This is a genomic window from Sodaliphilus sp., assembly GCF_045598405.1.
In the GTDB taxonomy this organism is placed as follows: domain Bacteria; phylum Bacteroidota; class Bacteroidia; order Bacteroidales; family Muribaculaceae; genus Sodaliphilus; species Sodaliphilus limicaballi.
The window spans coordinates 1-52,224 of the sequence record NZ_JAZLLZ010000158.1; the positions used below are offsets into that span (position 1 = coordinate 1).

Consider the following 52,224-nt stretch of genomic DNA (forward strand, 5'->3'; position numbering starts at 1 on the left):
CGGGCCAGATGTTTGCCTACGGCTTCCTTCAGATTCCACCTCGCGACGGACACCCTTGCTTTCGGCTGTAGCCTTCCCACTGTTAGGGCGGCTTGGGGACTTGCACCCGTTAGAACACGTTCGTGCTGGGCGAACAAAAAAGTGGCTCCACAAGTTGTGCAGAGCCACCTTTAGAGGTATCTAAACCAGTATTTTACTTATCTTTCTTGGCTTTGAGGCAAGATACTGTGAGGTAGATGATGAGAGCCACATACATTGCCACAGCAATCCAGTTGGTAGTAACCTCGCTCAAACCATGCTTGTAGTCGAAGCCGAAGAATACCATGCCAGCACTCACTACACCCATGAGGGCACCGCCGGCGATGAAACCGCTGGCGAGCAGAGTGCCGCGCTCGTTGCGTGCCTTGTTGACCTCTGCATTCTTGCTGCGTGAGCTGACAAACCAGCTAATGATACCGCCCACGAGCAACGGAGTGTTGAGCTGCAAGGGGATGAACATACCCAGAGAGAAAGGTAACGCAGGAACGCCGAGCCAGTTGAGAAGCAGAGCAAGGATTGCGCCCACGATGTAGAGCAACCAGGGTGTGTCGCCACCCATCATGAGAGGATCGATAACGGCTGCCATCGCATTGGCCTGGGGAGCAACGAGAGCGTTGTCGCCCACAAAACCGTAGGTCTTGTTCAGGACTATCATCACTCCACCCACGGTCGCTGCCGAGAGCAGTGTGCCCACAGCCTTCCATGTCTGCTGTTTAGCTGGGGTTGTGCCCAGCCAATAACCAATCTTCATGTCGGTAACCATACCGCCAGCCATTGACAGCGCCGTACAAACCACGCCACCAATAACCATAGATGCCACGATGCCGCGTGCGCCATCGAGTCCCACAGCAACGAAGATACCCGATGCCACGATAAGGGTCATCAGCGTCATGCCGCTCACGGGGTTACTGCCCACGATGGCAATCGCATTGGCAGCCACGGTGGTAAAGAGGAACGCAATCACTACAACCACGAAGAATGCAACGATGGTCTGCATCAAGTTGTGGATAACACCCACATAGAAGAACACGAATGTTACTGCAAGCGCAGCCAGCAGCGAGAACGCAAGAATCTTCATTGAGATATCCTTCTGGTGACGCTCCACCTTCTCATCCTTGTTGCCGCCCTTGAACGCCTTGCCAGCGAGACCAGCGGCATTGCGGATAACGCCCCAAGACTTGATGATGCCTATGATTCCGCTCATCGCAATACCACCGATACCAATGAAGCGTGCGCCGCCCTTGAAAATTTCCTCGGCCGACGAACCTGCGAGTTCGGGATTGGTACCCATGAGAGGAACAATAATCCACCAAATGAAAGCACTACCAGCGAAGATGATGAAGCTGTAACGCAGACCCACGATGTAGCCAAGGCCCAGCACTGCAGCGCCAGTGTTGATCTTGAACACCATCTTGAGCTTGTCGGTCATGTGCGACATTGCGGGGATAATGGATGTGGAGATATCCTCGGCCCACCACTTGAAGGTAGAGGCAAAGAAGTCATACAATCCGCCCACCAGTCCGGCGATGAGCAGCGGTTTAGCATCGCTACCGCCCTTCTGTCCGCTAATGAGCACCTGGGTAGTAGCAGTAGCCTCGGGGAAGGGGAACTTGCCGTGCATGTCGCTCACGAAGTACTTGCGGAAGGGGATGAAGAACAGGATGCCCAGCAAGCCACCAAGCAGTGAACTCAGGAACACCTCGAGGAAATTAACAGTAATCTCAGGGTACTTGGCCTGCAGGATGTAGAGCGCAGGCAGGGTGAAGATAGCACCAGCCACAACGATACCGCTGGCGGCACCGATACTCTGGATCATCACATTCTCGCCCAGCGAGTCCTTGCGTTTAGTCACGCCAGCAATACCCGCTGCTATAATTGCAATGGGAATAGCCGCTTCAAACACCTGACCCACCTTGAGTCCCAAGTAGGCCGCCGCCGCACTAAAGATGACTGCCATGATGAGACCCAGCGACACCGAGTAAGGTGTAACCTCGGGGTATTGGCGGTCGGGGCGCATCACAGGAACGTACTTCTCACCCAGCTTCAACTCGCTAAACGCGTTGTCGGGCAAAGACATTTCGTCTTGTTGTTTTTTGATTTCTTCTGACATAATATTATTAGTTTATTATTCCCTATTAGTATATAATTGTGCAAAGTTACGCAATTTTGCTCACAGATTACACATCAAGACACACATTTCTAATAAAATTTTATTAATTTTGCAACATGAAAAAGACTGTAAAGATATCGCTCATAGTGTTAGGAGTGCTGGTGCTCATGGTGACTGGCGCTAGTGTGTATATGCTTAATTTCTCGCTTAGCCCCCTCCAGCGTAGTCGTGCTGAGGCTCTGGAACGCCTAGGCGAGCGCACGCCTCTGGTCAAGCCGTGGGCCGACAGCATCATTGCTGCCGGTGCGTTGCGCGACACCACTATCACCTACGACGGCAAGAAACTGCATGCCTTCTACATGCCCGCCGACTCGGCTACCACACGCACTGCGATTCTGGTGCATGGCTATAAGGACACTGGACTGACGATGCTCAGCATGGGCTATCTGTTCCAGCACGACATGGGCTACAATATCCTCCTGCCCGAACTCAGCGCTCACGGCGAGAGCGAGGGCGATTACATAGGGATGGGTTGGAACGAGCGCCTTGAACTGCTGCGATGGATTGCCGTTGCCGACAGCATGTACCGTGGCGACGCCCCTGCCACCCAGATGGTGCTCCACGGCCTGTCGATGGGTGCTGCCACTGTGATGAACGTGAGTGGCGAACAGCTGCCGCCGTGCGTCAAAGCCATTGTCGAAGACTGCGGTTACACAAGCGCATGGGACGAGTTCTCGGCTCAGCTTAAAGATCAGTTTGGGCTGCCTCAGTTCCCGCTCATGTACACCACAAGTGCCTTGTGCAAGATGTGCTACGGATGGTCGTTTGCCGAGGATGCTCCTGTCGAGCAGGTAAAGAAAAGCAAGGTGCCCATGCTCTTCATCCATGGCGACAACGATGACTTTGTGCCCACATATATGGTGCAAGAGGTGTATGACGCTCACCCCGGTCCCAAGCAGCTGTGGCTTGCAAAGGGGTCAATCCATGCTTACGCTTATAGCGACCACCCTGCCGAGTACACAGCCCAAGTGAAGCAGTTCCTAGCAAAATATGTGAAGTGATCGCTCTGATTTAGAAATTATTCTAATTATTTTAATTTCTTTCAGCTATAACAAATTAAATCTGTGTTATCAGTGAAATCTGCGCGGGGTGTCCGCTAGATTGGCATTGCTGTGCAGTTACCCTTATAATTTCAAAACTGGTATTTCACACCTAGCGTGGGGATGATTTGTGTTTCTCTTGACACGGCGTTCACTCGCAGTTCTCCCATGAATCCCCAGCGTCGTCCCAGGTCGTAGTCGATGCCACCGCCCAGGTTCACCCCCCATCGGTTGGCGTTGGGCCCCACATAGCCCCAGTGGCTATATCCCACGCCGGCAAAGGGATAGATGTTTAGCCTTGACGACATGGGCAGCAAGTAGTGCACATTGACGTTGAGATGCAGTGTGGTCACGTCGTGGTTTTCATTGAAGTAGATGATTTCGGGCTCGATGCGCAAGTGCCGTCCCAGTGGTGCCTGCAACTTCACGCCCAACCCGTGCTGCTTATACTCGGTGGCATAGTTGTAGGTAAATCCCACAGCCAGTGGCGGACGCTGTATTGCCTGCACGCTCACCGCGCAAGCAAAAATTGCCAATAACAAGAAAAATCTTTTCATTCTCAATTCGGTTATCGTTGGGTATTGTCTTTATCGTTTCTCTGTGCGTATGCTTGCTTGAGCATATCCTCGGGTGTCATGCACTCGTCGCTGATTTGCGGCTTGTACTTCTTGAGGCGCACTTTCACCTCGTCAAATCCCACGCCATAAGCGCCGTTGACATTAGTCTGCGTGATGAATGCGTTGGGGTCAATGGCCTTGGTGATGCGGAAGATGTTAACGCTTTCATACCTGCGTGCCACCACAAAGAGCATTTTCACGTCTTGCTTGGTGTACCAACCAGTTCCGTGCACCAGCGTGCAGCCGCGGTTGGCATCGTTGTTGATAGCGTTGGCGATGTCCTCCCATCGCTCTGAAATAATCATGAACTGCACAGCCTGTCGGTTGTTATTGATAATCCAGTCGGCAGTAAATGAGAATATCACCATGAACACAAGACCATAAACGATGATGTCGATTTGGTGGAAAATAAAGTAGGAAGATGAGGTGATGATAACATCGCAGTAGAGCATCATGCGCCCGAATGAGATATTGGTATATTTCGCGACCATTGCCGCCAGGATGTCGGTTCCTGCCGAACTGCCGTTGTGTGAGAACACGATTCCCACTCCCATGCCGCACAGCACAGCACCGATGATGACGCACATGAACGGCTGCTCGTTGACAACAGGCGCGTCAAATAGCGGCACGAAGAAATAGAGCAGAGCACTCGACATTGTAGCACCAAAAATCGTGCGCAGCACAAACTGCTTGCCCACAGTGTGGAAAGCTGCGACGAGCAGAGCCACGTTGATGCTATAGTTGACGATAGCCACGTTCCAGTTAAAGGCAAAGTGAGTGAGTGTAGCAATACCTACTACACCGCCGGTGACGACGTGGTTAGGGATGATGAATGCCGACAAGCCAAAGGTGTATAATGTAAGGCCTAGAATAATAAAAAAATAGTCGCGGGCGTTGTTCGCTATTTTACTTATGGAGTTGCTCATACAAGTTTATTTCAGTTTGCATGTGCGAAATTAGTTATTTGTTGGCAAATAACCGAGTTTTTTGCGATTTTTTTTGCTATGTGTCGAATGTTTTTTTATCTTTGCATGTGTAATAAAATATTTAGTGCTATGATAATCAAACTTATTATTTCGGCCCTCTCGGTTGGAATTACTGCATGGTTCATGGATAGCGTGACTATTTCCCCCTGGTGGGCGACAATCCTGGTGGCAGTAGTGCTGGGCATTATCAATGCGACAATACGCCCTGTGGTCAAGTTTTTCTCCTTGCCTGTCAACATTCTCACGCTGGGACTGTTCACGTTTGCAATCAATGCCCTGATGGTGCTGTTGTGCTCATGGTGCGTGGGCGACCATTTCGTTATCGCGGGCAGCGGTATGGGCAAGTTTTTCAATGCGATGATCTTCAGCGTGGTGCTGAGCATCGTGGGCTGGGTGCTCAACATGTTTGCTCCCAAGAAAAAGAAAAATAAAGAAGCATAATTATTTACAATCTCATTTACTAATATGGCAGAATATTACTATCTAGACAGTGCTAATGAGCGGCGCGGTCCCGTGAGCAAGGAATCTCTCAAAGATTCTGTTACTCCTGCTACCCTCGTGTGGCGTGAAGGCCTGAACGACTGGGTTGCGGCGAGTACCGTTGATGAACTAACGGATTTGTTCCGTAGCGCAACTCCACCCCCTACACCTAATGTAAACCAGGTACCTCCAACCCCACCCGTGCCACAAGCGCCCCATGTCCAGGCGGTACCGATTCCGGCTGTACCTGTTCCTCCTGCCGCATCCAAACAAGCTGTTCCTGTACAGGCTGCGCCCGCTCCTGTGGCACCTGCTACTGCTGCTCCCAAACAAACGACACCAGTGCCGGCCGCGCCCAGGGAAAAGAAAGGCAAGGACATGGCTGGCATGGCAGTATTTGCATGGGTTATCACTTTGATTGTGCTTTCTTTGGGTCGATCTTTGATTGCTTCGGGTGGAGGATTCTATAGTCCGAGTCTTGCAATCGTGTATCTCATTTTGGGAATCCTGCTCATTCTCATCAACTTTATCCCAGTGTTTGCGATAAGGAACACAACATTGAAGGTAATCGCGTTTGTGCTGATGACCTTGTTCACAATATTCAGTTTGTACCAACAAATTTCTTGGTGGTATTACTCTGTGTGGGAGTTCCTATAAAGATAAAGAACCCCAAAAAACATCAGGGGGTTGCCCCTTTGCCAGGCAACCCGCTGATGTTTTAGTATAGCGGAGTGTTATCACTCAAACTTGATTGTGTTGCGGTTAGCGCTCTCGATGCGGCGGTTGCGCCAGCAGCGGCGGCACAGCGCTACATACTTGTCGTCGCCGCCTATCTCGACCTGGGCGCCGTCGGTGACGATGTTTCCCTGGCCGTCGATGCGGGCATTGATAATGGTCTTGCGGCCACACGAGCATGTCGATTTGATCTCATCGATAGAGTCGGCAAGTTCGAAGAGACGGCGTGACCCCTCAAACACATGCGACTGGAAGTCGGTGCGCAAGCCATAGCACACCACATTGGTGCCGTAGTCGTCCACGATGCGTGAGAGCTGGTCAACCTGCGCCTCGGTCAAGAACTGTGCCTCGTCGATGAGAATCCAGTCTTTGAGCACGAGGGTTTCCTCATAGAGCCCCTTCACGAGCTCATAAATATCGGTGTCGGGGTAAATCCATTCACACTTGCGCTCTATGCCTATTCTTGACCTTATCACGTTGTCCTTCTCGCGGTCGTCGATGATGGGTTTGAAGCACATGTATTGCATGCCTCTTTCCTCGAAATTATAGGCCTGTGTGAGCAGCAGCGCAGTCTTGGCCGAGCCCATGGTGCCGTAGCGGAAATATAATTTGCCTGGTCCGTTCATTGGATTGATATTCAATTAGATATTGAACAGATTGTTATTATTTAGATATAAAGCATGATACCCGAGCGTCGCGATGCTTGTTGTCGCGATACCCGTTAACAGCCTCACAAAGTAATGCCACTTTCTCGCCCCCACTGGCGGGAGGATGGTGTGTCAAAGCGTGCATTGCGCATTCAGCGCGTTGCCATTTCGATTGTTTTGACACATCTTCCCTACCCCGAGTGTGGTGGTGTCGAGTTTAGGCGTTCTTTGCGTCGGCTTCGCTCACGCCTGCCAGAGCGGGGTCAACCAAGATGCGTCCGCAATACTCACACACGATGATTTTCTTGTGCATCTTGATTTCCATCTGGCGCTGTGCAGGGATGCGGTTGAAGCAACCACCGCAGGCGTTGCGCTGTACATAGACGATACCCAGACCGTTGCGAGCGTTCTTGCGAATGCGCTTGAAGGCGGTGAGGAGGCGAGCTTCGATCTTGTTCTCGAGCTTCTTGGCCTGCTCGCGCAGTTTCTCCTCGTCTTGCTTGGTCTCTGAAACGATTTCGCTCAATTCGGCAGTCTTCTCGGTCAGTACGTGCTCGTCGTCGTCGAGTTGCTCGTTGACCTTGATGATTTCAGCCTTCACGCGCTCAATCTTCTCGTTGGCTTCGCGTATTTTCTTATCGGCGAGTTCGACATTGAGTCTAGCATACTCAATTTCCTTGGTGAGGTTGTCATACTCGCGGTTGTTGCGCACGCGGTCGAGGTCGGCTGTGTACTTGTCGATGAGGGCGAGGTTGTTATCGCGTTCACCCTGCTGGTAGTTGATTTCCTCGTTGAAGCCCACGATGTCTTCTTCAAACTTCGCGATGCGAGTGTGGAGACCGGCGATACCGTCCTCGAGGTCTTGAACTTCAAGGGGAAGCTCGCCACGCAGGGTCTTGATGCGGTCAACTTCTGAAAGGATTTTCTGCAGGTGATAGAGCGCTTTCAGGCGGTCCTCTACCGACATTTCTTTTTCTTGTCTAGCCATAAATGTTGTTTATATGTAGAATTGAATCTGATTTTTTTCGTTTTTTGCAAAAGCGACTGCAAAGTTAGGATTTTTTTCTTGAATAATCTCTAAAAAAATCTCTTTTGTGTAGTGCTCGCTCTCGTAGTGCCCTATGTCGGCCATGAGAATCTCGCGGTTGTGGTCGAGAAAATCGTGATACCTCAGGTCGGCAGTGACAAAGACGTCGGCATTGCAGCTCACGGCCTTGTCAACGAGGAACCCTCCGGCTCCGCCACACAGTGCCACGCGGGTGATGGTCTTGTCAGTGCATCCGCTGTAGCGCACCGCTCCCACCTCGAAGGTGTCTTTGAGCAGCTTGAGGAAGAGGGGCGCCGGCATGGGCGTGACATTGCCCACCACGCCGCATCCTGCCAGGACGGGCATGCCGTCGGCAAGCGTGTCGCCAGTGGGATGTGGATCCAGGATGGTCACGTCGGTCATTCCCAGCTTGCTTGCCATGCGCCACGACACGCCGCCGGGCGTGTTGTCCATGTTGGTGTGGGCGCAGTAGATGTTGATGTCGTGCTTGATGGCGCGTGCCACAATGCTCTCGACGATGGTGCGTCCGGTGATTTTCTTGAGTCCGCGGAAGATGAGCGGGTGATGAGAGATAATGAGGTTATAACCGCCCTCGATGGCTTCATCGACGATGTCGAGCGACACATCGGTGCACAGCAGGATGCCCTTGACGGTATCGTCAAGGCATCCCACCTGCATGCCGGCGTTGTCATAATCTTCTTGCATGTGCAGCGGCGCGCGCTGCTCTATCATGCTTGCGATATCTCTTATCTTCATTGCGTTGTGTTGCAGTCTGTTGTCGAGGCTGCTGATTAAGCCTCGGGGGTTCTCAAGTCGAGCAGCAGCTCGTCGAGCTGTGCCTGGTCGATGGCGCTGGGAGCGTCGAGCATCACGTCGCGACCGCTGTTGTTCTTGGGGAATGCGATGCAGTCACGTATGCTGTCGAGGCCGGCCATGATCGAAACAAAGCGGTCGAGACCGAATGCGAGACCTGCGTGAGGGGGTGCACCATACTTGAAGGCATTGATCAGGAAGCCGAACTGTGCCATAGCCTTCTCGGGGGTGAATCCGAGCACCTCAAACATCTTAGCCTGCAACTTGCCGTCGTGGATACGGAGGCTGCCGCCGCCCACCTCGATGCCGTTGCACACGAAGTCGTAGGCCATAGCGCGCACCTTGGCAGGATCAGTGTCGAGCAAGGGTATATCCTCGGGATTGGGCTTTGTGAACGGGTGGTGTGTTGACATGAGGCGCTGTTCCTCTTCGCTCCACTCAAACAAGGGGAAGTCAACAATCCACAGGCACTCAAACTTGTCCTTGTCGCGCAGACCCAGGCGCTCGCCCATTTCGAGACGCAGCGAGCACAGCTGCACGCGAGTCTTGTTGGCGTTGTCGCCGCTCAAGATGAGCACGAGGTCGCCGTCCTTTGCACCCATAGCCTCCTTAACCTCGAGCAACTGCTCGGGAGTGTAGAACTTGTCGATGCTTGACTTGATAGTGCCGTCGGCATTATACTTGATGTAAACAAGACCCTTGGCACCCACCTGCGGACGCTTCACGAAGTTAGTGAGTTCATCGAGCTGCTTGCGTGAATAGTCGGCACAGCCGGGAACGCAGATACCGCCTATGTAGGCAGCCTCGTTGAACACGGCGAAGTCGGCCTTGCCGGCAAATGTGTCCTTGAGTTCAACGAATGTCATGCCAAATCGCAAGTCGGGCTTGTCGCTACCATAGAGACGCATAGCGTCGTGCCATGTCATCTGCTGGAGCTTCTCGGGCAGGTCAACGCCACGCACCTCCTTGAACAGGTGGCGAGCCATTCCCTCAAATACCTCGATTACATCCTCCTGGTCAACGTAGCTCATCTCGCAGTCAATCTGGGTGAACTCGGGCTGACGGTCGGCGCGCAGGTCCTCATCGCGGAAGCACTTTGCAATCTGGAAGTAACGGTCGAAACCGGCAACCATGAGCAGCTGCTTGAGCGTCTGGGGGCTCTGGGGCAGAGCATAGAACTGACCAGGGTTCATGCGAGAGGGAACCACGAAGTCACGTGCGCCCTCGGGAGTAGAACCGATGAGAATGGGAGTCTCAACCTCGATGAAGTCGCGAGAGTCGAGGAAGTTGCGAATGAGGATAGTCATGCGGTGACGCAGTTCGAGGTTCTTGCGCACGGCGTTGCGTCGCAGGTCCAGGTAACGGTATTTCATGCGCAGGTCGTCGCCGCCGTCGGTGTTGTCCTCGATAGTGAAAGGAGGAGTGGCGCTCTCGTTGAGCACGTTGAGTTCCTGGGCGATAATCTCGATGTCGCCGGTGGGAATGTTAGCATTCTTGCTAGAACGTTCCTCAACCTTACCAGTGATCTGCACAACGAATTCACGACCCAGGTGATTTGCAGCCTCACACAGAGGAGCATTAACCTCGTTGTTGAACACGATTTGTGTGATACCGTAACGGTCGCGCAAGTTCACAAATGTCATGCCGCCCATCTTGCGGGTGCGCTGCACCCATCCTGCCAGGGTAACTACTTCGCCCACATTGGCTTGGCGAAGCTCACCACATGTTTTAGTTCTGTACATAGTGTAGTTATATAATTGTTTAATTTTGAATCGTTCAGCGGTATGGTGTGCCCATGCCACGCGTAGGCGCGAGGTTGCACACGTTACCAAATTGCAAAGTTACTACATTTCGCTCACATTGTCGTTCATTTTTGCAATAAAAATGGAGCAAAATAGCAAAAAAACTAGAAAAAACATTTGGTGTTAAGAAAAAAAGGCGTACCTTTGCAGTCGCTAAAGTGGAAATAATCCATTTTCGGGGTGTAGCGCAGTCCGGTTAGCGCGCCTGCTTTGGGAGCAGGAGGTCCCTGGTTCGAATCCAGGTACCCCGACGTAAAGCCAATCAGTCACAGCGACTGGTTGGCTTTTTCGTTATCCCCCCGGTGTGCTTACATCAAAAATACACCATAATTTATTGAAAAATACTGCCAAGGGAGATGTGTTTGTCAAATTTTATTGCTACCTTTGCCATGTCATGCCATGTTTAGCTTGTTTTGATTTTGCAACTCCAGGGTGAGCGATAAACCTGGCAAGGCAACATTCCGGGCAATTTTGTTGCTCTGGACTTTATAAAACTATTAACCGGAATTAAGGATGAAACATTTCAGATTTACAATCATCACAGCACTTGCAATGCTGTTAACATGCTCGGTAACAGCCCATGCAGCGACACCGGCAAAGAAAGCCACCAAGAGAGTCACTAACACGATGGGCAAGAACGCCCCCACAGCCGGATGCGCCGTAACTAATGCCAAGGCAATCGACATGGGGCTGCCCAGCGGCACACTGTGGGCCGACCGCAACGTGGGCGCCGAGGCTCCCGAGGCCTATGGCGGGCTCTACCGCTACGGCAACAAGGGCAACATGGGTGGCAAGGGATGCCCCAAAGAGAACATCAGCGGCACCAAGCTCGACGTCGCAACCATCAAGATGGGTAAGAACTGGCGCATGCCCACAACAGCCGAAATCACCGAACTGTGGGAAAACTGCACACACGAGTTTGACGTAGTCAAGAACCAACCAGGATTCCGTCTGCGCGGGCCCAACGGCAACTGCATCTTCCTGCCCCTCACCGGCCTGATGTACAACTACGGCCGCAGTCAGGCTGGACAATGCGCTTTCTACCAGACAGGCGAAATCACCGACAGCTGGATGTACCAAGTGGGGTTCGAGGCCGTAACGCTCAACCTGTGGCAACAAGATGACGACACCTTCAAGTGCCAGATAGGTTCAGAGTCGCCCGGCTCTGGATGCCCCATCCGCGCCGTCTATGTGAAATGACAACTGACGCACAAGCGACCCATTTATAAAATGCCAACATTGATAAAAAATCACGCAATCGGCAGAATAAAGCATATCTTATTTTGCCGATTGGTATATTATTATTACCTTTGCGGCAAAATTAAAGCACTATGAGTACCATTACGGGAAGAAAACAAGAGGTAGAGGAACTTGAAAGGCTCTACAATAGCGATCGTCCAGAATTTGTCGCTGTATATGGCAGAAGACGTGTCGGCAAGACTTTTCTCATCAAGCAGGCACTGAAAGGAAAGTTCACCTTTCAGCATACAGGTGTATCGCCTATAGATCAGGAGGACGAGAAGAACAGAATGAAAACTCAGTTGGAGAGTTTCTATTATTCAATGTTGAACCATGGACTTGAAGGCTACAAGCAACCAAAGTCGTGGATGGAGGCTTTCTTCCAACTGGAACAACTCCTGCAAAAACTTGACAATGGTGAACGCATGGTGATCTTCATAGACGAATTGCCATGGATGGACACTCCACGAAGCCGATTCTTATCAGCATTTGAGAACTTCTGGAACGGTTGGTGCAACCACCATGACAATGTCATGCTTGTTGTATGTGGCAGTGCTACAACCTGGATGTTAAAATACCTGTCAAGAAACAAAGGCGGTTTGTATGGTCGCCTTACTGACGAGATCAAGGTTTATCCTTTCACTCTGAAGGAGTGCGAAGAATACTTCAACCACGAAAACATAGAATTGTCTCGATACGATATTGTACAGTCGTACATGGTGTTTGGAGGCATTCCATACTATCTGAGCTATTTCCGTAAGGGTTATAGCTTCGAGAGAAACAGTGACATGATCCTTTTTGGCAACAGACCTCGACTCAAGGACGAGTTCAACCGACTATTCAATGCTATCTTCACAAATGCAGAGGATTGCAAGAAGATTATTCGTCTTCTCGCGAATCGCAACTACGGTTTCACACGAGAAGAGATAGCCAATGCCACAGGTTTGCCTCTTGGTGGTGGATTGAGTGATACTCTGACTGCACTGGCAGAGAGTGACTTCATACTTCGCTACAGTCCTTACGGCAAAGGGACTGGAGAATACTACAAACTTATTGACAACTTCTGTCTGTTCTGGCTAAAGCACGTAGAGCCAAACCAGGATAACGCATCATATTTCAACGACAACTTCACATCGGACATTATGAAGGTTTGGAAAGGTGTTGCCTTCGAACAGGTTTGTTGGCAACACATTGTCCAGATTAAGAGAGCTCTCGAAATAGGCGGTGTGAAGTCATCTGTCTCAGCATGGAACATAGCCGGTACTGAAACAAAGACAGGTGCACAGGTTGACCTGCTCATCAACCGCAATGACAACATAGTAAATCTTTGCGAGATGAAATTCTACAGTGGGCTCTACTCAATAGACAAATACGAAGAGCTGAAATTGTTGAATCGCATAGAGAAACTCAAAGAAACACTATCCCCAAAACAACAGGTGCATCTTACCCTTATAACCACCTTTGGGCTTGTACAGGGCAAACACAGTGGCAAGGTTCAGAAGATAGTGACATGTGATGAGTTGTTCACATAGTATTCCCTATTCTAACTCCCCGCAGGTGTACGACCAGCGGTTAACCAAAGTTACGACTGAGGTCTAAAAAATCTACAATATATATATATATTCAATTATTGCTGTCCGGTTAAAATTGTGAGAGTTGTTCTAACTTCTCCAAATACTGCCAGTTACGACACTTTGGTATAATCGGTGCTTGCTATAAAATAAAAAAGAAAATGATTTTTTTAGTATATATGGCTCACGCCAAGAACCGTGCTCAAGGGAGTGAGCAGCGGTAAGTGGGCAAAGCCCGTGCCGCGACCAGCGAACTTCCCTTAAAATAGAGGACTCTGTCCTCAAAATGATAATACACTATCTGTGATGTAATTCCATTTTGCTCGCGGAGCAAGCTATTTTCTAAGCGAAGCATAAAAATCAAAATATAAATATTTTCTTTTTTTACCGGACAACAATAATTTTCAATGAAAAAATCAGTGAGATCTATGAGATCCGCGCGGGGTGTGCCATTGGAGTATAGTTACTATTTCTCCCCTTCAAATAAAAATAAAGTTAAAACCGACGTTGGTGTTTAGAATATTTGTACCTTTGCAATTACAACAATAACATGATAACATTTACGGCGATGAAAATACACTTATTAGTATATGCAGGAATGGCACTGGCGTTGTGCTCGTGTATTGGAAAGACCGGCACGCAAGAGAATACGGGCGTGGCGGCAGTGAACGATAGCGTGGCAACAAATAACGTTGCAGCAGGCAACGGAGAAGACGACGGAGAGTCATACTGGCTTCCCGAGCAGTTCAAGAAAGAGCATCCGCAGGAATGGGATGTGGTGAACATGTGCATGCAGGAGCAGCAGAAGGAAGGCGACGTGGATTTTTCCGTGATAGATAAGCACGTGAGCAAGTACCTGACCGACACCGGGATCAAGCTGTCCAAAGACCGCGTGAAGGCTATCGAGCAGGTGGAAAAGGTGTGCAACGAAAAGTTTGACTTCAGCAAGTATCAATCTGACGATAACATGAGCATGCTGGTGAGCTCTGGCACAAAATCGCTCTTTGCCGACTATGTGACGTGGCTCTATGAACAGGAGGCAAGGCGAATGTTCGCTAAAAACAAGTCCATCAACATCGACAAGGAACTGAAAATGTACCGCGCCTTGAGCAAAGCTCTCTATGACATGTGCGACCAGGTTGTATTGTGTACCGAAGGCTCGGGCGGATGGGTAGTTAGCGAGCAACTCGGTGAAGAAGACAAGGCATTTGAGCGCGGCTTGTTCACGGCAATCCTAGGAGGCAAGTTTGAGGAACGTCCCGGCATCGATGCTGCGCTGGGCATCTTCGACCGCGAGCTGAAAGATGTGGTGGAAGATTACAATCAAATCAATGAAAGCCGCTCCAAGAACAATGCTTCCATTGCCAACAAGTACAGGACGGCTTTTCATCAATGGGTCAGCTATCGCCGCAGCATCCCTGTCAAGCTTGCAGACAAGGCGTTAAAGCAGAAATATATGTCGCTGACCCACAGTGTGATAAGAACACATCTCATTCACTTAAAAAACCACTATAATGACCTAGGGCTGACAAGTCCCAGTTTGGCCGACATCTGCCTGAACGACGACTGCACCAACGACGAACTGCTCCAGTTTGACTGGAACGAGAAGTATCAAAATACCTATTGCAAAGAATAACAAATTTCATTGACAATTTTGTACTTTCATAACATACTAAACAAAAGTAGAATGACACTATCGGTATAATCGTATCAATAGAAAACTTTCAAATAATACAAATATGATTGCAAAATACAAGTTGTTAATAGTTGCTTCTATTGTTGTTTTTACAATAATTACTTGCATCAATCCCTTATATCCAGAAGAGCAATTCCTGCAACATATAGGTACTGCTCTATTGGTTCTTTTGATGTTAATTGATATCAAAAAGAACTACTTGGGAAAAATTTCGTTTATTGGTTTGGCATTGTTTACGACCTTACACATCATTGGAGCAAGATACATTTATTCTTATGTGCCATACGATGAATTCACAAAACAATTATGCGGAGTCAGCATAAATGAATTGTTGAGCACAACACGTAACCACTATGATAGATTAGTACATTTCTCTTTTGGCTTACTGATGGTGCCTATGTTCAGCCAGATAGCCGAGAAGAAAATGAGATGTTCTAAGGGCACCGCAATTGTTACTGCTTGGATGATTATACAAACCGGCAGTATGATTTATGAACTATTCGAATGGGTACTTACTATCGTAATGACAACAGAAGCTGCCAATAATTATAACGGTCAGCAAGGCGATATGTGGGATGCTCAGAAAGATATGGCATTAGCTTTATTAGGCTCTTCTTTTACAGCGATATTAATGTATATAACAAAAAAGACAAAATAGGTATGAAGAGTTTACTTATCAAGAATAACTATATAATGTGACAATGGACACACTTAACAAGATACTGGGCGACGCTGTGGCAATGGCGCGCGAGGCTGGCGAGGCGCAGATGAGACTGTATCGCTCGGGCCACCTCGATATTGTGGAAAAGCAGAACGCATTTGACGTGGTCACCGCGGCCGACAAGGCAAGCGAGCGCATCGTGGTAGATGCAATCAACCGCCTGTATCCCGGCCACTCTATCCTGAGCGAGGAAAGCGGCCTGCACGAGGGCGACAGCGAGTGGCAGTGGGTGATAGACCCGCTTGACGGCACCACCAATTACAGCAACGGACTGCCGCTGTTCAATGTGTCGATAGGCGTGAAACACAATGGCGAGACCGTGGTGGGCGTGGTCTATGCCCCTGCGCTGGGCGAGATGTTCACTGCGGTGAAAGGTGGCGGTGCGTTGCTAGGCGGCAACCCCATCAAGTGCGGCAGCAAGACATTGCTCGAACAGGCTGTGGTCTCAACAGGTTTCCCCTACGACAAAGCGGTGAACCCCGACAACAACATTGCGGCGGCGAGCCGTGTGATACCCGTGGTGAGAGGATTGCGCCGGCTGGGGTCGGCAGCGCTCGACATCTGCTATGTGGCAGCAGGTTTTCTCGACGGCTACTGGGAAATGTCGCTCAACGAGTGGGACGTGTGTGCCGCGCTGCTCATCGCCAGCGAAGCCGGAGCGCAGTGGACCGACTTCCGCCACGACCGCAACCGCAGCATCCTGGTGGCAGCCCCAGGCATCTATGACGAATTACTGGGACTGGTTGAGGCAGGTTGAGGCAGGTTGAGGAAACAAATAGCCTGGTTTTTCTTGAAAATGTTTTTGTTTTAAAGAAAATAGTTGTAACTTTGCTAGTCACTAGGCAAATAAAGGCATATTCTCGCATGAAAAAAATATTACTGGCATTGGCAACCACATTGACGACTTTGCTGGCTTGGGGCCAGGCAGAGGTTGTCATCACACGTGACACGGCCAACACGGTAGATATGCTCGTTCTCGACATCACCACTGTCGATAGCGTGATGCCTACATGCGAACTTGTGGACCACCCCGTCGGAGCATTTGGCAATGGCATCACTAATGCCGAGAAGATACCCGGCCGCCTGGTGGTGACGCTGCTGGGCGACACGCTCTATAACAGCGGTGACTACCAGAAAGGGGAAAGCGGCATGACGGTGCGCGTGTCGGGCAATTCAAGCGCATGGAAAGATCCTAAACCTTACAAAATCAAGCTGCAGCAGAAAGCCGACCTGCTGTTCCGCGACAACGACATATACATCGACAAGGACTGGCGACTGCTGCGCGACGACCGCAATCTCAACACTGTGGCGGGCCTTATGATCAACGAACTCATGGGCATGCAATGGACACCACAATACAAGTATTGCAACGTGTTTATCAACGGCACATACCAGGGACTGTACCTGCTCATTGAGAACGTGAAGCGCAACACCGACTGCCGCCTCAACGTGAGCAAGAAAGGCTACATCGTGGAACGCGACGCCTACTGGTGGAACGAAGACCTCTATTTCAAGACTTACTATTTTACCGACAACCGCTACGGCTACACCTTCAAGTATCCCGAGAGCGACGAGGTCACCGAGGAGCAGATCAACTACATCAAGCAGTATCTCATCGATGCCGAGAAGTCGATAAAGCAGGGCACCTATGACGAATATATTGACATCGAGTCGTTTGCCTCGTGGCTGCTTGCACACGACATCCTGGGCACCTGGGACTCGGGCGGGTCTAATCTCTATGTGACAAAGTATGACAACACTCCCGACACAAAGCTCATCATGGGCAACCTGTGGGACTTTGACTCGTCACGGCAGATGACAGGCAGTTTCTCGCGCTACCATTCGGGCGCCGACTACTATTTTGAAAACCTTTTCAACAGTCCCAATCCCGTTTTCAGCAATATCTACATCTCAAAGTGGGCACACGTCAAGCCACTTCTGGGTTCCGTTATGACCACCATGCTCGACGGGTTCTCGGCCGAGAATGCCACTGCAATCAATGCTTCGCGACACTTTGTGTGCGACACCTATGGCAACACCTTCGTCTCGGTAGCAAGCAACCTGGTGACACAAAAGAACTGGTTCAAAACTAAACTAGCGTGGCTGGAAAAGAACATAGGCAGCCCCATCGTCACCCCGGTCAGCGACCTCCACACCGAGCCCGCCGCCACCGGCAAGACCTACAACCTGCAAGGCATTGAAGTCCCCGCCACAACACCAGGCCTAGTGATACGCAACGGCAAGCTCATCAAGCAGTAACACCCGGGACGGAACACTACCATCGCGCACCCGGGGGGTTGCCTCTATCATGCGTTTTCGTAACCCAGCGCGGTGACTTTGGCGCGTATGGCGTCGGGAGTTGCGGTGCCTTCGACATAGGCTACGCCCTTGGCGAGATCCACTGTTACTTTCTCCACGCCTTCAACTGTTGCGAGGCCTTTTTCTACTGCCATCTTGCAGTGGTTGCACATCATGCCGTTAATCTTGTATTCGTTCATCCTGTTTGTTTTATTTTTGGTTAGTAAATATGATTTTCTGTATTTGGTGATGAAGCCCACGGCAATCATCACTACTATCACCGTGCTGCACAGGGCGTTGAGCCACGACACCTCGCTGTGGTGGCACTTCATGCACTCGGGCATGGCACTTGCTACCAACTGCTGCAAGCCTGGCCAGTAGTCGATAACCATGCCAAAACCCATGGCACCCGCCACGATAGAGGCCAGATAGACCGCAGCTGCACGCTTGCCCAGAGCACGCCCCACAACAAGCATCGACGCCACGTTGGCCGCCGGCCCCGCCATGAGCATCACCAGAGCGCAACCGGGCGACAGACCTTTCATCATCAGCGCAGCGGCAATGGGGATTGATCCCGTGGCGCACACATACATGGGCACCGCAATTACTACCACGACAAGCATGTTGAGGAAGTGGTTGCTAGCGTAAGTAGTGAAGAAATCATCGGGCACCCACACGGTGATGAGTGTGGCAATGACGAGTCCCAGCACCAGCCATTTGCCTATGTTTTGCATCATCTCCACGAGACCATATCGCAAGGTCTCCACTACCCTGCCCCACAGCGTTGCAGGCAAAGCCTCGGTCTGCTGGCCGTCGTCGCCATCTACGTTCTCACCATCGAGCACGCCGCGTTTCTCGAGCATGCCCAGCACCGATCCGCCCAGCAGAGCCGTCACCAGTGCCGCGACAGGGCGCAGGAAGGCAAACGGGAGTCCCATCATGCTGTAAGTGGCAGCAATCGAGTCCACACCAGTTTGCGGTGTGGCAATGAGAAACGAAGTGGTGGCTGCACGCGAGGCACCGTTGCGTCGCAGTGACACCGCAGTGGGCAGCACGCCGCACGAGCACAAGGGCAACGGCACTCCTATGGCTGCCGCCGTGAGCACCGACTTGATGCCAGTGCCTGCCAAGTAACGTGAATATATGGCACTCGGCACAAAGGCATGCAGCACGCCAGCGATGAGAAATCCCAGCACCAGATAGGGCGACATGCCATTGAGCATCGTGAGTAAAGCATTGATATATTCCATAAGTCTTTTTTTTTACGAAAAACGAAACGCCCTGCGGGCTACGAAACGCTGCGCTACGAAAACTGGCAACCACGGTTCCTTAAGCGTTAGCTCAAGAGGGTGTGTTAGCTCAAGGTTAGCGCTAGTTTCACGGTGCAAAGTTACAACGACACCGCCATAGTGCCGTTACATTATTTTCATTATTTGTTACAAGATTATTCTAGTATTCTTCCTCTCCAATTTCTAGAAACAGATGTCATGGAATCACTATTTTATTAACGCCTTTTGCTGAATAAGGAAATTTTGCTTTTCCTTTTCAATTTCTAATTTCAGCTCCTCTTGTGTAGGCATGTAATGCATATATTTTGCTTGAAACATGTGATCCGACTCGTTGAGAATTGAATAGCGAGCAATATCCTCATCGGTTTCGGAACACAACACTATACCTATGGTAGGGTTGTCACCTTCGGTACGTTTCAGTTCATCGTACATTCGTCTGTACATGTCCATTTGCCCCACATCTTGATGTGTTATCTTTGAGGTTTTTAAATCTACAAGAACATAACACTTAAGTATGACATTATAGAACACAAGGTCAATGTAGTAGTCTTGGCTACTGGTTCTAATTAATTGCTGTCGTTTTATGAACGCAAAACCACGGCCCATCTCCATGAGAAAATCCTGAAGATGGCTGATAATAGCGTTTTCCAAATCGGTTTCAGAGAATGATGAATCTTGTTTAAAACCTAGAAATTCAGCAACAACAGGACTTTTTACCATTTCGGCCACCGACTGTTTGTCTTCATCTTCTTGAATGGCATGTAGTAATGGTGTGCACAAATGCCTCTCGTAGAATTGCGTATCTATATTTCTATTCAATGTGCGCACACTCCACATCTGGCTTGATGCTTGTTCTAAATACCATAAAGCCTTTTTTGTGTCTTTTAGTCGCAAAGTGTGATAGACATGTGTCCAAGTGAGATTTGGAAATCGCGATTTCCAAATCTCACAATCAGGTAACATCATATAAAACTGTCTAAATGACCGAAGGTATCTTTCAGAAAAACCATTTCCTAATTCCAAAGTAAGCGTTTCGGCCAACTTTTTTATCATCTGTTTGCCATAATCAGCTCTGCCGTTTCCCTTTTGTTCTTCTTCAACAATGCGTTTACCTATTTGCCAGTAAGTGCTTATCATCACACTGTTCACCGCTTGATACCCCATCTTGCGGCCATGCTCCACAATACCCCTTATATCATTGACCAAAGAAGTATCTATTATTGTTATACTCTTTCCCATGTTATTTATTTGCATTCAATTATTTAAACTTTCCAACTCAAATGTAATGAATTGGATACCTTGGTGAGTGATTTTATTTTTCACCAGCATTCCTGTCTTGGTCCTTTTCCATTAAAAACAAACCGGGGACACGGCTGGTTCTGCAAAATTACAAAATAATATAAGAAAAATGGCTATAAACATAAAAAGGTAATGTCAATTCCTCAAAAATATAAGAACAACGTCTTTGTGGGAGACTACACCTTGTCGAGGGCGGTGCGGGGGGATTGTGAGGTGCGCCATGCCGTGGGGGTGAGGCCGGTGAGTTGCTTGAACTGGGTGGACATGTGTGCCACACTGCTATATCCCAGCCGGTAGGCTATCTCGCTCACGGTGAGTTCGCCATAGGTGAGAAGTTCCTTGATGCGCTCCACCTTGTGTGTGATGAAGTATTTCTCAACGGTGCGGCCCTCGTGGGCGCTGAATATAGCTGCGAGCTGCTTATACTCCATTCCCAGCAGCCGGGGCAGTTCGACCGACAGCTTGTGATTTTTCCCGTCGTCGCGGCGAGCAAGGTCGATGAGCGACGCCTTGATGCGCTCCACCATCGCATCCTCGCGGTCGTGAAGCAGCTCGAAACCGACGGCAAGCAGACGAGTCTCCAAGTCCCGAACTACGTCAGGGGCAAGTTCGCCATCGGTCTCCACCACGCCCATGCCGACACGTGTAGCACTGATGCCCGCCTCGTTAAGGATAGCAGCCACAGTCATCACGCATCGCTGGCACACCATGTTTTTTATGTTCAGAATCATGAGAGTAGCACGTTTTTACACTGCAAAGTTACTATTATTTTAACGAAACCACAACCCCTGGCATCTCTTTCACAATTACACGCTTATATTTTCCGGGGTTAAAATTATCAGCTGCAGTAACAATTCTATTGGTAGTTTGAAATATATTGTGTAACTTTGGAGGAACAATAAAAACGCAGAAAAAACACAAGAAGATATATAATCATGTGCATAAAAAAAATAACACTGTTCGTTACAGCCGTGCTTATGGCCTTTGCGGCCTGCGCAGGCAATGTTGAGGTAACCCGTGGTAGTGTAACCGTGCGTCTAGACGGCGACAAGTCAGGGCAACCGCGACTAGTGCGGCTACAGGTATTAGGCGACAAGATTGTGCGCGTGAGCGCCACTCCCGAAAAGAGCTTTGCCGACGCACAGAGCCTCGTTGTGATACCGCAGCCGCCGCACACCCGCAGTGACATCAGGGAAGAAGCCAATGAGGTTGCAATGGAGCGCTCACAGGCACCTACTCGGCACCCGGCCAGGAGACTGTGGTGCGCCGCGAGGACTCGATATACTACGAGAACCTGAACTCGGCCAAGAACCTGCCGCAGTTCCCGCTCGAGAAAGCCACCGTGCTTTACGAGGGAGAGATTGAGCCGCTGGCAACGGGTGAATACCGCTTCTGCCACTACTACTCGGGATACCAGCGCATTTACATCGACGGCAAGCCTGTTTACACCGAGGACCTGGCAGCAACAGGCAACGATGACCAGACGATATGGCGCACTGCATGGAACCCCAATGCCCGCAAGTTCAGCGTAAATCTGGAACAAGACAAACGCTATAACATCAGGCTTGAATGGAAGCCCGACGGCGGCGAGGCCTACTGCGGACTGCGTGCCTATGCGCTCGTGAGCGAGACCGAGCAAGGCAAACTGTCGCTGTGGAGCGAGATGACCAAGCAGCTCGACTATTACTTCGTGGCTGGCGAGAACCTTGACGAGGTGATAAGCGGCTACCGCACACTCACCGGCAAGGCGCCCATCATGCCCACATCATCAGGACGCACCATTCCTGCTTACGACGGCTCAAGGCCAATATTCGCCATCGGTATCACAACTACCGCAAACTTCTTCCAGGGTACAGGCAATATGAGCAATGTGCAGTATGTCAATAGTGACGGAGTTACAATAAATTCTCCCAACTCGACATTCCGTATCGCCCTTGCCGAGGAGCAATTATCGATTGACATCCCCAAGTTCAAGATTGTCAAGGGATCGATGATGCAGATTGTTCCCAAGTCGTCTTATGGAACCCAGCCCACTTTCACATTCACATCAAGTGACGAGAGCGTGGCCACTGTCAACGAGCGCGGCTTCATCACAGCTGTTGGCGCCGGCACCGCGACAATCACCGCAACAGCCAACGGCAAGGGCGTGACCAGCGATGTGACAGTAGTGGCATATGACGACCTTAACAGCGATAAGAACACCGACGTCGATGACCTCAACATTGTGATCAAGCACATCCTCAACAACAAATAAAAATTGAGTAAAAACCCAACATCAAGGGTCTCTGCACCATCCCCGGCGTAGAGGCCCTTGGCTTACCTTGCAACAAGCAGATTTCGCAAGTCAACACCTTTCAATACACATGACTGCGCCACAACACATCGTGTGCTCTCGCAGCAACATGAATAACCAGTGCCTCGGCACCGATTGTGTATTCCACACACACGTCTTTATGACTAACAAAATGCCATCAAAGGAATAGTATCCTCTGATGGCACTCAAAATAATATTTCTCAATGTCCTCTGGGACTTCTCTGCGGGAGAACACGTTACTCCCACTCGATGGTTGCAGGTGGCTTTGACGAGATGTCGTAGCACACGCGATTCACGCCCTTCACCTTGTTGATGATGTCGTTGCTCACTTGTGCAAGGAAGTCGTAGGGAAGGTGCGCCCAGTCGGCGGTCATGGCATCAGTGCTGGTGACAGCACGCAGTGCCACAGGATTCTCATAGGTGCGTTCATCGCCCATCACGCCCACGCTGCGCACTTCGCTCAGCAGGATAGCTCCGGCTTGCCATATCTGGTCGTAGAGGCTCACCTCTATTTCGCCGTTCTCCATGTTGGCAGGAACGCCAGCAGCCAAGACGCTGCGGGCTTCCTCACCGCTCAACTTCACCTTGTAGTCACGCAGGCCACGGATGTAGATGTCGTCGGCATCTTGCAGCACGCGCACCTTCTCGCGGGTGATGGCACCCAGGATGCGCACTGCCAGACCGGGACCGGGGAAGGGATGGCGTGTGATGAGGTGCTCAGGCATGCCCAGCTCGCGTCCCACGCGGCGCACCTCGTCCTTGAAGAGCCACTTCAAAGGCTCGCACAACGACAGGTGCATCTCCTCGGGCAGACCGCCCACGTTGTGGTGGCTCTTGATTACCTTGCCGGTGATGTTGAGCGACTCAATGCGGTCGGGGTAGATAGTGCCCTGTGCCAGCCAGCGGGCATCTTTAATCTTCTTTGCCTCGGCATTGAACACCTCGACAAAGTCGCGGCCTATGATCTTGCGTTTCTTCTCGGGCTCGGTAACGCCCTCAAGGTCGCCCAGGAACTTATCGCTTGCGTCCACGCCTATCACATTTAGGCCCAGGCACTCGTAGTCTTTCATCACATCGCTGAACTCATTTTTGCGCAGCATGCCGTGGTCCACGAAGATACAAGTGAGCTGGTCGCCTATGGCACGGTTGAGCAGCACAGCGCACACCGAACTGTCAACTCCGCCCGAGAGGCCCAGGATCACGCGGTCGCTGCCTATCTGCTCGCGCAGCTCCTTGACGGTGGTCTCGATATAGTTGGCTGCCGACCACCCCTGCTTGCCGCCGCACACATCCACCACGAAGTTCTTGAGCAGCAGTGTACCCTGCACGCTGTGGAACACCTCGGGATGGAACTGCACGCCGAACAAAGGCTTGCCGTTGCCTGCATCGGGAATGTAGTAAGCAGCATTCTCGACCTGCGGAGTGCTTGCAACGACATGTGCTCCCGTGGGAATGGCGGTGATGGTGTCGCCGTGGCTCATCCACACCTGGCTGTTGTCGTCAAAGCCGTTGAACAGCGGGCACGACTTGTCGATGGCGGTGAGTTGCTGGCGTCCATACTCGCGGCTGCCTGCGGGCTCCACGTTGCCGCCGCCGGTGTAGGCCATGTACTGCGCACCGTAGCAGATGCCCAGCACGGGGTACTTGCCCAGAATGGGCGACATGTCGAGACGGAACGCCTGCACGTCATAGACCGAGAACGGCGAACCCGACAGGATAACGCCTATCACCTCGGGGTCATTGGTTGGAAACTTGTTGTAAGGAAGGATCTCGCAATACATGTTCAATTCACGCACCCGACGGCCTATGAGCTGCGTGGTCTGTGAACCGAAGTCAAGAATGATAATCTTTTGCTGCATGAGAGTGTAAAAGATAGTTTTTTGAATAATGCTACAAAGGTAGTCATTTTTTTACGAAAGACGAAAAACGAAAGACGAAAAAACTTTTTCTTTTCTCGCAAAATGGTGGGTAACTCAAAGATTTTTTATAATTTTGCGGTCTTGATTTTAACATACTGATAACAACAAATTATGAAAAACGAGAAATTTCAAGGTCATGCGGCGGTGCTGGTGGCCAATGTGATATTCGGTCTGGCAGTGCCCATGAGTTCGTTCCTGCTTGTCCCCGCCAGTGCCGATGGCAAGGCGTGGCTGGGTCCGCTGGGCTACATCGCAACCCGTTGCTTCTTTGCAGCAATTATTTTCTGGATCATACAATTTTTTTTGCCCAAGGAGAAGGTCGAGCGCAAGGATCTGTGGACGATCATCCTGGGCGGCGTGATGGGTTTTGCCGTGTCGCAGACGTTCACCGCGTGGAGCCTCTATTATGCTAACCCCGTCTATTTCTCGTTTGTGGGCGCATTGTGTCCCATCGCCGTTATGCTGGGCGCCTGGATGACTCTGGGCGAGCGCATCACTGGCGTCAAGACCGTGGGCGTGATAATCGGTCTTGCCGGAGCATTGCTCATGGTGTATATGAGTGCAACTGGCCAGAGCACCGATGGCATCAATAACCTGCTGGGGCTAGGGTTTGCCCTGTTGAGCCTGCTCACGTGGGTCATCTACCTGCTCATCACCCGCAAGGTGTCGGCAAAGTATAGCAGCGTGACACAGATGAAGTGGACATTCCTGTCTTCGGCCATCGTTATGGTACCTCTCACACTGGTTATGGAAGGTCCCGAGCAGCAAATGCTCTACACCAGCGCATGCACATGGCAGGCTGCCGGCGCAACAGCGTTTGTAGTGCTGCTGGCTACCGTGCTGGGCTATTTCATGATTCCTTATGCCCTGCAACGCATCAACGCCACAACCGTGAGCACTTACACTAACCTGCAACCCGTTGTAGCTTCGGTCGTAGCGTTCTCAATAGGCCAGGCAATGCTCACCTGGGACAAGCCCGTTGCCGGCGTGCTGGTGCTGCTCAGTGCCTACCTCGTGACACTCGAACCCAAAGCCAAGAAATAATTCCAACTCACAAGATAAGGAAATGGCACCTATGCGTCACGCACGGGTGCCATTATTGTTACTATTTATCCTAATATAATCTTTAATCTTTATGACGTAATTATATCTTTACTTTATGTTTTTCTTAACCGAAGTGTGGCTACCGTCAGAATAAGTGGTAACAACAATATTGATACCGTCATAGGGATCAGCGCTTACCTGACCGGCAAGGTTAACATACTTGACACCAGTAACGGTCTTAACTACGTCAACACCCTCAACACCTGTTGGAACCTCAGGACCTGCAAATACCAGCATAGCGGGAAACCAGTAGTTGTCGGTAAGGAGCAGTGCGTCTTGAGTCTCCTCGCCCTGCTTGTCGTAGATGTGCATGTAGTACTTCTGCGAGCCGTAGCCGGTGAATGTCACGACAACGATGTTGCCGGTGTTGGGGTCAAGGTCGCACACGTTGCCATACATGGTCTCGCCCTGGGGAAGAGTGATGAATTCCTGGGTGAACTCTCCGCTCTTGAGGTCATACTTGCTGATGAAGTTGCCGCCATCGGCAGGAGCATAGTAGAGCACCTCGTTCTCATGATCTACTGCGGGAGCAGTCTTCTTCCATGCAAACGAAGAGTTCTGGCATGACATGGGAACGGCAGTTGTTGTCTCGGGCTCGAATGTGGTTGCATCGAGCTTGATGAATTGCTCGGTGTTGGTGGGTTTGGGTGTGCCCCATGTGCAGTTGTTCACAGCCACATACAGGTCATCATTCACCTTGAACAGGGCGCAAGCGCTTGTAGAAACATCAACAGTCTTCTCAAGGGCATCGGTAGTGGTGTCAATCACATACACACCCTTGCCCTGTGCACACACGATGAGCTTGTCGCCTGCGAGTTCCATCAGGCCTGGTTCCTTCGCGCTTGTGCCCTCGATGGGACCTGAAACCTCCTGTGTTGTGGGGTTGTAAACATAGACACCCTTGGTTGTACCCACATACACCTTGCTGTCGTTGAGAGGGAAGCAGGCGCGAGTGTCACCACTGGCGCTGAAAGTTGCAATAGAATGTTTGAGTTTAAGAGTCTTGGCATCAGCCACGTCAAAACGTCCACCAGTCTCACCGTAGTTCTGCTTCGAGCAGAAGTAGATGTTATTGGCATCCTTAGCGGCAAACTGTGTGGTGTTGCCCAGGGTTCTGCCCTCATTCTCCTCCTGGAAGGCGCGATAGGTCATCTCTCCTGTCTTGTAAGAGTAGAAATTCACTGTGCTCGAGTTGTGACCGAACCAGTCCTCGTTAACGATGAACACACCGTCGGTGTATTGAGCATAAGAGTTTGCTGCCATTAAGCCGGCAGCCAGCATCAACATGAAGTTTTTCATAAGTGTTGTTTAAATATGAATAATAATTAGGTGGGGTCTATGAAAGAACCCCACCAGAAGAGTAAATTACTTGATAACCTTAACAGAAGACTTGCTGCCGTCGGTGTAAGTTGTAACCACAACGTTCACGCCATTGAAAGGCTCGGTGCTTACCTGGCCAGCAAGGTTAACATAGCTTACAGAAGCTACGCTCTTGACAGCGTCAACAGCATCAACAGCAGTGGGAGTCTCGGCGGGAACAGCCTTGAAGTCGCCCCATGTGTTGCTGCCACCGCTGAAGGGTGAGAACAGCCACATGTCCCAGCAGCCGTCGGTGAGCTTGCGGCCTGAGCAACCAGTGCTTGCATAACTAATCTTTGTTGCGGGATCGTCGCTGAGGTTGTAGCTCCAGTAGCCCTTGCTCATCCAGCCGCTGTTCCAATAGTCGTCGCTGTCGCCAGCAGTGTAGTCGTCAAAGTTTGTATTTGAAATCATGTACATACCGCTCTCACTGGGAGTCATCTCGTTACCGTTCTTGTCAAGCAGGGTGAAGCCATCACCATCGGCATCATAACCAAAACCGCCCACAGTGAGACCATAACTGGTGCCAGCTGCCAAAGCATGAAAGTTGGGATTGTTGGCTACGATAGCTGCAACCATGTCGGCACCGGTCTTGTCGGTACCGTCAAACTTGTAACCAAGCACCCAAGTATATTCGCTGCCGGTCCACTTGATAGCCAGGGCCGCACGGTTAGCGCCCTCACCGCTCCAGTTCTCGATGTTGTCCATCTTAAACTCGCCGGCATTGCTGGGACCAGCCTTAACCTGAACCTTGTTTTGTGCAACCATTGTTGCTGCGCTCATAAGCGCGAAAAGAAACATGTAAACTTTTTTCATTACGTTGTAAATTTAATATGTTAAACAAACAGTTGTTATTCAATTTACAAGTTCGCGCAGTTATGGCCGACACATCACCGCCGTGACGCACCACTCCTTCAAGCAGGGTGACACACATAGCACACACCAGGAGCATGCGCTCTAGTCCTGCGGTGGTTACTACAAGTCGTGAAAAAAGGTATTTCGCGACCACATCAATCTGTCATGTTCTGCCTCAGTTCATATCCACGTGAACTATTGCAAGGCAAGTGTCGAGGCAGGTCTTCTGACTTTGCTCCGTCGCCTCACGCCTTCCCGGTCATTGATGTAGTCGTCTAAATTGAGAGTCGTTACTACCAGTGGCTGTGATGTGAAGCGATAGTGTCAATAGAGGGAGCTTACAGCAGCGGGACTGTTCAGGATTTCCACCTGATTCCCTATTAATCTCTGCGGGAGAGAACCCCTACACAATTGCTTTTTCAAATTTGCGCTGCAAAGGTAGCAATTATTTTTGAAACCAGCAAAATTTACACTATGTTAATTTTAACTGCAATTTTTAATTTTTAAAGTTCTTTTTTTTTGAAAAATGACTACCTTTGTAGCCTAAATGTTAAAACATAATTCAATTATGAAGCAGTTATCCCTATTATTAGCACTTGTGATGCTGCCTGCATGGGGCATTGACATCAACAAATATAAATTGCCCGAGGTTAAGGCCGATTTTGTGGAAAAATATAGCGAAATCACCAATGAGAACCTCGACCAGTTCTTTGCCGACTGGGAGCAATGGTCGGCAACCTATGGAGCGAGTAAAATCGACAATAACTTTGACACTCTGTATCAGCGCTGCTTCAATGAGGTGAGAGCCGAACGCCTCTCGAAGGGCTGGAGTATCGGAGATACAGTTGACTACGAAGTATTGCCGTGCCAGGTTCCTGTATTTCAGTCTAACATGTCGCTCTCTGAGATGGAAAAGATTGAAAATCATGTATATAATGATAAAATAAATTCAACAATCACATCGGTTTCATTCTTCGTTCCGCACATTACCAGCAGCAAGAAAGTACTGTATATGACAGGCGAAATAAGAAAGGTGATCCATGCTTATCTTGATAAGTTGGATGCCGGCGGAACGCTCATGGACAACTGGAAAATAGGCAAGTTTATCAACGTTGCAAGACATCATCGCGGTTGGTGTAATCTTGTTGAGGAGTCGCTGCCCTGTGTCGATAAAATAATATCGGTAACCGATGGCCATTATATGATGTACCATGAATGTCATTTTGCTGGCGAAAACAGGTCTATCCCCGCCGAGGGACCGTCGCGTGTTACATCATCTTGGATGCATTAATAACATAATCACAAGATAATACACACAAGAGGGTGTGTATCAGATGATATTGTAGATTTTAAGATGTCATAGAAAAACTTTTATTTTTTATAAATAGGCGAATTTTGTGTTAAAACACTTGCAGATATCAAGTATTTTTGCGAATTTTACATGATTTTTTAGTAAAACCCTGTCTTTTCACGCGTGTGCGTGCGCAAGATAGGGTTCTTGCAGTGTGAAGTAATTATATTATTAAACTTATTTACAGTCATTTAGACTAATTGAAGGAAATGAACGGTAACAACATCACGGTGCAATATGCCACCGAGGAGCATGTAAAGTATGCTGAGACCATCTGTAAACTCATCTACGAATCGGCGCTCCAGCGCGGAACTGGCATTGCCCGACGACGACCCGAGTATGTCGCCGACAAGATGAAGGGTGGAAAGGCTGTTGTTGCCCTCGACGGCGACCGCATTGTAGGATTCAGTTACATCGAGTGTTGGAGCCACGGCGACTATGTGGCTACCAGCGGTCTCATCGTTGACCCCGAGTATCGCCACCTGGGCCTTGCCAAGGCTATCAAGGACAAGACCTTCCTGCTGGCACGCGAGCGTTTCCCCTATGCCAAGATTTTCTCTCTCACCACATCGCTTGCGGTGATGAAGCTCAACACGCGCCTGGGCTACGTGCCCACCACGCTCACCGAGCTCACACAGGACGACGAGTTCTGGAAAGGCTGCGAGGAGTGCATCAACTATGACGTGCTCACGCGCAACAACCGTGAACGCTGCCTGTGCAACGCCATGATCTTCGACCCCAAGTGGGAGCAGAAAAAGAAGAGCACCAAGGAGAAGATTGCAAGCCTCCTGCACTTGAAGTAAAACGTTAACGAAAAACGAAACGCTTCGCTACGAAACGCCCGCAAGCGGGCTACGAAAAACAAAAACAATTTTTATTTAGAAACACAAAAAATACAATATAATTATGAGTAAGAAGAAAGTAGTAGTTGCCTTCAGCGGAGGCCTTGACACGTCGTACACTGTGATGAAACTCACACAGGATGGTTATGAAGTATATGCAGCGTGTGCCAACACCGGCGGTTTCAGCCCCGAGCAGCTGAAGAAGAACGAGGAGAATGCCTACAAGCTGGGCGCAGTGCAGTATGTGACCCTCGACGTTACACAAGAGTACTACGAGAAATCGCTCAAATACATGATATTCGGCAACGTGATGCGCAACAACTGCTACCCCATCTCGGTATCAAGCGAGCGCATCTTCCAGGCCATCGCCATCGCTCGCTATGCACGCGAGATAGGCGCCGACGCCATCGCCCACGGCAGCACTGGCGCTGGCAACGACCAGATTCGCTTCGACATGACTTTCCTCGTGCTGGCTCCCGGCATTGAGATCATCACCCTCACCCGTGACCACGCTCTCTCTCGTCAGGAGGAAGTTGACTACCTCAACGAGCACGGTTTCTTTGCCGACTTCACAAAGCTCAAATATAGCTACAACGTGGGCATCTGGGGCACCAGCGTGTGCGGCGGCGAACTGCTCGACCCCGCACAAGGTCTGCCCGAGGAGGCTTATCTCAAACACGTGACACGCACCGAGGAGTCACTGCTCAAAATCCGCTTCGAGAAGGGCGAAATCGTGGCAGTGAACGACGAGGAGTTCACCGACAAGGTTGCAGCTATCCAGAAGATTGAGGAGATAGGCGCAAGCTACGCCATAGGCCGCGACGCCAACGTGGGCGACACTATCATCGGCATCAAGGGCCGCGTAGGCTTTGAGGCAGCCGCTCCCAAGCTCATCATCGAGGCTCACCGCCTGCTCGAGAAATCCACATTGAGCAAGTGGCAGCAGTACTGGAAGGACCAGGTGGCCAACTGGTATGGCATGTTCCTGCACGAGAGCCAGTATCTGGAACCCGTGATGCCCGACATGGAGGCTATGCTCACATCGTCACAGCGCAACGTCACCGGCACCGCTATCCTCAAACTCCGTCCCTACGGCTTTGAGACCGTGGGCGTGGACAGCGACAACGACCTGAGCAAGAGCAAACTGGGCGAATATGGCGAGATACAGCACGGCTGGACCGCCGACGAGGCCAAGGGCTTCATCAAGGTGCTCTCGACCCCCCTGCGCGTTTACTACGGCACCCACCCCGACGAGAAAAGATAAAGCGAGCGTAGCTCGCACGAAACGCTTCGCTACGAAGAACGAAACGCAAGCTCTGCTTGCTACGAAACGCCCGCAAGCGGGCTACGAAAAATTGTAAATATCTTTCGTCCTTCGTCTTTCGTCTTTCGTCCTTCGTCTTTCGTAATTTGTAAAAAAAATATGATCAAAACAGGCATTATAGGCGGTGCGGGATATACCGCCGGCGAACTTATCCGCATCCTGCTCAACCACCCCGGGGTGGAGATTGAGTGGATACACAGCAGTAGTCAGGCAGGACTGCCCATCACCCAGGTGCACGGCGGCCTCATCGGCGAGACCGACCTCACCTTCAGCGACACCCACGACCTCAATGCAGTCGATGTGGTGTTCCTGTGCATGGGACACGGCAAGAGTGCCGAGTTCTGGGCTGCTAACGATCGTCCCGAGAAACTCGTGGTGATTGACCTCGCACAGGACTACCGCGACGAGTCGTGCGGATATGTATATGCCCTGCCCGAGTTCCAGCGCGAACGCATTGCCGGCAGCAAACTCATCGCTAATCCCGGTTGCTTTGCCACTGCTATACAGATGTCACTGCTCCCGCTTGCCAAGGCAGGTTTGCTTCACCAAGACATCAACGTGACTGCTATTACCGGCAGCACTGGCGCAGGCGTGAAACCGGGTGCTACGACCCACTTCAGCTGGCGCAACGACAATTTGAGCGTCTATAAGGCATTCTCTCACCAGCACCTGCATGAGATACGCCGCACCCTCACCACGCTACAAGGCAGTGAGGTGGCTCCCATCCTGTTCGTGCCCATGCGCGGCGACTTTGCCCGCGGCATCTTTGCCAGCGTATATACCCGTTGCACTCTCTGCGAGGAAGAGGCCGTTGCACTCTATAAGGACTTCTATAAAGATGCAGTGTTCACCCACGTGAGCGATCGTCCGCTAGACCTCAAACAGGTGACCAACACCAACAAAGCGCTTCTCCACGTAGAGAAGCACGGCGAGCAGCTGCTCATCACCAGCTGCATCGACAACCTCTTGAAGGGCGCAAGCGGCCAGGCTGTGCAGAACATGAACATCGCCATGGGGCTGCCCGAGGATATGGGCCTGCGATTGAAGCCGAATGCGTTCTGATAAAAGGTTAAAAGGTTAATCCGGAGTTTCCGGAGTTTCCGGAATCTCCGGGTCTTAAACTTAAAAAACAAGAAACTATGAATTTATTTCCAGTATATTCGCTATATGATGTCGAGCCGGTGAAGGGCTGCGGCAGTTACATCTATGACGCCGAGGGCACAGAATACCTCGACCTCTATGGCGGCCACGCCGTTATCAGCATCGGTCACGCTCATCCCCACTATGTGGAGATGATCAGCAAGCAGGTGGCTACGTTGGGGTTCTACTCTAACAGCGTTATCAACACGCTGCAAGAGAAACTTGCCAAGAAACTGGGCGAGATCTCTGGCTTAAAGGATTACAGCCTGTTCATGGTGAACAGCGGCGCCGAGGCCAACGAGAACGCCATCAAGGTGGCTTCGTTCCACACCGGCAAGAGCCGCGTACTCGCCTTCAAGGGCGCGTTCCACGGCCGCACATCGGGCGCTGTGGAGATGACCGACAATCCCAAGATCAACTCGCCCTTCAACGTGACCGACAAGGTGACATTCGTCCCCCTGGGCGACATCGAGGCCGTTGAGCGCGAACTTGCTACCGGCGAATACTGCGCTGCCATCATCGAGGGCATACAGGGCGTGGCTGGCATCCAGATGCCAGGCGACGACTTCTTGCGTCAGTTGCGCGAGGCTACCACACGCCACGGTGTGTGTCTCATTCTCGACGAGGTGCAGAGTGGCTATGGCCGCACCGGTCGCTTCTTCGCCCACCAGTATAGCGGCATCAAGCCCGACCTCATTTCTATGGCAAAGGGCATGGGCAACGGATTCCCTGTGGGCGGCGTGTTGATCGCTCCACACTTCGAGGCTTGGGGCGGCATGCTGGGCACCACGTTCGGCGGCAACCATCTGGCATGTGCTGCGGCAATCGCAGTGCTCGACGTCATCAAGGAGGAAAACCTCGTTGCCAATGCCGAGAAGGTGGGCAACTACCTAATTGAAAAACTTAAAGCGATGCCCGGCATCAAGGAGGTGCGTGGCCGCGGCCTGATGATAGGCATCGAGATTGAAGGCTCTGCTCCCGAGTTGAGAAAGAAACTTGTCTTTGACAAGCACATCTTCACCGGCGGCGCCGGCCAGCACACCGTGCGCCTGCTTCCCGCACTGGGCATCACCACCGAACATGCCGACAAGTTCCTCAAAGCTTTTGAAGAAGTATTGTAATTCCTCTCGGGGAACTCGGGGAACTCGGGGAAATAATTTTAATTATTTTAATTTCTTTCAGTTTAGATACAAATGAAGCAATTCCTTTCACCCGCCGACTTGGGCGACCTGCGCAAGGCGTTTCAAGAGGCAATCGAGATAAAGAACGACCGCTACGGTCACGTGGAACTGGGCCGCAACAAGACCTTGCTGATGATTTTCTTCAACAGCAGCCTGCGCACACGCTTGTCAACACAAAAGGCTGCCATGAACCTGGGTATGAACTGCATCGTGCTCGACGTGAACCAGGGCGCATGGAAGCTCGAGACCGAACGCGGCGTCATCATGGACGGCGACAAGAGCGAGCACCTGCTCGAGGCTATCCCCGTTATGGGCAGCTACTGCGACCTCATCGGCGTGCGCTCGTTTGCCACCTTCGACAGCAAGGAGAAAGACTATAGCGAGGCTATCATCCAGCAGTTCATCCAGTATAGCGGCCGCCCCGTTTTCAGCATGGAGAGCGCCACGGTACACCCCCTGCAAGCCTTTGCCGACTATATCACTATCGAGGAGCACAAGACCGTCGAGCGTCCCAAGGTGGTGCTCACATGGGCTCCTCATCCCAAGGCTCTGCCGCAGGCTGTGCCCAACTCTTTCGCACAGTGGATGGTCGCTGCCGGATATGAGGTAGTGGTTGCCAACCCTGAAGGATATGACCTTGACCCCAAGTTCACCGCCGGAGCAACCATCACCCACGACCAGGACGAAGCCCTCAAAGGCGCGCACTTCGTCTATGCCAAAAACTGGTCGGCATACGAGGATCCCAACTACGGCAAAATATTGAGCAAGGACATGAACTGGACCGTCAGCGCCCAGAAGATGGCATTGACCGACAACGCCTTCTTCATGCACTGCCTGCCCGTGCGCCGCGGCATGATCGTCACCGACGAGGTCATCGAAGGCCCCCGCAGCCTGGTTATCCCCGAGGCAGCCAACCGCGAGATCTCGGCCACAGTGGTCATCAAGCGTATGCTCGAAGCACTGGGAAAGTAAAAGTTTAACAGTTTAATCGTTTAAAGGTTTAAATATTAATCGCTTAATGAACGACTTGGTTTTTCGATTTCCCCTAACCTTTTAACCTTTAAACTTTTAAACCCTTAAACCTTTATAAATAATATGATTAAAGTATTCAAGATAGGAGGCAATGTCGTTGACAATGACGAGGCGCTGGGCAAGTTCCTCGATGACTTTGCGGCCATTGAGGGCGACAAGGTTCTCATCCACGGCGGTGGCAAGCTCGCCACACGCCTGGCTCAGCAACTGGGCATCGAGACCAAGATGATAGAAGGCCGTCGCGTGACCGACCGCGACACGCTCGACGTGTGCACCATGGTCTATGCCGGACTCATCAACAAGCGCATAGTGGCGGCACTCAATGCCCGCGGCTGCAAGGCACTGGGGCTATCGGGTGCTGATGCCGGCGTCATCCCTGCCCACAAGCGCAACCCCGAGCCCATCGACTTCGGCTGGGTGGGCGACATCGACGGTGACAAGGTGGACCACAAGTTCATGCAGCATCTGCTTGAGATAGGCGTCACTCCTGTGTTTTGCGCCCTCACCCACGACAGCAAGGGCAACATGCTCAACACCAACGCCGACAGCGTGGCATCAAGCGTGGCAATAGCTTGCGCACGGTTTGCCCCCACCCAGTTAGTATTCTGCTTTGAGAAAGACGGCGTGCTCGTTGACATCAACGACCCCTCGTCGCTCATCGAGACCATCGACAAAACCTCGTTTGAGCAACTCAAAGCCGACGGCATCATCGCCGCGGGCATGCTCCCCAAGGTCACCGGCGCCCTCAATGCCGTGTCCCAAGGCGTCACCGAGGTAGTAATCAAGAACTCGGCTAACATAAGCAACAACCGAGGCACCACAATAAGGTAACAGGAGGTTAGTAAAGAAATCTATAATCAGCGGAAACCACAATTTTTCACCCAATTTCCGCTGGATATAGCACAAAAATTAACCTATAATCAGCGGAAACTACAATTTTTCACCCAATTTCCGCTGATTATAGAAAAAATATTTATACCTTTGTAGTATATAAACACCTCAATAATTATGCTTATAGGTAGAAAAAAGGAGCAAAAGACACTGCTAGGGCTGATAGATAAAGAAGAATCACAGTTTTGTGTGGTTTATGGACGCCGACGAGTAGGTAAAACCTATCTCGTGCGAGAGACATTTAACTATCAGTTCACGTTCCAGCATACTGGGGTCGCACAAGGCGATTACAGGGCTCAATTACATGCCTTTGCCGACTCCCTCCGTGCATCAGGACATAAATTAAGCAGTGACCCGAAAAATTGGTACGACGCATTTGATGGCTTAAAGCAGGTAATCCTCAACGCTCCTGCGGGTAAAAAGGTACTTTTCATTGACGAACTTCCGTGGATGGATACACCTCGAGCCAACATGATAGAAGCACTGGAACTTTTCTGGAACGGCTGGGCCACTGGACGCAAGGAGAAAGATATCGTGCTCATTGTGTGCGGTAGCGCAACATCGTGGATTACAAAAAAACTGTTGAAAAACCACGGAGGATTGCGCGGTCGCTTTACCGAAAAAATCAAGGTAAACCCATTCTCTCTTGCCGAGTGCGAACAATATGCTACGGTTTCGGGGCTTAATGTTCAGCGACGTGATGTGCTGGAGCTGTACATGATTATGGGCGGCATTCCTTACTATTGGAGTTTCTTGAACCGGCAATTGAGCGTTGCCCAGAATGTTGATGAACTTTTCTTTAGTGAAGATGCGAAGTTAAAGGACGAATTCTCGGCATTATATCACATATTGTTTAAGCATCCCGAGAACTACATCAAGGTAATCGAAGCCTTGACTAAACGCAAGGCTGGATTGACTCGTGAAGAGATACTGAAAAGTACTAAACTTGTAGATGGCGGTTCGTTTACCCAAGTGCTTGAAGAATTGCAAGAATGCGGTTTCATACGCCAGTATGTGGCATTCGGCAAGACGGGCCAAGGCGCAATATATCAACTTGTCGATAACTACACATTGTTCTATTACCACTGCATACGCAAGAATGCTTTTGCTGACGAGAATTATTGGACACACTCTTATCTAGGGAGCGAGCACAACACTTGGATGGGATTAGCTTTTGAAAGAGTGTGCTTACAACATATCGGACAGATAAAACGGGCGTTGGGTATAGGAGGAATAATATCTAATGTGTGTTCTTGGACCAATTCCGGGGCACAGATTGACCTGCTCATTGCTCGCGGTGACAATGTTATCAACGTGTGTGAGATGAAATATAGCAGAGACCTGTACGCAATCAACAAGGCTACGGCCGATGGTTTGCTGAACAAAGTAAATGTTTTTAAGGAATCAACACACACACGTTGTGCAATTCATGTCACCATGGTAACTACCTTTGGTGTTGAGCATAATAAGTATAGCAATGTTGTCCACAATGAGATTACCATGGACGATTTGTTTAATTTATAATAAGAATTATGGAACAGGCAGTAGCGTTACTTAAGAAACTCATAGCTGTGCCGTCGGTCTCGCGCGACGAGGCTGGCACGGCGACCGTTATCTATGACCACTTGCGTGAAGCGGGCATCGACGCACAGCGACTACACAACAACGTGTATGCCCGCTCGGCTAACTGGGACGATGACAAGCCCGTGCTGCTGCTCAACTCTCATCACGACACCGTGAAGCCCGCAGCATCGTGGACTCGCGACCCGTTTGCCCCCACCATAAAGGGCGACTGCCTGTATGGCCTGGGTAGCAACGACGCCGGAGCATCGGCGGTGAGCCTTATCGCGGCTTTCAAGCATTTCTATAACAAGGAGCTGCCGTTCAACATCATCCTTGCCATCAGTGCCGAGGAGGAAGTGACCGGCGAGCACGGCATCCGCGCGCTGCTTCCCGCACTGGGACGCATCGACATGGCCCTGGTGGGCGAGCCCACCCAGTTGCAAGCCGCAGTGGGAGAGCGTGGCCTCGTGGTGCTCGACTGCGTGGCGCGTGGCCGTCGAGGTCATGCCGCTCGCAACGAGGGTATCAACGCATTGTACATCGCCATGGACGACATCAACGCCATGCGCAGCTATCAGCCCGAGAAAGTATCACAGTTGCTAGGCCCCATCAAGTTCACCACCACGATGATCGAGTGCGGCACGCAACACAACGTGGTGCCCGACGAGTGCCGCTGGGTGATGGACATACGCACTACCGATGCCTACACCAATGAGGAGACCATCGAGCTGGTGCGCAGCGTGGTCAAGAGCGACATTAAGGAACGCTCCACACGCATCCGCGCATCGGCCATCGACAAGAGCCATCGGCTGGTGCTGACCGCAGTGGCACTGGGCAGCGACACTTTTGTGTCTCCCACTACAAGCGACATGTCGCAGATGGCGTTCCCATCGTTGAAAATCGGCCCCGGCGACAGTGCCCGCTCGCACACCGCCGACGAGTACATTCTCTTGAGCGAGATTGAGCAGGGTATTGACTTCTACAAAAATTTCATTGCTCGTCTTGCCGAGAAATATTAAATTACGCATAATAAACTAAATATAATAATAACGCGAAGCAGTTTTAGTCTTTCGTAGGCCGCAGGCCGCTTCGTTTTTCGTTTTAAAAAGATATGAAACTCTGGGACAAAGGATATAGCATAGACAAGTGGATTGAATCATTCACCGTGGGCAACGACCGCCTGCTCGACCTCAAACTCGCTAAACACGATGTGCAAGGCTCGATCGCACACATCGCCATGCTCGAGAGCATAGGTTTGCTCACTACCGACGAGCACCGCATGCTTGACGCCGAACTGCGCAACATCGCAGCAGAAATCGAGGACGGTAAGTTCACCATAGAGCACGGCATCGAGGACGTGCACTCACAGGTGGAACTGCTGCTCACCCAGCGACTGGGCGACATGGGCAAGAAAATCCACTCGGGCCGCTCTCGCAACGACCAAGTGCTCGTTGACCTCAAACTCTTCTACCGCGAGGAACTATGCACGCTGGCCCAGAACGTCAACACCCTGTTTGAGCGCCTGCTATCGCTCAGCGAACAGCACAAAGACGTGCTCATGCCCGGCTACACCCACCTGCAAGTGGCTATGCCGTCAAGTTTCGGACTGTGGTTCGGAGCTTACGCCGAAACATTGATTGACGACGTGCAGACCATCGTGGCAGCTTATCGCATTGCCAACCAGAATCCGCTGGGGTCGGCTGCCGGATATGGCTCGTCGTTCCCCTTGAACCGCACCATGACCACGCAGCTGCTTGGCTTCGACGACCTCCACTACAACGTGGTGGCTGCACAGATGAGCCGCGGCAAGACCGAGCGCGCACTGGCCTACGCCATCAACGCCATCGCATCGACGCTGGGCAAATTTGCAATGGACGTGTGCCTGTTCAACAGCCAGAACTATGCCTTCATCTCGTTCCCCGACGAGTTCACGACCGGTTCGAGCATCATGCCCCACAAGAAGAACCCCGATGTGTTTGAAATCATGCGCGGCAAGTGCAACCGCCTGCAGACCATCATCACCGAGGTATCGTCGCTCACCACCAACCTACCCCTGGGCTACCACCGCGACCTGCAGCTCTTGAAGGACATCACCTTCCCGGCAATAGAGGTGATGAACGAGTGCCTCTTGATGGCCGACTTCATGCTGCAACACATACGCATCAACGAGAATATCCTGGACGACAAGCGTTACGACTATCTATTCACAGTTGAGGACGTCAACCGCCTCGTGCTCGACGGCACCCCCTTCCGCGACGCCTACAAGGAAATAGGCCACCAAGTGCAACAAGGCACCTACAAGCCCACCCGCGAGGTACACCACACCCACGAAGGCAGCATAGGAAACCTGTGCACCAACCAGATAAAACACAAAATGCAAACAGCACTCGAGCAAGTAAAGTAAACTGAAAAGAGAATGAGCAACTCAATAAACTATCTCATAAATAGGCTGTCAGGAACTAGCAACACTATCAGTTCGCAACATCAAAGCCGCGAAGTGGTAAAACTGCGCATTATGCTGTTTTTCAGCGCAGTGACAGGCCGTGCATACGTTAAAGTTGTGGACAACAAACTTAATGTTGCCACTTGCGGCAGCAATGAAGTCACTGGCACGCTGCGTGCAATCATGCAAGGGATTGAGCGATTTGGCAATGAAGATGAAGAGGCGATGTGGGACGAAAACATTGCACAGGGGCTGTCTCTTGCCAACCACCCCGAGATGATATATCTCCTGCAGAAGTGTGACGACTTGCTGGTCGATGCCGATGGCAAATCGATAAGCAGCGACAACGAAGTCAGACGACTCACTCTTCAACTAACGGACCTAGGTGCTAAGGATGAAGCTATCTACTTAACTGATATAGCAATCATTGCCGATGATGAGGCTGTCAGTGTCAGACCTCTGAGCGACAGCTTCGTACTGGGCGAGAATAACCGAATTTACCCCATAGAGCCTATTGGTGACAATTATCAGCAGTTGGCTTTGTTCAAACATATAGATGTCAAGGAATCGACGATGGAAGATTTCTTGAGTATCTTCTATAGCTACATAAGCAATGTGGACCTTGACCGCACTCACTACCGGGTCGTAAAAAGCCCTGAGGTTATTGAGGCTGTGCCCACGCTGTGTTTTGAGAAAGTGGATACCGACAAGGCTCTGTACCTGCGAGTAATAAACTCGCTGCCAGGCAACGACAATGAACTCATTGAGCGCATGAAACTCTCAGTGCACGCCGTGATAGGAATAGACAAGGTGGTCGAACTCAAAACAATCGTGCGTCGCCCGCTGGAAGAGAGCGTTGCAATCCTGAGCAAAATCCTCAACGAGCAAGCACCGTCACGGCAAGCTAGAAAAGAAATTTACCAGGAAGGTGAGTTTTTCATTGTGCCAGAGGAAAGCGCTGGCCCGTTCCTCTTCAACGCACTGCCCAGCCTGCTCAAGCACTTTGCCCTGCTCGGTGCCGAACGGCTGCGCGACTACAAAGTGACACACGTCACTCCACGACTTAATGTAAACCTGTCGAGCGGCATTGATTTTCTCGAAGGCGATGCCACGATGCAGATAGGCGACGAGACCATGAGCATCAACGATGTGCTCAACACATGGCGCAAGCAACGCTACATCACGCTGAGCGACGGCAACAGAGCTCTTATCGCTGCCGACTACATGCGGCGACTGGAACGAATATTTGACACATCAAAGAAACGCGGGGGAAAGATCCGCATCTCATTCTTTGACCTGCCCGAGGTAGAAGAACTGCTGCAAGAACGACTTGAAGGCGAAGTGTTTGAGCGTCACCGCAAAGTGTATCAAGGATTTAATGAACTGCGACAACAAAAACTGCCTAAACCCAAGGTGAAGGCAAAATTGCGCGACTACCAGCAAGAAGGCGTTAAGTGGATCAAATATCTCTATGACAACAAACTGGGCGGCTGCCTCGCCGATGACATGGGTCTGGGCAAGACATTGCAAGCCATCACGGTGCTAGCCACTATCTATCCCAAGGTCAAGCATCCTTCGCTCATCGTCATGCCGCGCAGCCTCATCTTCAACTGGGAGAATGAGATAGAAAAATTTGCACCTCAACTCAAGACCTATACCTACTACGGCACCGACCGCGACCTGAAGGAGGCGATGAAAGCGCAAGTGATTCTCACCACCTACGCCGTAGTGCGCAACGACATCGAGACTCTTGCCAAGAAAGAGTTCCACTATGTGATTCTCGATGAATCACAGAACATCAAGAACGTGTCGTCGCAGGCAGCGCAAGCGGTGCACATACTCAAGACCGACCATCGACTGGCGCTGAGCGGCACTCCGGTGGAAAACAATCTCACCGAGCTATACTCACTATTCCGTTTTCTCAACCCGGCAATGTTCGGCACTCTCGACAACTTTAACCAGCGCTACACCTACCCCATACAACGCGAGAATGACAAGGGTATCCTGAAGCAACTGCGCCACAAGATTTTCCCATTCCTGCTGCGCCGTCTCAAGAAGGATGTACTCAAGGAACTGCCCGACCGCATCAACCAAACCCTCTATGTGGAAATGAACGAGAAGCAGCAAAAGCTCTACGAGGAACGACGCAAGTACTACAAGTCCCTCATTGATTCCAACATCAAGCGCGAGGGCATACAGAAGTCTCAGTTCGTGATGTTCCAAGCACTTAACGAATTGCGACAGATTGCCTCCATCCCCGAGAATTACAGTGACGGCAACATTCGCTCACCCAAGACCGAGCAACTCATTGACTCGCTCACCGAGGCCGTTGAGAATGGGCACAAAGTTGTGGTATTCTTCAACTTCCTTACTGGCATCGAGTTAGTCGCCGAGCGACTTGCCGCGATGGGTATTGGGTATGTGGAGATGACCGGTGCTACAACCAATCGCCAGAAGGTGGTTGATACCTTCCAGAAGTCTCCCGACTGCATGGTCATGCTTATGACTCTCAAGACTGGTGGCGTGGGACTCAACCTCACCGCAGCCGACACGGTGTTTATCTTCGAGCCGTGGTGGAACAAAGCAGCCGAGGAACAGGCGATAAATCGTCTGCACCGCATAGGACAGACACAGAAGGTGCTTGCCTACAGCATAATCGCGCAAGGCACCATCGAGGAAAAAATACTCACGTTGCAGCAACAAAAGGCCGAACTCTTTGAGGGGCTGATAGGCAGCGACTCTTCGTCGGCTAAAGTTCTGACCGAGGAGGACATTAACTTCATTCTTGGATAACGTTATGGCAAAGAAAATAAACAGAGACCTCTTCGGCAACCCGCTGGACGAGAACATGAATGTTCCCGACAACCGCCCCGTGCTGCTGCTCAATGCGATGAGCGAGGACATTAAAAAATGCTACGTACATCTTACGTCAACCCACACCAAGGTCACCCTAGAGAAACTATGCGAAGCAATTAAAAATGCATTCAGGGGATATGCACTGCGCAGCAAGAGCAACCCCTCCTCGCCCATACCACAATTACTGAAACTCTATAAAGCCCCTCGCTCCAAGGATGACTATACATGGCCTGCCGCTATCATTCTGGGCGATGATGATAACTTCCGTGAGTTTTTCAAGACGTTTCCTCAGGGCATAAAGCGCGTGTGGGAGCAATGCTACCGTCAAGGCTATATCAGCGATATAAAAGCAAATAAACTTGCTGGAGAGCCAGTGGTTTCGGCCGATTCCAGATATTTCTACAGCCGTTCTCACACCATCTGCCACAACCTGCTTAGCATTTTCAACATCAGCAGCTATTATTACCACTACTTCACTGGCATGAGCACCTACATTTGGATGCCACGGTACCTCTGGAACATCTACAACCGCGCCATTGCCGACAAGGAAACGCACCCCATCGACAACCTTGACAATGACGGAAAGATGCTATTCTACACCAACGAGCAGAACATAGGCGAGCAACTGTTTCTCCTGAACCAAATAAAGGAGCAAGGAGAAGTGGAATTTGGGGCTTACAAGATGCCCGCAACTGCGACAAAGAAGATTGCCAAGCAATTAGGGCTCAATGAGTTTTTCCCCTACAGCAACACTAAAGAGCTGAAACAAATGGTAGCACAAGTGATGATTCCATCGCTTGCTGCACATAATTTCTCTCAAATGGGACCGAATATCAACCAGTACTGGGAGATAATAGCCCAATGTGTCCATAATGTTGACGTGAACTACATCGCCATGGAATGGCTGTCGCACCTCAAGGCGGTAAAGCGCGACAACTTGTTTTATGAAAGCAACCTGTCACAAGCCATTGACAACATTACCGATGCGTTGAGATTGATGACACCAGGCAAATGGTTCTCGTGCGATGATTTCGACAAGTTGAGACGCAGCATTACTGACGTTACTATTGACACAATCATGGTGGCCGACTCAAATTTTGTGGCCGACTCTAGAATATGCCTTGATGATGAACGGTTGCGAGTTGAGGAAATATATGATAACATCACCGTCCCGGTGTGCAAGGGGTTGCTCATGCTCTTCGCTACCTACGGCCTGCTGGAGATAGCCTACCGCGTGCCTACGGTAGCTATTGAGCCTCGCTTTAACTGCCTTGAATACCTGCGCTTGACCAAGCTTGGGGAATATGTGTTCGGCCTCACTGCCACCTACGAGGCACCAGGCATGCACAAACCTACCGAATACTTTGAGGTTGACCCCGAAAGGCTCATCATCCGTGCTCTGGTTATCGACGGGAAAAATCCCTACGAGCCAATGCTGCAAAACTTTGCCGAACCGATAGGAGCGCAACGCTACCGTGTCACTGCCGAATCTTTCATGGCAAACTGCAAGGGCATTGATGACATCATGCGCAAGTGGGAATTTTTCACTCACAACGTGACTACCGAGCCATCGGCTGTGTGGAAGTCATTCTATGCCGGAATTGAGAACCGTTGTTATCCCTTGCTCTCGCCAGGTAAAGGCTACACGGTCATGAAAATCTTACCTGGCAACAATGACCTGCTGCGCATCCTCTCGACCGACAAGTATATACGCGAACACACAATCCGTGCCGAGCGCAATCACATTCTCATCGAGACCAAGGCTCTGGCAAAAGTCAAGGACCAGCTCAGGGGATATGGCTATCTGATTTAGGAAGTTTTCTTCCTGGTGAATTTTTCCTTTATTTTGTCTTTTACTTTGTCTTTCACGCCTTTGAGTTTATCGGCCAGTTTGTTGAACTTGAACGATGGCTTGCACTTGAGGCTTTTCTCGAAGTCGGTGTTGACAAAGGAGAATTCACACATCACGTCGGCAATATTACCTTCTATGCCGGCAACCCCCTTCGCAATGTCTCCGTCGCTCGTGATGTCCCACACGATGTGGTGGAGTGTGAGCTTCTTGTAGGTGGCTTCACTTGCGGTGCCCTTGACCCACCCCAATGGCAGTTTGCCCGTGTGACGGTGTAGTTCCTGGGCTTTCTTCTTGCTCGCGATACTAAAATTGAATGTCGCATCGAAGGCAATGTTCTTGAAATCGGGGACACTGATGATTCTGCCGAGTGCAAATTGGTTTGTACTGGCATGACCAGAGAGGTACTTATTGGCGTTGTCGATGTCAAAATTGAATGCCAGACTACCGGCAACGGTACTTAATGTGCCGTTCATCACCACATGCTTCTTGGGCACAGTGAGCGTGCCGTGATAACTGATGTCGCCGGTGCTTTTAATGAGTCCCATCATCGATTCCTTCACCGGGAAATAGGCAAGTATCTGCTCCTTCACACCTTTGCGCGCATACATGCTGGTGATGTTGAAATGAATGGTGCGCTGCTGCCCTTCTTCCACGTGTCCTAACGGCGTGATGATGCCGTTGGCCTTAACGCACAGACGCTTGTCGGGGTTGGTTACCACGATGTCGCCAAAGCGCATCGTCTGGCCTTCGCCGCTCACCTTGACCGAGAGATTGAGCGGCATCTTGAACTTCTTGAGCACCGGGGCAAACGGCTGCGAGATGTCGGCAAGCAAGACGTTGCCTTTCACTGTCGATGATTGGTAGGCAAGTGTGTGAGTGCTGTCGGGCAAGGTGAAATTGACGCTATCAATGCTGAGCGTGGTGCTGCGGCTCACAATCTCTATGTCACGAACGGTGGCATGTCCCTCGTCTATAACGGCGTTGCAGTGCATGCTGTTGAGCTTTAACCCCGACCCACGGTCTTCGGCCTGCAATTCTTTGAGTTCTATCTCGGTGGGATGATCCTTCTTGTGATGCATGACAACATCGGCATCGGCAAGGATGTCGAGATGACCGGCATCGAAGGCACCGCGATTGGGTTTGCCTTCGTTCTTGCGTGGCTTGTTGTTCTCGGTTACTAGTGTGAGTCCATTCACCCTGATGCGGGTTTCATCACTGCTACGGTCGCATTTGGCATTTTCCAGCTTGATCCTGGTATATGTGCCCGGCTTGCTGCGATCCTGCCATGTGATGTCTAGGTTACAGGCTTGTGCGTCTTTGATGTCAAACTGGAACGCAGGCTCATGCTTCGTGCTGTCGGTATCATCCTGGGCCTCATCTTTTTTCACTGCATCGAGGAGAAACTGGTAGTTGGCAGCGCTGTCGGGGCGGTTTTTGTAAATACTTGCAGTGGCTCCTATCAGCTTTATGTTCTCAAGTTCGGCCTTGCGTTGCGTCAACGCCTTCCACATGTCAAACCCGGCATAAAGAGTGTCCACGTCAAGCATTTTCTCGCCAGCAAGATCATTGATAGTGAGCCCGTAGAGGCCCACATGGCCGTTGATGACCGACACATCGACCTCATCAAGCGTGATGGTGGTGTTGAACTCCCTGCACAGCATTTGCAGTGCTGTGTCCTTGATGTAACGCTGCACGGGCGGCAGGTTCAGAGCAACTGTTGCTGCCACAATGAGAACGACAATACTACCCAGAGTTATTGCAGTCCACTTGATAATCTTGCGTTGCATCGACATGGCGTGAAATTTTATGGTATATTAAGGTAGCGGTGGGTCTGCATAGAGAGTCTCCACTGCGGATTGCGTTTCACGGCTTCCACGGTGTCGCTGATTGACTTGAGCCGTGCATCGTCGTCGCTAGTGAAGCACGGCTGCAAAAACCTGTGCTTAGCCTGGATGTGGTCATACTGTGCAAGGTCCTGGCCCAGATACACCACTTTGAGCTCATCGCAATGCTGCAAAGTGCATGGATGAGCATCGGCGCCATCAAACCCGGTTTTCGGCGAGAGGGTAATCCAGTCGATGCCAGCTGGCACAGGACGTGTGCCGTTGGTCTCGATAGCAATGCGCTTGCCCGTGAGCTTGAGAGCCTTCACCAGGTCGTCATCGAGTTGCAACGTGGGCTCGCCCCCAGTGATCACGATGAGAGGCGCTTGAGGGTATTTCATGATCTCCTCGACAATGGCAGGAGCCGACATCATGCGCCCGTCGCTATGGCTGGTGTCGCAGAACGAGCACTTGAGATTGCACCCGCTCAGGCGCACAAACACACTTGCCGTGCCCGTGTTGAAACCCTCGCCTTGCAGCGAATAGAATATTTCGTTGACCTTATACATTGCGTGATGTGGTTAGTCCTCGTCCTTCTCGTAGGCAGCCATGTTGTCGCGCGACTCCCACACCTCGGCACGATAGCAATTGGGCACAGTATCCACAATCCATCGTGCGATATTCTCGGCAGTGGGGTTAAACTTCAGTTCCTCGTTGAGGTTCTTGTGGTCGAGGCGTTTGTGCACCAGTTGCTTGATGTGAGTAAAGTCACACACCATGCCATTGCTGTCAAGTTCTTTAGCCTTGCAGTAGATATTCACCATCCAGTTGTGACCATGCAAATTCTCGCACTTGCTCTCATAGTCGAGATACAACTGATGGCACGAAGATATTTCAAGCGTTTTCTTTACGTAATACATACCAGAATTATATGATATTTTGACTTATCGAAAAAGGGTTATAACTATCAAACAACAAAGGTACAACTTTTTTACGAATGACGAAAAACGAAAAACGAAAACTTTTTCCCACTCCTCTACCAGTTCAACCTCATTTAGCGAAATTTGATTACCTGATATTTCGTGATAATATCTTTATGCACCACCATATCTTTGACTGACATAGTTGTAGATGGTGTCGCGGTAGTAGTTTATGCTTTCCTCGCTATAACTCTCGGGCAGTTCCTGCCACAGTACATCACGGATAGTGATGATTAGCGTTGCACGAGTCGCAGGTTTGTCAAACGGATGATCCATACCAGCCAACTGTCCTTTAATCTTGGCAAGGAGGTCAATTGCGACATCCTTCAGTTTCTTTATTTCTGGCTTCGAGAGATTGTCTCTCTGCAACAGGTCGTAAAGGGAGAGTTCTTCGTCACTCTTGAAACCTTCCCGTACATAACGCTTCTCTTCTTCGCTGAGAGATTGCGACAGGTGCATCAACTCCTCGAAAGTTTTTTCTATCGTGGCGCGATTCTGTTCTTGGTTGTATGCTTGAATAATCTCTTGATACTTTTCGTAAAAGTTTATTCTAGAGGGATTCTCTGCAAGTAATCGAGCCAAACGCTCTTGAAGCAGGTCTTGAATGTCACGCAATACGAGGTTCTTGTCTTCACGCTTGGCGAACTCTCTTCGCAAAAGATCAAAGTCAATACCGCTGATGTCAAATCGATGTCCTTCGGCAACCATCATTTGCTGTGCATCAATTTCAAGATGCTCATTAACTATATCATTGATTGCCACACTCAGGTCGGTGATGTCAGCGTGCTTGCGCTTTTTCTGCAATTCCTTGTAGATGGCTTCCAGTGCATCCTTCTTCTTACGCATATCTTCGGTAATATCATCACGATCAAGATATTTCCAAAGTCGCAGCAATGTTGTGGCAAATGTACAGAATGACTTTCTTGTTTCTACTGTATCGCATAACAGATTGGCGGCTTTCTTCAAGTACGACAATTTCTCAAATGACACAGCATCAATGAGTTCCTGCAATTCAAAACCTTTGTCATGCAAGAATGCTACTGCCGTGGCTATGATTTCCCACACGTTCTTGATAAGTTCTTCCTTGTTGACTGTCGGGTCGTTGCCACCTTCACCGCCATCAGGATTAGCGGTATAATCAGCCAGTGCTTGGCGGAGTGCTTTAACAATACCTATATAATCAATGACAAGACCGTTCGACTTACCCTCTGCCACACGGTTGGCACGAGCAATCGTCTGCATCAAGGTGTGCGCCTTCATTGGCTTGTCTATGTAGAGACAAGAGAGCGTTTTCACGTCAAAGCCTGTTAACCACATGGCACAAACGAAAACCACACGAAGTTTACCATCGGCATCTTTGAACTCCTTATCCAGTTCACGTTTCTCCATCATCTCACGATGTGGAGTGATGTCGAGTCGCCATTTCTTGAAAGTCTGTATCTCGTTCTGTTCCTGCGATACCACAACAGCCATTTCCGTTTCTTCCATCCATTGCAGTTTGCGCTTCATCTCCTGCACTTCCTGTTGCCAAGGGTCTTGTTCTATGCGCTTTCGCAGAGCCTTTATCTCCTTTTGCCAATATTCTTGCACATAGTTGTACATGCGGACACAAGTTACCTTGTTGAAACTTACCATCATAGCCTTGCCACTTGTCCACAGGTCGCTATAATGGCGCACAAAGTCCTGTGCCACAACTCTCAGTCGCTTCTCTGCCGTGAGCAGATGCACCTCCTGAGCAAACTCACGCTCCAGTTTGGCTTGCTGTGATGGATCAAGATTCTCTTCATCTAATCGTGCAGCTATCTCGGCATTTATTTCAGGATTCTTCAGTTCCTGCAATTTCTCCCCGCGATTTTCGTAATAGAGGGGTACAGTCGCTTTATCCTCTACGGCACGTTTGAAGTCATATACCGACACATACTGTCCGAAAGTACGAGCGGTGATATTGTCATCCCTAAGTAAAGGTGTACCTGTGAAGCCGATACGGTTTGCCGTTGGCAGCATGTGCATGAGATTGTCAGCAAACACACCATTTTGCGTGCGGTGTGCTTCGTCACTCATCACTATGATGTCATGGTCAGGATAGATAGGTTCTGCATCTGCCTTGTTGAATTTCTGTATCAACGAGAAGATAAACGAAGGATTGCCTTGCAGCTTCTGCCTCAGGTCCTCACCGCTATGGGCAATGAACTGCTTGGCTTTCAACCCTCCTAACAATCCGCAGTTCTCGAAGGTGTCGCTTATCTGTTTGTTAAGTTCGTCACGGTCAGTAAGCACCACAATCGTAGGCGAACCCTCAAACTTACGCCTGATCTTCTGTGCCAGGAACACCATCGAATAGCTTTTGCCTGAGCCCTGTGTGTGCCAGAACACACCAAGCTTACCTTTCATCTCTTCACGATGGCGATACATCTCTACAGCTTGATTCACACCGAGGTACTGGTGGTTGCGTGCAAGAATCTTGACGGTAGAACCACCGCTATGGTCAAAGAGAATAAAGTTCTCAAGCAAATCGAGCAGGTTCTCCTTCTTACAGATACCTCGCAGCATCGTTGGCAGTTCGATGTTACCGTGATCCAATTCCGTCAGTCGCTTCCACTCATGGAAGAACTCCCACTTGGCACCAACGGTACCCACACGACTTTCCATGCCATTGCTCAGCATGATCATGACATTGTGGTGGAACAGGTGAGGAATTGTATCCAGATAGTCACGATAGTTATCGGTATAGGCATTCTGTATATCTTGATCGTGATTCTTCAGCTCGATGAAGATAAGTGGAAGACCATTCACGAAGCAAACAACATCGGCTCTGCGCTTGTGGATAGGTCCCTTTATCCACAGCTCCCTTACGGCAATAAACTCGTTGTTATCAACATTAGCAAAATCCATCACACGAGCCCGCACCTGTTCCGTCTCACCATTTGGCTTCAACCGAGTTACAGGCACACCTTCGCGCAGATACTGATACTTCTCCTCGTTAATCTGCATCAGCGTCTGTGAGCTCATGTAGCTAATCATGTGCTCAATGGCTTCCGTAAGCTGTTTGTCTGTCATCCAAGGGTTGAGACGTTTCAATGCCAGGCGCAGATGGCGTGTGAGCACCACCTCGCTCTGTGTCTTGCGTCCGAGGGTGCCTTGTTCGCCAATAACCTCATTGTCGAAAGCATACACAGACTTCCAACCGAGTTCTTTTTCCAAGAGTTCGGCAGTCGATTTCTGTATCAGCAGGTCTTCGCTATAGTCTTTTGCCATAATAGTATGTAGTTTGCTTATATGTGGTTGTCATTATTCTTTTTCAGAGGCAGTTCCTCCCGCTTCAGTCACTTGCATCGTGGTATCAGCATCGAGGGCGCAGACGGTAGCGGCTAGGGCGTTGAGATTATGGAAGCGCTCGTAGTTGTTATCCCCTTCCAAGTCTTCCGCCCATGGCGCGAGTATAAGGAGCGTGCCAGCCATGCAGGCCTCGAAACGGCTCTTCTCGGGCTTCCAGTAGCGACCGATGGGTTTATCCTGTATGTGAATGAGGCGGTAGTGTTCGCTTAGGCACTCGTTCTTGATACGCTTCTCGCATTCGCTGATGCCAGGTGTTACCAGCACATCACCCTGCTCGGCTATCTCCATCAGGCGCTCGTGCTCTTTATGCCAGAAAAGCGTTTGCTCCGTGGGAATCTTAAGCCGCCATGTTTCCCCCTGTGTGTCAGGCGCAAGAGTGTGCCCTTGTGTGTCAGGCGTCAGCCTGTCATCTACCATTCTCCTGTGGAAAAACACCTGCACCTTCTCAGGGTGCCTAAGGAGCAAGAAGTTACCAAAAGCACCATAGCGGATGCCACCTATGACTATACATAGCGATCGCTGCATCAAAGCGGGGCGCGTATGCATTACGAACCGGCGGTATGGATTGTCACGCAGGTATGCTTTCCAGTTCTCGAGGTGCCCATCACGCATAAGGATGCGATCGTTGTAGTTATCTTCAAAGAGAGGCACAAGAGTGTGCCCCCGTGTCTCAGTTGCAAGAGTGTGCCCTTGTGTGTCAGGCGTCAGCCTGTCATTTCCCATCTCGTGCCATGCGCGGGTCACTCCTCCCTTGAAGGCACCCACGATAGTGCCGAGGTGCTTCTTGGGAGGCAAGGGGCTGTTGATGCGGATGATAAGGTGGATATGGTCGGGCATGATGCATACTGGCTTCCACACCTCCACCATGGGGTAGATGGCGTGTATCTTGGGAATCTCTTGGTTCAAAACCTTTACGCCTAACGGCGAAAGCACAATGGCAGGGGTGCTACTAATGCTACCGAAAACAGGCTTGCGTCCCTCTACGACGATGGTGACGAGGTACGTTGCCACATCGTTGTAGCGGTGCTTCTTGCGGCGGCGTTTCTGGCTGTGCTCCGTTTCATATCGCCACCCGATGCCTTCTATATATTTCGGTTTCTTGTCGCTCATGTTTTTTCGCTCTACACCTCAATCTCCCCACTCATCAGTTTTGGAAGCAGGCGGTCACGGGCTTCGGTGAGAAGGCGGAGTTGGGATTTTAATGTTTGCCTTTTATTGAACATCTTTTCAAAGGGCTTATACATCTTATCGTTATTCGATACCAGCAATTCAATGGAATCAATATGCTTTTTGCCAAGATGAGCAACTGTAGCACCAACCACAGTATTCTCAAAGAATTTGATCGGCTCATAGATTGCTTGCAGAATAAAGCCCTTCATGCTCACATCCTTTGGACGGAAAGAACATGCTCGCTGTACAAGATAAGCTTTACCGCCACACCAAGTATTTATATGGAAGATACCATCCATACCTATAAGAATGTCACCATCATTTACGATATACGAGTCGTTGGCTTCTTCTGTTGTGTAGTCACTTGTACAACCATCAGGAATGTTACGAATACGCACT

Annotated in this window: 43 protein-coding genes, 1 tRNA gene, 1 pseudogene and 1 riboswitch; of the genes and pseudogenes, 26 read left to right on the plus strand and 19 right to left on the minus strand. The window is 50.5% G+C overall.

The genetic code is table 11. The features are described 5' to 3' along the window. Positions 1-193: 193 nt before the first annotated feature. Entirely contained in the window at positions 194-2,137 is a 1,944-nt protein-coding gene (locus ACKI3C_RS10775; RefSeq protein ID WP_407404974.1) for an OPT family oligopeptide transporter, read from the minus strand. A 128-nt stretch (positions 2,138-2,265) separates the two neighbouring features. On the opposite strand from ACKI3C_RS10775, the gene ACKI3C_RS10780 reads away from it, so the two are divergent. Continuing rightward, on the plus strand, positions 2,266-3,210 hold the full coding sequence (locus ACKI3C_RS10780) for an alpha/beta hydrolase (RefSeq protein ID WP_407404892.1): 945 nt from the start codon (positions 2,266-2,268) through the stop codon (positions 3,208-3,210). Between the two features lie 131 nt (positions 3,211-3,341). Here the strand turns inward: ACKI3C_RS10780 and ACKI3C_RS10785 are convergent, their stop codons facing one another. Together ACKI3C_RS10785 and ACKI3C_RS10790 are read right to left on the minus strand one after the other, a co-directional pair. After that, the gene (locus tag ACKI3C_RS10785; RefSeq protein WP_407404894.1) at positions 3,342-3,806 is read right to left on the minus strand and encodes an outer membrane beta-barrel protein; all 465 of its coding nucleotides are present in this window, start codon (positions 3,804-3,806) and stop codon (positions 3,342-3,344) included. An 11-nt stretch (positions 3,807-3,817) separates the two neighbouring features. Then, positions 3,818-4,792 (minus strand): YitT family protein, encoded by a 975-nt coding sequence (locus tag ACKI3C_RS10790; RefSeq protein ID WP_407404896.1) that lies wholly within the window; start codon positions 4,790-4,792, stop codon positions 3,818-3,820. Between the two features lie 129 nt (positions 4,793-4,921). Between ACKI3C_RS10790 and ACKI3C_RS10795 the strand changes: the two genes are divergently transcribed. Continuing rightward, positions 4,922-5,293: a phage holin family protein gene (locus ACKI3C_RS10795; protein WP_407404898.1), complete on the plus strand. Its 372-nt coding sequence runs from the start codon at positions 4,922-4,924 to the stop codon at positions 5,291-5,293. 24 nt (positions 5,294-5,317) lie between these two features. Then, positions 5,318-5,989, plus strand: a complete 672-nt coding sequence (locus ACKI3C_RS10800) for a DUF4339 domain-containing protein (protein ID WP_407404900.1) — start codon at positions 5,318-5,320, stop codon at positions 5,987-5,989. A gap of 80 nt (positions 5,990-6,069) precedes the next feature. Here the strand turns inward: ACKI3C_RS10800 and ACKI3C_RS10805 are convergent, their stop codons facing one another. From ACKI3C_RS10805 to aspS, 4 genes are all read right to left on the minus strand, one after another. Next, entirely contained in the window at positions 6,070-6,693 is a 624-nt protein-coding gene (locus ACKI3C_RS10805; protein ID WP_407404902.1) for a thymidine kinase, read from the minus strand. A gap of 238 nt (positions 6,694-6,931) precedes the next feature. After that, positions 6,932-7,702 (minus strand): zinc ribbon domain-containing protein, encoded by a 771-nt coding sequence (locus ACKI3C_RS10810; protein WP_407404904.1) that lies wholly within the window; start codon positions 7,700-7,702, stop codon positions 6,932-6,934. Between the two features lie 9 nt (positions 7,703-7,711). Further along, on the minus strand, positions 7,712-8,518 hold the full coding sequence (locus ACKI3C_RS10815) for a Nif3-like dinuclear metal center hexameric protein (RefSeq protein WP_407404906.1): 807 nt from the start codon (positions 8,516-8,518) through the stop codon (positions 7,712-7,714). 35 nt (positions 8,519-8,553) lie between these two features. After that, entirely contained in the window at positions 8,554-10,317 is a 1,764-nt protein-coding gene (aspS, locus tag ACKI3C_RS10820; RefSeq protein WP_407404908.1) for an aspartate--tRNA ligase, read from the minus strand. Positions 10,318-10,553: 236 nt separating this feature from the next. Between aspS and ACKI3C_RS10825 the strand changes: the two genes are divergently transcribed. The 7 genes from ACKI3C_RS10825 (at position 10,554) to ACKI3C_RS10855 (ending at position 17,863) form a co-directional block, all read left to right on the plus strand. Then, positions 10,554-10,628 (plus strand) — tRNA-Pro (locus ACKI3C_RS10825). Positions 10,629-10,890: 262 nt separating this feature from the next. Beyond that, positions 10,891-11,577, plus strand: a complete 687-nt coding sequence (locus ACKI3C_RS10830; protein ID WP_407404910.1) for a hypothetical protein — start codon at positions 10,891-10,893, stop codon at positions 11,575-11,577. 131 nt (positions 11,578-11,708) lie between these two features. Next, positions 11,709-13,148, plus strand: coding sequence for an AAA family ATPase (locus ACKI3C_RS10835; RefSeq protein WP_407404912.1), 1,440 nt, complete (start codon positions 11,709-11,711; stop codon positions 13,146-13,148). Between the two features lie 607 nt (positions 13,149-13,755). Then, complete coding sequence (locus ACKI3C_RS10840; RefSeq protein WP_407404914.1) at positions 13,756-14,823, plus strand: hypothetical protein; 1,068 nt, start codon at positions 13,756-13,758, stop codon at positions 14,821-14,823. 103 nt (positions 14,824-14,926) lie between these two features. After that, complete coding sequence (locus tag ACKI3C_RS10845; protein ID WP_407404916.1) at positions 14,927-15,541, plus strand: DUF2238 domain-containing protein; 615 nt, start codon at positions 14,927-14,929, stop codon at positions 15,539-15,541. Between the two features lie 43 nt (positions 15,542-15,584). Next, positions 15,585-16,361: an inositol monophosphatase family protein gene (locus ACKI3C_RS10850; protein WP_407404918.1), complete on the plus strand. Its 777-nt coding sequence runs from the start codon at positions 15,585-15,587 to the stop codon at positions 16,359-16,361. Between the two features lie 107 nt (positions 16,362-16,468). Beyond that, positions 16,469-17,863, plus strand: a complete 1,395-nt coding sequence (locus ACKI3C_RS10855; RefSeq protein WP_407404920.1) for a CotH kinase family protein — start codon at positions 16,469-16,471, stop codon at positions 17,861-17,863. 47 nt (positions 17,864-17,910) lie between these two features. Here the strand turns inward: ACKI3C_RS10855 and ACKI3C_RS10860 are convergent, their stop codons facing one another. From ACKI3C_RS10860 to ACKI3C_RS10870, 3 genes are all read right to left on the minus strand, one after another. Next, positions 17,911-19,152, minus strand: coding sequence for an SO_0444 family Cu/Zn efflux transporter (locus ACKI3C_RS10860; RefSeq protein WP_407404922.1), 1,242 nt, complete (start codon positions 19,150-19,152; stop codon positions 17,911-17,913). Between the two features lie 246 nt (positions 19,153-19,398). Then, positions 19,399-20,430 carry a YhcG family protein gene (locus ACKI3C_RS10865; protein WP_407404924.1) on the minus strand — a complete coding sequence of 344 codons (1,032 nt, stop codon included), beginning with the start codon at positions 20,428-20,430 and terminating at the stop codon, positions 19,399-19,401. A gap of 236 nt (positions 20,431-20,666) precedes the next feature. Beyond that, positions 20,667-21,221, minus strand: coding sequence for a helix-turn-helix domain-containing protein (locus tag ACKI3C_RS10870; RefSeq protein ID WP_407404926.1), 555 nt, complete (start codon positions 21,219-21,221; stop codon positions 20,667-20,669). Between the two features lie 204 nt (positions 21,222-21,425). Here ACKI3C_RS10870 and ACKI3C_RS10875 point away from each other — a divergent pair, with 204 nt between their 5' ends. The 3 genes from ACKI3C_RS10875 (at position 21,426) to ACKI3C_RS10885 (ending at position 22,973) form a co-directional block, all read left to right on the plus strand. Continuing rightward, positions 21,426-21,788, plus strand: coding sequence for a hypothetical protein (locus ACKI3C_RS10875; protein WP_407404928.1), 363 nt, complete (start codon positions 21,426-21,428; stop codon positions 21,786-21,788). Further along, the gene (locus tag ACKI3C_RS10880) at positions 21,749-22,744 is read left to right on the plus strand and encodes an Ig-like domain-containing protein (protein ID WP_407404930.1); all 996 of its coding nucleotides are present in this window, start codon (positions 21,749-21,751) and stop codon (positions 22,742-22,744) included. Before ACKI3C_RS10875 ends, ACKI3C_RS10880 begins: the two co-directional genes overlap by 40 nt. A 67-nt stretch (positions 22,745-22,811) precedes the next feature. Beyond that, positions 22,812-22,973 (plus strand): DUF5714 domain-containing protein, encoded by a 162-nt coding sequence (locus ACKI3C_RS10885; protein WP_407404932.1) that lies wholly within the window; start codon positions 22,812-22,814, stop codon positions 22,971-22,973. 67 nt (positions 22,974-23,040) lie between these two features. Here the strand turns inward: ACKI3C_RS10885 and guaA are convergent, their stop codons facing one another. Further along, on the minus strand, positions 23,041-24,663 hold the full coding sequence (guaA, locus tag ACKI3C_RS10890) for a glutamine-hydrolyzing GMP synthase (protein WP_407404934.1): 1,623 nt from the start codon (positions 24,661-24,663) through the stop codon (positions 23,041-23,043). 171 nt (positions 24,664-24,834) lie between these two features. On the opposite strand from guaA, the gene ACKI3C_RS10895 reads away from it, so the two are divergent. Next, positions 24,835-25,767: a DMT family transporter gene (locus tag ACKI3C_RS10895; RefSeq protein WP_407404936.1), complete on the plus strand. Its 933-nt coding sequence runs from the start codon at positions 24,835-24,837 to the stop codon at positions 25,765-25,767. Positions 25,768-25,875: 108 nt separating this feature from the next. Here the strand turns inward: ACKI3C_RS10895 and ACKI3C_RS10900 are convergent, their stop codons facing one another. Then, complete coding sequence (locus ACKI3C_RS10900; protein WP_407404938.1) at positions 25,876-27,126, minus strand: DUF5074 domain-containing protein; 1,251 nt, start codon at positions 27,124-27,126, stop codon at positions 25,876-25,878. A gap of 66 nt (positions 27,127-27,192) precedes the next feature. Then, entirely contained in the window at positions 27,193-28,002 is an 810-nt protein-coding gene (locus ACKI3C_RS10905; protein WP_407404940.1) for a hypothetical protein, read from the minus strand. A 237-nt stretch (positions 28,003-28,239) separates the two neighbouring features. Continuing rightward, a riboswitch (cobalamin riboswitch) is annotated at positions 28,240-28,461 on the minus strand. A gap of 148 nt (positions 28,462-28,609) precedes the next feature. On the opposite strand from ACKI3C_RS10905, the gene ACKI3C_RS10910 reads away from it, so the two are divergent. The 12 genes from ACKI3C_RS10910 (at position 28,610) to ACKI3C_RS10965 (ending at position 44,477) form a co-directional block, all read left to right on the plus strand. Further along, positions 28,610-29,332: a hypothetical protein gene (locus tag ACKI3C_RS10910; RefSeq protein WP_407404942.1), complete on the plus strand. Its 723-nt coding sequence runs from the start codon at positions 28,610-28,612 to the stop codon at positions 29,330-29,332. 269 nt (positions 29,333-29,601) lie between these two features. Beyond that, entirely contained in the window at positions 29,602-30,195 is a 594-nt protein-coding gene (locus ACKI3C_RS10915; RefSeq protein ID WP_407404944.1) for a GNAT family N-acetyltransferase, read from the plus strand. A gap of 103 nt (positions 30,196-30,298) precedes the next feature. Next, entirely contained in the window at positions 30,299-31,498 is a 1,200-nt protein-coding gene (locus tag ACKI3C_RS10920) for an argininosuccinate synthase (RefSeq protein ID WP_407404946.1), read from the plus strand. A 159-nt stretch (positions 31,499-31,657) separates the two neighbouring features. Continuing rightward, positions 31,658-32,620: an N-acetyl-gamma-glutamyl-phosphate reductase gene (argC, locus tag ACKI3C_RS10925; RefSeq protein WP_407404948.1), complete on the plus strand. Its 963-nt coding sequence runs from the start codon at positions 31,658-31,660 to the stop codon at positions 32,618-32,620. A gap of 77 nt (positions 32,621-32,697) precedes the next feature. Further along, the gene (locus tag ACKI3C_RS10930; protein ID WP_407404950.1) at positions 32,698-33,819 is read left to right on the plus strand and encodes an aspartate aminotransferase family protein; all 1,122 of its coding nucleotides are present in this window, start codon (positions 32,698-32,700) and stop codon (positions 33,817-33,819) included. A 72-nt stretch (positions 33,820-33,891) separates the two neighbouring features. Next, positions 33,892-34,851 (plus strand): N-acetylornithine carbamoyltransferase, encoded by a 960-nt coding sequence (locus ACKI3C_RS10935; protein WP_407404952.1) that lies wholly within the window; start codon positions 33,892-33,894, stop codon positions 34,849-34,851. Between the two features lie 114 nt (positions 34,852-34,965). Continuing rightward, entirely contained in the window at positions 34,966-35,742 is a 777-nt protein-coding gene (gene argB, locus ACKI3C_RS10940) for an acetylglutamate kinase (RefSeq protein WP_407404976.1), read from the plus strand. Positions 35,743-35,919: 177 nt separating this feature from the next. Next, on the plus strand, positions 35,920-37,326 hold the full coding sequence (locus ACKI3C_RS10945; protein ID WP_407404954.1) for an AAA family ATPase: 1,407 nt from the start codon (positions 35,920-35,922) through the stop codon (positions 37,324-37,326). An 8-nt stretch (positions 37,327-37,334) separates the two neighbouring features. Then, entirely contained in the window at positions 37,335-38,384 is a 1,050-nt protein-coding gene (locus tag ACKI3C_RS10950; protein WP_407404956.1) for a M20 family metallo-hydrolase, read from the plus strand. A 92-nt stretch (positions 38,385-38,476) separates the two neighbouring features. Then, positions 38,477-39,769 (plus strand): argininosuccinate lyase, encoded by a 1,293-nt coding sequence (gene argH / locus ACKI3C_RS10955; RefSeq protein ID WP_407404958.1) that lies wholly within the window; start codon positions 38,477-38,479, stop codon positions 39,767-39,769. Positions 39,770-39,781: 12 nt separating this feature from the next. After that, a complete protein-coding gene (locus ACKI3C_RS10960) occupies positions 39,782-42,601 on the plus strand; it encodes a DEAD/DEAH box helicase (RefSeq protein WP_407404960.1) in 2,820 nt (939 codons plus the stop codon). A gap of 4 nt (positions 42,602-42,605) precedes the next feature. Next, positions 42,606-44,477, plus strand: coding sequence for a hypothetical protein (locus tag ACKI3C_RS10965; RefSeq protein WP_407404962.1), 1,872 nt, complete (start codon positions 42,606-42,608; stop codon positions 44,475-44,477). Here the strand turns inward: ACKI3C_RS10965 and ACKI3C_RS10970 are convergent. From ACKI3C_RS10970 to ACKI3C_RS10995, 6 genes and pseudogenes are all read right to left on the minus strand, one after another. Next, a complete protein-coding gene (locus ACKI3C_RS10970) occupies positions 44,474-46,303 on the minus strand; it encodes a hypothetical protein (RefSeq protein WP_407404964.1) in 1,830 nt (609 codons plus the stop codon). The two genes, ACKI3C_RS10965 and ACKI3C_RS10970, sit on opposite strands and share 4 nt — an antisense overlap. A 17-nt stretch (positions 46,304-46,320) precedes the next feature. Next, a complete protein-coding gene (locus tag ACKI3C_RS10975) occupies positions 46,321-46,908 on the minus strand; it encodes a 7-carboxy-7-deazaguanine synthase QueE (RefSeq protein WP_407404966.1) in 588 nt (195 codons plus the stop codon). A gap of 12 nt (positions 46,909-46,920) precedes the next feature. Continuing rightward, the gene (gene queD, locus ACKI3C_RS10980) at positions 46,921-47,259 is read right to left on the minus strand and encodes a 6-carboxytetrahydropterin synthase QueD (protein ID WP_407404968.1); all 339 of its coding nucleotides are present in this window, start codon (positions 47,257-47,259) and stop codon (positions 46,921-46,923) included. A 174-nt stretch (positions 47,260-47,433) separates the two neighbouring features. Next, entirely contained in the window at positions 47,434-50,574 is a 3,141-nt protein-coding gene (locus ACKI3C_RS10985) for a type I restriction endonuclease subunit R (RefSeq protein WP_407404970.1), read from the minus strand. Between the two features lie 33 nt (positions 50,575-50,607). Further along, positions 50,608-51,765: a transposase gene (locus ACKI3C_RS10990; RefSeq protein ID WP_407404972.1), complete on the minus strand. Its 1,158-nt coding sequence runs from the start codon at positions 51,763-51,765 to the stop codon at positions 50,608-50,610. 11 nt (positions 51,766-51,776) lie between these two features. Beyond that, positions 51,777-52,224 (minus strand): annotated as a pseudogene (locus ACKI3C_RS10995) (hypothetical protein); the annotation flags it as partial.

Excerpts from the sequence above, each read along its gene's own strand:
- ACKI3C_RS10895 (WP_407404936.1), top strand. The coding sequence starts at position 24,835 with ATGAAAAACGAGAAATTTCAAGGTCATGCGGCGGTGCTGGTGGCCAAT.
- ACKI3C_RS10815 (WP_407404906.1), bottom strand. The coding sequence starts at position 8,518 with ATGAAGATAAGAGATATCGCAAGCATGATAGAGCAGCGCGCGCCGCTG.
- ACKI3C_RS10930 (WP_407404950.1), top strand. The coding sequence starts at position 32,698 with ATGAATTTATTTCCAGTATATTCGCTATATGATGTCGAGCCGGTGAAG.
- argC (WP_407404948.1), top strand. The coding sequence starts at position 31,658 with ATGATCAAAACAGGCATTATAGGCGGTGCGGGATATACCGCCGGCGAA.
- ACKI3C_RS10910 (WP_407404942.1), top strand. The coding sequence starts at position 28,610 with ATGAAGCAGTTATCCCTATTATTAGCACTTGTGATGCTGCCTGCATGG.
- ACKI3C_RS10975 (WP_407404966.1), bottom strand. The coding sequence starts at position 46,908 with ATGTATAAGGTCAACGAAATATTCTATTCGCTGCAAGGCGAGGGTTTC.
- ACKI3C_RS10850 (WP_407404918.1), top strand. The coding sequence starts at position 15,585 with ATGGACACACTTAACAAGATACTGGGCGACGCTGTGGCAATGGCGCGC.
- ACKI3C_RS10935 (WP_407404952.1), top strand. The coding sequence starts at position 33,892 with ATGAAGCAATTCCTTTCACCCGCCGACTTGGGCGACCTGCGCAAGGCG.
- ACKI3C_RS10860 (WP_407404922.1), bottom strand. The coding sequence starts at position 19,152 with ATGGAATATATCAATGCTTTACTCACGATGCTCAATGGCATGTCGCCC.
- ACKI3C_RS10985 (WP_407404970.1), bottom strand. The coding sequence starts at position 50,574 with ATGGCAAAAGACTATAGCGAAGACCTGCTGATACAGAAATCGACTGCC.
- ACKI3C_RS10900 (WP_407404938.1), bottom strand. The coding sequence starts at position 27,126 with ATGAAAAACTTCATGTTGATGCTGGCTGCCGGCTTAATGGCAGCAAAC.
- ACKI3C_RS10965 (WP_407404962.1), top strand. The coding sequence starts at position 42,606 with ATGGCAAAGAAAATAAACAGAGACCTCTTCGGCAACCCGCTGGACGAG.
- ACKI3C_RS10855 (WP_407404920.1), top strand. The coding sequence starts at position 16,469 with ATGAAAAAAATATTACTGGCATTGGCAACCACATTGACGACTTTGCTG.
- ACKI3C_RS10875 (WP_407404928.1), top strand. The coding sequence starts at position 21,426 with ATGTGCATAAAAAAAATAACACTGTTCGTTACAGCCGTGCTTATGGCC.
- ACKI3C_RS10905 (WP_407404940.1), bottom strand. The coding sequence starts at position 28,002 with ATGAAAAAAGTTTACATGTTTCTTTTCGCGCTTATGAGCGCAGCAACA.
- ACKI3C_RS10810 (WP_407404904.1), bottom strand. The coding sequence starts at position 7,702 with ATGGCTAGACAAGAAAAAGAAATGTCGGTAGAGGACCGCCTGAAAGCG.
- ACKI3C_RS10800 (WP_407404900.1), top strand. The coding sequence starts at position 5,318 with ATGGCAGAATATTACTATCTAGACAGTGCTAATGAGCGGCGCGGTCCC.
- argH (WP_407404958.1), top strand. The coding sequence starts at position 38,477 with ATGAAACTCTGGGACAAAGGATATAGCATAGACAAGTGGATTGAATCA.
- ACKI3C_RS10920 (WP_407404946.1), top strand. The coding sequence starts at position 30,299 with ATGAGTAAGAAGAAAGTAGTAGTTGCCTTCAGCGGAGGCCTTGACACG.
- ACKI3C_RS10790 (WP_407404896.1), bottom strand. The coding sequence starts at position 4,792 with ATGAGCAACTCCATAAGTAAAATAGCGAACAACGCCCGCGACTATTTT.
- ACKI3C_RS10950 (WP_407404956.1), top strand. The coding sequence starts at position 37,335 with ATGGAACAGGCAGTAGCGTTACTTAAGAAACTCATAGCTGTGCCGTCG.
- ACKI3C_RS10990 (WP_407404972.1), bottom strand. The coding sequence starts at position 51,765 with ATGAGCGACAAGAAACCGAAATATATAGAAGGCATCGGGTGGCGATAT.
- ACKI3C_RS10780 (WP_407404892.1), top strand. The coding sequence starts at position 2,266 with ATGAAAAAGACTGTAAAGATATCGCTCATAGTGTTAGGAGTGCTGGTG.
- ACKI3C_RS10870 (WP_407404926.1), bottom strand. The coding sequence starts at position 21,221 with ATGATTCTGAACATAAAAAACATGGTGTGCCAGCGATGCGTGATGACT.
- ACKI3C_RS10945 (WP_407404954.1), top strand. The coding sequence starts at position 35,920 with ATGCTTATAGGTAGAAAAAAGGAGCAAAAGACACTGCTAGGGCTGATA.
- ACKI3C_RS10785 (WP_407404894.1), bottom strand. The coding sequence starts at position 3,806 with ATGAAAAGATTTTTCTTGTTATTGGCAATTTTTGCTTGCGCGGTGAGC.
- ACKI3C_RS10915 (WP_407404944.1), top strand. The coding sequence starts at position 29,602 with ATGAACGGTAACAACATCACGGTGCAATATGCCACCGAGGAGCATGTA.
- ACKI3C_RS10865 (WP_407404924.1), bottom strand. The coding sequence starts at position 20,430 with ATGGGAAAGAGTATAACAATAATAGATACTTCTTTGGTCAATGATATA.
- ACKI3C_RS10830 (WP_407404910.1), top strand. The coding sequence starts at position 10,891 with ATGAAACATTTCAGATTTACAATCATCACAGCACTTGCAATGCTGTTA.
- guaA (WP_407404934.1), bottom strand. The coding sequence starts at position 24,663 with ATGCAGCAAAAGATTATCATTCTTGACTTCGGTTCACAGACCACGCAG.
- ACKI3C_RS10960 (WP_407404960.1), top strand. The coding sequence starts at position 39,782 with ATGAGCAACTCAATAAACTATCTCATAAATAGGCTGTCAGGAACTAGC.
- ACKI3C_RS10970 (WP_407404964.1), bottom strand. The coding sequence starts at position 46,303 with ATGCAACGCAAGATTATCAAGTGGACTGCAATAACTCTGGGTAGTATT.
- ACKI3C_RS10835 (WP_407404912.1), top strand. The coding sequence starts at position 11,709 with ATGAGTACCATTACGGGAAGAAAACAAGAGGTAGAGGAACTTGAAAGG.
- queD (WP_407404968.1), bottom strand. The coding sequence starts at position 47,259 with ATGTATTACGTAAAGAAAACGCTTGAAATATCTTCGTGCCATCAGTTG.
- ACKI3C_RS10845 (WP_407404916.1), top strand. The coding sequence starts at position 14,927 with ATGATTGCAAAATACAAGTTGTTAATAGTTGCTTCTATTGTTGTTTTT.
- ACKI3C_RS10805 (WP_407404902.1), bottom strand. The coding sequence starts at position 6,693 with ATGAACGGACCAGGCAAATTATATTTCCGCTACGGCACCATGGGCTCG.
- aspS (WP_407404908.1), bottom strand. The coding sequence starts at position 10,317 with ATGTACAGAACTAAAACATGTGGTGAGCTTCGCCAAGCCAATGTGGGC.
- ACKI3C_RS10840 (WP_407404914.1), top strand. The coding sequence starts at position 13,756 with ATGAAAATACACTTATTAGTATATGCAGGAATGGCACTGGCGTTGTGC.
- ACKI3C_RS10795 (WP_407404898.1), top strand. The coding sequence starts at position 4,922 with ATGATAATCAAACTTATTATTTCGGCCCTCTCGGTTGGAATTACTGCA.